Raw genomic sequence first — 56856 nt, 5'->3', positions numbered from 1 at the left:
GCTGGCGTTCTCCGTCGCGGGCGGCGACACGGCGTCGGCGCTGGCCGCCGGATGTCCCGTCGTGGTGAAGGGGCACGACGCCCACCCCGGGACGTCCGAGCTGGTGGCCCGCGCGATCGCCGGCGCGGTCGCCGCGTCCGGCCTGCCCGCGGGCACGTTCTCGCTGCTGTTCGGCCACGGCCCCGACCTCGGCACCACGCTGGTGACCGACCCGCGGATCCGCGCGGTCGGGTTCACCGGCTCGCGGTCCGGCGGGCTGGCGCTGGTCGAGGCGGCACGGTCGCGGCCCCGGCCGATCCCGGTGTACGCCGAGATGAGCAGCGTCAACCCGGTGTTCCTCCTGCCCGGCGCGCTCGCCGAGCGGGGCGCGGACATCGCCGCCGGGTTCGTCGGCTCGCTGACGCTCGGCGCCGGGCAGTTCTGCACGAACCCGGGCGTCGTCGTGGCCGTGGACGGCCCCGCCCTGCGCGCGTTCGCGGACGCCGCGGCGGCCGCGGTGGCGGGCCGCGAGCCGTCCACGATGCTCACCCCGGGCATCGCGGCCGCCTACCGGGAGGGCGTCGCCGCGCTGGCGGCGCACCCGTCGGTCGAGGTGCTCGCGCAGGGCGCCGAGCACGACCGTCCGGCCGCCTGCCGGCCCGCGCTCGTCGCGACCGGCGCCGACGCGTTCCTCGCCGACGAGACGCTGCGCGAGGAGGTGTTCGGCGGCTGCTCGATCCTGGTGCGCTGCCGCGACGCCGCGCAGGTCCGGGCGGTCGCCGAAGCGCTGGAGGGGCAGCTGACCGCCACCGTGCACGCCGCCGAGAGCGACCGCCCCGAGGCCGCCGAACTGCTCGACGTCCTGGAGCTGACCGCGGGCCGGGTGCTGTTCGACGGCTGGCCGACCGGCGTCGAGGTCGGGCACGCGATGGTCCACGGCGGGCCCTACCCGGCCACGTCGGACGCGCGGACCACGTCCGTCGGGACCCTCGCCGTCGAACGGTTCCTGCGGCCCGTCGCCTACCAGGACGTGCCCGCCGCGCTGCTGCCGACCGCCGTGGCCGACGGCAACCCCGACGGGCTGCTCCGCCGGATCGACGGCCGCCCCGGCCGGCACTGAGGAGGACGCGCATGACATCCGTGAAGCAGCCCGTCGTCACCGGGATGCGCGTCGTCCCGGTCGCCGGGCACGACAGCATGCTGCTCAACCTCAGCGGCGCGCACGCCCCGTTCTTCACCCGCAACCTGGTGATCCTCACCGACTCCGAGGGACGCACCGGAGTCGGCGAGGTCCCCGGCGGGGAGCCGATCCGCGCCACCCTCGCCGACGCCGCGGACCTGGTCGTCGGACGGCCGGTGGCGCGCGTGCGGTCGGTGCTGCGGGAGATCCGGTCCCGGTTCGCGGGCCGCGACGCGGGCGGGCGCGGCGAGCAGACGTTCGACCTGCGCGTCACCGTGCACGCCGCGACGGCCGTCGAGGCGGCCATGCTCGACCTGCTCGGCAAGCACCTCGACGTCCCGGTCGCCGAGCTGCTCGGCGACGGCGTCCAGCGCGAGCGGGTCCCGGTGCTGGGATACCTCTTCTTCGTCGGCGACCGCACGAGGACCGACCTGGCCTACCGCTCCCCGGCCGACGAGCCCGCGGACGCCGACGACTGGACGCGCCTGCGCCACGAGGAGGCGCTCACCCCGGACGCCGTGGTGCGCCTCGCGGAGGCCGCCCGCGAACGCTACGGGTTCCGCGACTTCAAGCTCAAAGGCGGCGTCCTGCCCGGCCCCGCCGAGGCCGAGGCGGTCACCGCGCTGGCCGAGCGGTTCCCCGACGCGCGGATCACCCTCGACCCGAACGGCGCCTGGACGCTGGCCGAGGCGATCGAACTCGGCCGCGGCCTGCGCGACGTGCTCGCCTACGCCGAGGACCCGTGCGGCGCCGAGGCCGGCTACTCGGGCCGCGAGACGATGGCCGAGTTCCGCCGCGCCACCGGGCTGCCCACCGCCACGAACATGATCGCGACGGACTGGCGGCAGCTCGGCCACGCGGTCCGGGCGGGCGCCGTCGACATCCCGCTCGCCGACCCGCACTTCTGGACGATGGCCGGTTCGGTGCGCGTCGCGCAGTTCTGCGCCGACTGGGGCTGCACCTGGGGTTCGCACTCCAACAACCACTTCGACGTCTCGCTGGCCATGTTCACGCACGTCGCCGCCGCCGCGCCGGGCGACATCACCGCGATCGACACGCACTGGATCTGGCAGGACGGGCAGCGCCTCACCCGCGATCCCCTGCGGATCCGCGAAGGGCTGCTGCACGTACCGTCCGGTCCCGGGCTGGGCGTCGAACTGGACGAGGAGCGCGTGCAGGCCGCGCACGAGCTCTACCTGCGCGAGGGCCTCGGCGCCCGCGACGACGCCGCCGCGATGCGGTTCCTGGTCCCCGGCTGGAAGTTCGACCCGAAACGTCCGGCGCTCGACCGGGGCTGACCTCCCGTCCAGTCCGCTCCGGGCCCGGCGGACCGTCCCGCCCGTCCCGACCCCGCCCCCCGCCGCCGTCCCGTCCCACCCCATCCCACCCCTGCGCTCCGCGCACCCCTCAGGAGGCGACGTTGCCTGTGTTCTCCGCGCCCGCGCCAGCCGCCGACCCACCGGCCATGACGTGGACGCTGCCGTCGTGGGCGCTGCTGGCGCTCCTCGCCGGCGGCATCGCGCTGCTGCTGTTGCTCGTCATCAAGGCGAAACTGCACGCCTTCCTCGCGCTGCTCGTGGTCAGCGTGGCGGTCGGCCTCGCGGCCGGCATCAAGCCGTCCGACCTGCCCGCCGTCCTCGAAGCGGGGATGGGCGACACGATGGGCGAGATCGCGATCATCGTCGCGCTCGGCGCCATGCTCGGCCGCGTCATGCAGGAGTCCGGCGCGGCCGAAGTGCTCTCGGGCAAGCTGCTCACGGCGTTCAGCGAGAAACGCGCACCGCTCGCCGTCGGGTTGACGGCGCTCATCTTCGGCGTCCCGGTCTTTTTCGACGTCGGTTTCATCATCCTGCTGCCGCTGATCTACTCGGTGGCGCAGCGCTCCGGCCGGTCGCTGATCAGCATCGCGCTGCCCGCCGTCGGCGGGCTCGCGATCATGCACGCGGTGCTGCCGCCGCACCCCGGCCCGGTCGCCGCCGCCGGACTGCTCGGCGCCAGCCTCGGCTGGGTGACCATCATGGGCCTGATCTGCGGCCTGCCCGCGTGGTTCGTCGGCGCGTACCTGTTCGGCATCAAGGTCGGCGACCGGCTGAAGACGCCGGTGCCGACGCAGCTGCTCGGCGAGGCGCGGGAGCAGTCCGGCGCCGCGTCCGGCGGGTCCGGCGGGTCCGGCGGGTCCGGCGGGTCCGGCGGCAAGGACGGGACGGGCGGGACGGGCGTCGCGGTGCGGGCGCCGTCGTTCAAGACGACGCTCACCGTGATGCTGCTGCCGGTGCTGATGATCATGCTCAACACGTTCGCGGAGACGGTGCTGCCCGACGGCGGCGTGCAGACGGCGCTCAAGTTCGTCGGCGCGCCGGTCATCGCGCTGACGGTGGCGACCCTGCTGTCGTTCTGGGTGCTGGGCCTGCGCGGCGGGTTCACCATGGACCGGCTGGAGAAGGCGGCGTCCGCGTCGCTCGGTCCGGTGGCGCTGGTGCTGCTGGTGACGGGCGCGGGCGGCGTGTTCGGCGCGGTGCTGGAGAACACCGGCGCCGGGGAGGCCCTCGCCGACCTGCTCGGCAAGACGTCGCTGCCGGTCATCGTGCTGGCGTTCCTGATCGCCACCGCGCTGCGCGTCGCGCTGGGCTCCAAGACGGTCGCGATCGTGACGACCGCGCCGATCGTCGCGCCGCTGATCGCGCAGGCGGACCTGTCGCAGCCGGAGATCGCGCTGGTCGTGGTGGCGGTCGCCGCGGGCGGCACGGTGCTGTCGCACGTCAACGACTCCGGGTTCTGGCTGTTCAACCGCTACATGGACATCGACATCCGGACGACGCTGAAGAGCTGGACGCTGATGGAGACGTTCATGGGCGGCACCGCGTTCGTCATCGCGGCCGTCCTGAGCGGAGTCATCGCGCTGGCCTCCGGCTGACCGGGCACCCTCCGCCCCCGCGCCGACGCGCCCCCGCCCTCTCCGGGCGGGGGCGCGTCGGCGCTTTCGCGTGCCCTAGTCGGTCTTGACCTCCGTGTTCTGGTTGGCGTGCAGCAGCCAGCGTCCGTCCTCCTGCTTCGTCATGACGTACAGCGGTGCTCCCTCGGCGTTCCCGTCCGGCAGGTGGTAGGTCTGCCGGACCTTCACGGCCACCACGTCCGGGCGCAGGAACTGGACGTGCACCGGCTCATAGGTGACCGGGCCCTCGAACACCGCGCCGGGCAGCACCGCGCGGGTGAACTCGGCGATCGCGTCGAAGCCGATGAGGACCTTGCCGTGCCCGGTCGTCCAGAGGGCTTCGGGGTGGAACAGCGCCAGGAAGCCCTCGACGTCCTTGGCCCGCTGCGTGCGCTCGACGGTGGCCACGACGTCGTGGATGGCCTCGATGTCCGCGGTCTCGGTCGGGGTCTCGGTCGCGGTTTGGGTCTTGGTTTCGCTCTCGGTGCTCATGCCGACCACCCTGCGACCTCAAGCTTTGTTGAGGTCAACCGCCGGACGGACCGGAGTGATCAAGGTCATGCCCCGTCCGGCCGAAGGTGAGCGAGATTACGACCACTCGTAGTACTACAGCTCGTAGTATGTCCCACAGGACGTAGTACTACAGCTTGTAGTAGATAGTCGGGAGGCCCGCGCAATGGGGACGTTCCGCCGGGAGCAGGGTGACCATGGACACGGTTGACATCGCACGCTGGCAGTTCGGGATCACGACCGTCTACCACTTCCTGTTCGTCCCGCTGTCCATCGGGCTCGTCGCGCTCGTCGCCGGGATGCAGACCGCGTGGGTGCGGACGGGCAAGACCGAGTACCTGCGGGCCACGAAGTTCTGGGGCAAGCTCTTCCTGATCAACTTCGCGATGGGCATCGTGACGGGGATCGTGCAGGAGTTCCAGTTCGGCATGAACTGGTCCGCCTACTCCCGGTTCGTCGGGGACGTCTTCGGTGCGCCGCTCGCCATCGAGGGGCTGCTCGCGTTCTTCTTCGAGTCGACGTTCCTCGGCCTGTGGATCTTCGGCTGGGACCGGCTGCCGAAGAAGATCCACCTGGCCTGCATCTGGATGGTGTCGTTCGGGACGATCCTGTCCGCGTTCTTCATCCTCGCCGCGAACTCGTGGATGCAGAACCCCGTCGGGTACCGCATCGACGAGGCGTCCGGACGCGCCGAGCTCACCGACTTCTGGGCCGTCCTCACGAACCCGATGCACCTGACCGCGTTCCCGCACACGATCGCGGCATCGTTCGTCACCGCCGGGATGTTCGTCATCGGGGTCAGCGCGTGGCACCTGATGCGGCGCAAGCACGTCGAGGTGTTCCGGCCGTCGCTGCGGATGGCGCTCGTCGTCACCGCCGTCGCGTCCATCGGCGTCGCGCTCAGCGGCGACATGCTGGGCAAGGCCGTCACCGAGCACCAGCCGATGAAGATGGCCGCCGCCGAAGGGCTCTACGAGACCCAGACCGGGGCGCCGTTCTCGCCCCTCAGCGTCCGGACGCCCGACGGGACGGAGGAGATCGTCGGGTTCGAACTGCCCGGCGTGCTGTCGTTCCTGGCCACCGGCAGCTTCGACGGCGAGGTCCAGGGCATGGACGACCTCCAGGCCGCCGCCGAAGCCGAACACGGCGCGGGCGACTACACGCCGAACGTCCCGGTCACGTACTGGACGTTCCGGATGATGGTCTACATCGGGCTGGCCACCGCCGGGCTCTCCCTCCTCGGCCTGTGGCTGACCCGCCGCGGCCGCCTGCCCGGCAACCCGTGGCTGTGGCGCGTCGGGATGCTGTCGCTGACGCTGCCGTTCGTCGCCAGCTCCGCCGGGTGGGTGTTCACCGAGATGGGACGCCAGCCGTGGTCGGTGTACGGGCTGATGCAGACGTCGCAGAGCGTGTCGCCCGGCGTGTCCGCCGGTTCGATGCTGATCTCCGTCGGCGCGCTGACCGCGCTCTACGCCGTCCTGTTCGTCATCGAGGTCAAGCTGCTCGCCAAGTACGCGAAGGCCGGACCGCCCACCGAGGACGAGGTGGCGCCGCCGTCCGAGGACAACGACAACGACGACCACGACGAAGAGCGCGCGCTCGCGTTCGCCTACTGAAAGGTCTGCCGGCATGGAACTGACGACCGCCTGGTTCCTGATCATCGCGTTCCTGTGGATCGGCTACTTCTTCCTGGAGGGCTTCGACTTCGGCGTCGGCATGCTGCTGCCGGTGCTGGGCCGCGACGACGTCCGCCGCCGCGTCGTGATCAACACGATCGGCCCGGTGTGGGACGGCAACGAGGTGTGGTTCATCGTCGCGGGCGCGTCGATGTTCGCCGCGTTCCCCGAGTGGTACGCGACGCTGTTCAGCGGCTTCTACCTGCCGCTCCTGCTCATCCTGCTCGCGCTGATCGTGCGCGGCGTCGCGTTCGAGTACCGCGGCAAGCGGGAGGACGCCCGGTGGCGCGCCCGCTGGGACCGCGCGATCTTCTGGGGCAGCGTCGTCCCCGCGTTCCTGTGGGGCGTCGCGTTCGCGAACATCGTCCGGGGCGTCCCGCTCGACGCCGACCACGAGTACGCCGGGACGCTCCTCGACCTGCTGAACCCGTACGCGCTGCTCGGCGGGCTGACGACGCTGACGCTGTTCGTCCTGCACGGCGCGGTGTTCATCGCGCTGAAGACGAACGGGACCGTCCGTTCGCACGCCCGCGGCGTCGCGCGCGTCGCCGCGGCCGCCGCGATCGTCGTCGCCGGGTCGTTCCTGCTGGTCACGCAGGTGCAGTACGGCAAGTCGTGGACGTGGCTCGCGGTCGCGGGCGTCGCCGCCGGGCTCGCCGGGGCCGCCGCCGCCAACGCGCGCGGACGCGAGGGCTGGGCGTTCATCGGGACCGGCACGGCCGTCGTGCTCGCCTTCGTGACGCTGTTCGGCTCGGTGTTCCCCGACGTGATGCCGTCCACGATCACCGCCGCGAACAGCCTGACCACCGTCAACGCGGCGTCCAGCGCCTACACGCTGAAGATCATGACGTGGGTGGCGCTGGTGTTCACCCCGATCGTGATGATCTACCAGGGCTGGACGTACTGGGTGTTCCGCAAGCGGATCGGCACCGCGCAGATCCCGCCCGCGAAGCCGGGAAAGCCGGGGAAGCCCGCGAAGCGTAAGAGCCCGGTCGGATGAAGCCGCTCGATCCACGCCTGCTGCGGCACGCGCGCACCACGCGGACGTTCCTCGTCGCGTCGGCCGTCCTCGGCACCGTGACCGCCGGGCTGGTCATCGCGCAGGCGACACTGCTCGCCGGCATGATCGCCCGGACGTTCCTCGGCGGCGCCGACCTCGCCGACCTGCGGACGCCGATGCTGCTGCTCCTCGCGGTCGTCGCGGCCCGCGCCGCCGTCGCGTGGCTGCAGGAGGTCGCGGCGCACCGGTCCGCCGCGGCCGTGAAGTCGCAGCTGCGCGGCCGGCTGCTGGAGCACGCGACGCGGCTCGGCCCGCGCTGGCTGTCGGGCGAGCGCAGCGGCGAGCTCGCGACCCTTGCGACCCGCGGCGTGGACGCCCTCGACGGGTACTTCGCCCGCTACCTCCCGCAGCTGATCCTCGCGGTGACCGTCCCGCTCGCGGTCGGGGCGCGGATCCTGCTCGGCGACTGGGTCTCCGCGGTGATCATCGCGGTGACCGTCCCGCTGATCCCGGTCTTCGCGATCCTGGTGGGCCTCGCGACGCAGTGGAAGATGAACCGGCAGTGGCGGACCCTGTCGCTGCTGTCGGCGCACTTCCTGGACGTCGTCGCGGGACTGCCGACGCTGAAGGTGTTCGGCCGCGCGAAGGCGCAGGCGCGCGGGATCCGCGAGGTCACCGGCCGGTACCGCCGCGCGACGATGTCGACGCTGCGGATCGCGTTCGTGTCGGCGATGGTGCTCGAACTGCTGTCGACGCTCTCGGTCGCGCTCGTCGCCGTATCGATCGGGCTGCGGCTCGTCGAGGGCGGCATGGCCTTCGAGACGGCGCTGCTGATCCTCATCCTCGCGCCGGAGGCGTACTTCCCGCTCCGCCAGGTCGGCGCGCAGTACCACGCGAGCGTCGAAGGCCTCACCGCCGCCGGGCGGATCTTCGAGGTGCTGGAGACGCCGCTCCCGGACACCGGCACGAACGCGGACGTCCCCGACGTGCGGCACGCGACGATCCGGCTCGACGGCGTCACCGTCGCCTACCCCGAACGCGACGCGCCCGCCCTCGACGGCTTCTCGCTCACGATCCACCCGGGGGAGACGATCGCGCTCGTCGGCCCGAGCGGGTCGGGGAAATCGACGCTGCTGAACGTTCTGCTCGGGTTCGTCCGGCCCGACGAGGGGCGCGTCCTCGCCGACTGGGCCGACCTCGCCGACCTCGACCCGGACGCGTGGCGGCGGAACGTCGCGTGGGTGCCGCAGCGCCCGTACCTGTTCGCCGGGACGATCGCCGCGAACATCCGCCTCGGCGACCCGGACGCCCCGGACGCCGCGGAGGACGCGGCGCGCGCCGCGAACGTCCTCGGGTTCGCGGGCGACCTCCCCCGCGGCCTCGACACGCCGATCGGCGAGCGCGGCGCGGGCCTGTCGGCGGGCCAGCGGCAGCGGGTCGCGCTCGCCCGCGCGTTCCTGCGGGACGCGCCGCTGCTCCTGCTCGACGAACCGACCTCCGGCCTCGACCCCGAGAGCGAAGCCACCGTCGTCGACGCCGTACGACGGCTCGCCGCCGACCGCACGGTCGTCCTCGTCGCGCACCGTCCGGCCCTCGCGGCCCTCGCCGACCGGATCGTCCCCGTGGAACCGGCGGAGGTGCACGCGTGAACGGGCGCCGGGAGGGTTCGTCGAGGCGCGGGGTGGGTTCGTCGAGGCGCGGGGAGACCATTCCCCGCCCGCCCAGGGGGGCCGACCCCACTTCGATTGTCGAACCCACAGGCCACGCACCGAAAGCGAAACCCCGACCTGTGGATAACTCCCCGTCGAGGCCCATCCTGCGGCTGATCCGGCTGACCCGTCCCGTGCGCGGGCGGCTCGCCGTCGCCGTCGTGTTCGGGGTCCTCGCGCTCGGCAGCGGCGTCGCGCTGATGGGGACGTCGGCCTGGCTGATCTCCCGGGCCGCGCAGCACCCGCCCGTCCTCATGCTGATGGTCGCGATCGTGGCGGTCCGGGCGTTCGGCATCGGGCGCGGCGTGTTCCGGTACGTGGAACGGCTCGTCGGGCACGACGCGACGTTCCGCATCCTCGCCGACCTGCGGGCCCGCGTCTACGAACGGCTGGAGCGGCTCGCACCATCCGGACTGCCCGCGTTCCGGCACGGCGACCTGCTCGCCCGCCTCGTCGACGACGTCGACGCCGTCCAGGACCTCTACCTGCGGACGCTCATGCCGTGCGCCGTCGCGGCGATCGTCGCGGCGCGGCGACCGGGGCGGCGTGGGCGCTGCTGCCCGCCGCCGGGGCCGTCCTGCTCGCGACGCTGCTGCGCCGCCGGGCTCGCCGCGCCGTGGCTGTCGGCCGCCGTCGCGCGCCGCGCCGAACGCCGGACGGCCGACCTGCGCGGCGAACTGGCCACGCACATCGTCGAGACGCTGCACGGGGCGCCCGAGCTGATCGCCTACGGCGCGGCGCCGCCCACCTCGCGGAGGCCGCCCGCATCGACCGCGAGTTCACCCGCGCGACGCCCGTTCGGCGGGCACGGCCGGCCTCGGCGCGGCGCTGTCGGCGCTCGCGGGCGGGCTGGCCGTGTGGGGCGGGCTCGCCACCGGCGTCCCGGCCGTCCGGTCCGGGACCCTGGACGGGGTGCTGCTCGCGGTCGTCGTGATGCTGCCGCTCGCCGCGTTCGAGGTGGTCAACGGGCTGCCGCTGGCCGCGCAGTACCTGGAACGGGTGCGCGCGTCGGCGGCCCGCGTGTTCGCCGTCCTGGACGGTCCGGAACCCGTGCGCGACCCGGACGAACCCGCACCGCTCCCCGCCGCGCCCCACACGGTTCGCGTCACCGACCTGCGCGCGCGCTGGACGCCCGACGGGCCGCTCGCCCTCGACGGCGTCTCCCTCGACCTGCCGCCCGGCCGCCGCGTCGCCGTCGTCGGGCCGAGCGGATCCGGGAAGACGACCCTCGCGTCCGTCCTGCTGCGCTTCCTCGAACCCTCCGGCGGACACGTGACCCTGAACGGCGCGGACGTCCGCGACCTCGCCGCCGACGACCTGCGAACCGTCATCGGGCTCTGCGCCCAGGACGCGCACCTGTTCGACTCGACGATCGGCGAGAACGTCCGGCTGGCGCGCCGCCCGGCGACCGACGCGCAGATCCGCGACGCGCTGCGCCGCGCCCGCGTCCTCGACTGGGTGGAGTCGCTGCCGTCCGGCCTGGACACGCGGGTCGGGGAGCACGGCGCGCAGGTGTCGGGCGGGCAACGGCAGCGGATCGCGCTCGCCCGCGCGCTGCTGGCCGACTTCCCGGTCCTGCTGCTGGACGAGCCCGCCGAGCACCTCGACACCGAGACGGCCGACGCGCTCACCGCCGACCTCCTCGAAGCCACCGAGGGACGCACGACGCTGCTCGTCACGCACCGGCTCGCGGGCCTCGACGCCGTCGACGAGATCGTCGTGCTCGACCGGGGCCGGATCGCCGACCGGGGCACGCACGCCGAACTCGCCGCCCGTCCGGGCATCTACCGGGCGATGTGGGAGCGGGAGCGCGCGGCCCCCGCGATCAGCGTGTCCTGACCGGGACCGGCGCCAGCCGGTCGATCTCCCGCCCCAGCGACATGACCATGGCGTCGAACGCGGGCTTGCCGTAGCGCGCGTGCAGCGCGGGGTAAACGTCCTTGCGCGCCGCCTCCCGCAGCATCTCGCTCAGCACCTCGTGCTGAACCGCGCGGCCGTGCGACAGTTCCTCGTGCGAGTGCCGGGCGAGGCGCAGTAGTTCGGGGTGCGCGGCCGATTCCGAAAGGATCATGCGGGTGGCGTCAGCGAGCTCCATGCCGCCGAGTGTAAGCGTTCCGTCCCGGACGCCTCCCGCACTCGCCCGCGTGATCGTCGCCCGCGGACCGCCGCCCTAAGATCATCCCGTGTCCCCCCAGTTGCTCGGTCTGTTGGTCGGCTCCGGCTTCGGTACGGCGTTCGTGCTCGCGAACGCCGGAGAGCCCGTCCCCGGCCCCCTCGGCATCGCCCTCCGTGTCGCGGCGATCCTCTGCCTCGTCGCGGTGATCGTGACCGGATTCCGCACGGACCGCCGCGGGGATCCGGACGGCGCCGCCCCCGCCGACCGGGAACGTCCGGCCTGGTTCGGCCCGAAGTTCGGCCTCGTGGTCGTCGCCGAGTTCGCGCTGATCTTCGGCGGCATCGCCGTCCTCCGCGCACTGGACGCACCGGAGGAGTGCAACGTCGCCTGGATCGCGCTGATCGTCGGCCTGCACTTCGTCGCGCTCGCGCCGATCTGGAAGCGCGCCGCCATAGCGGTGCCCGGCGCCGCGCTGACCGTACTCGGCGTCGCCGGAATGGTCATGGCCGCGATGTCGCGGACCGACTGGATCCCGTTCGTCAGCGGCACTCTCTCCGGCGTCGTCCTCCTCGCCGGCTCCCTGTACGGGGCGGCGCGCCGCTGAACCGGAAGGCGCGAGGCCCGCACCCATCGGGCGCGGGTGTCCGGATCGGGTCCGGACGCCCGTACCGGGCGCATCCTCCAGTAGACACAGCCGTACAACTGAGCCCCTGAGGCCCTAACATGACTGTGCACATCGGACGTTTCCCTAGAACAGGAACAGTTCGGGAGAACAGATGCAGACTCGACCTATTCCAGGGTCGGCGGCCACGCCGGAGGAGTTCCTCGAAGCACTCCGGCAACTTCGCGCCTGGGCGGGTCAGCCCTCGCTGCGCACCCTGAACACGCTCGCCGGAACCGACCCCGAATCAGGCGAACCGCCCACCGACCTGCTGCCGGTGAGCACGCTCTCCGACAACCTCGCAGGCAAGCGGCTGCCCAACCCGCCCCGCCTCTCCTTCGTCGTCGCCTTCGTCACCGCGTGCATGCGCGCCGACGGCTCGCAGACGCAGGACCAGATCGCCGACGAGGCGGACCGGTGGACCCAGGCGTGGCTCGCACTCTCGCCCGACGCCCCGCAACCACTCGTCCCGGCAAGCGCCCCCACCCCGGCGGACACCGTCCCGGACAGCGCCCTCACCACGACGGACACCCTCCTGGAGAGCATTCCCCCTCCAGACGACACCTTCGCGCACGACACTCCCGCGCCCGAAGACGCCGCCCCGGAAAACGACCTCGCTCAGAAAACCGCCCCCACGTCCCCCGCCCATGCCCAAAGGCAGACGAAACGGCGGCGGCTCCCCGTCATGGCCTGGCTCCTGGGGGCGGTGACCGGCGCGGTCGTCGTCGGGCTGATCACGCTCGTCACCACCGACACGCCGCCGCAGCAGCCCACCGCATCGAAAGAGAGCACGGACGTTCCGTCCACCCCGCCAACGCCCCCGCCCTCACCTTCCACCCGGGCAGAGAAGACTCCGGCGGACACGACCGGCAGAACGCCGGTCTCCGAACAAGCGCCCCGCCCCGACTCGAAGCCCGCGCCGACTCCGTCCCCGTCCGGCTCGAAACGGCCGTCGCCTTCGCCGAGTCGCCCGGCGCCGAGCCCGTCCCCGTCCGATGCGCCGACCACGCGTTCCTACCCGCCCTACTACGACAGCTGGAAGTCGTACCTGCCGAGCTTCTCCCCCCGGCCGTAACGACGTCGCCCGCCTTTCGTCGTCCTCGCCCGATCAGCCGCGCGCGTCCGACGGGACGCGCACCGACAGGTGCGGGGACAGGGCGCGGAGGAAGTCCGGCGCGTCGAAGACCGCGCCCGCGGACGCGACGCCGGCCGTTCTCGTCCGTCCGGTGAGGATACGGTCGACGGCCTCCACCGCGAGCGGCGCACTGACCGCGTAGATGTCCCGGCCCGCGGCGACGATCCGGCGTTCCGCGCCATCGGAACGGACGCGGACGTCGACCACGAACGTCTCCGCGTCGCGGCCGCCCGCACCGGCAACGGGCGTCGCCAGGCCCGCGGCCGCCTTGGCGGTCATGTAGGTGCGCACCTCCGGGACGTCCAGGTGGCTGGGGACGGTGACGACGTCGGCCATCGTGAACTCCCCGATGACGCTCTGCGCGCCGAGCGGATCCGGAAACGACCACTCCAGGTTCGGCAGCGCGTCATCGTGGTACTCCAGCCGCCCACCCGAAAAACGGACACGGCGGCCGTTCCGCCTCCGCCCCGAAACCTCGCCCGAGGCGAGCGTTCCGCCGGTGGGATGCCAACCGCTCAGGCCATAGGCGATGTGCGCCTCGTCCGCGGCCGTCCGATCGCCCAACGCGGCAGTGACCAGCAGGTCACCCAGGCCGCCGAAGAAGGCCATCGCCGGGACCACCACGATTCCCGCGGCACGGGCGCGCTCCGCGAACTGCGCGAACGTGTCGACGTTCGCCTCGATCTCGGCGGCCACGTCGACGTACGCGACGCCCGCGCGCAGCGCCGCCTCGACCAGCGGGGCGGCGGTCTCCGCGAAGGGCCCGGCGCAGTTGATCACCGCGGCCGCACCGTTCAGCGCGCGGTCGAGCGAAGCCGGATCGTCCACCGCCGCCCGCCGCGCCTCCAGCCCCGGCCGTTCCCGCACCAGCGCCGACAGCTTCCCCTCGTCCCGTCCGAGGAGCAGCGGCACGTATCCGCGCTCGCGCAACTCCGCGACCACGAACCGCCCGGTGTGCCCGTACGCGCCGAACACCGCCACGTCCCGTCCCGCTCCCATGCCTGCTCCCACGTGCTCGAAGTGATCCACTGCGGAAGATCCTGTCCTCACCGCCCCGGGCGAGCCAGCGTCCGTAACGACACGATCCGTACAATTCCCGACATGCTTCCGCTCCGCGTTCCGTCGCGATCGCCGCCACCGACGGGATGCTGCACTTCGAACTGGCCCTGGCCTGCGAAGTCTTCGCCTCCGCCCCGGCCGCCGTGACGGTCCCCTGGTACGACGTCACCGTCTGCGGACCGGTCGCCGTCCGCGTGGGCCGCTTCATGCTGGAGCCGGACGGCGGGCTCGATCGGCTCCCGCACGCCGGAACCGTGATCGTCCCCGCCCTGGCGGACATCGACGACGCTCCTCCGCCCGACCTCGTCGAGGCGGTGCGCGCGGCCCACGAGGCGGGCGCGCGGATCGTCTCCCTGTGCACGGGCGCGTTCGTCCTCGCCGCCGCCGGCCTGCTGGACGGACTGCGCGCCACCACGCACTGGGCCCATACCGGGGAACTCGCCGCACGCCATCCCCGCGTGAAGGTCGACCCGGACGTCCTCTACGTCGACAACGGCAGCGTGCTCACGTCCGCCGGCAAGGCCGCCGCGATGGACCTCTGCTTGCATCTCGTCCGCGGTGACCACGGCTCGGCGGTCGCCAACGTGGTCGCACGCCGCCTGGTCGTCCCGCCGCACCGGCCCGGCGGCCAGGCCCAGTTCGTCACCACACCGGTGCCCGCCCCCGACGACCACCCCCTGGCCGAACTCCTCGCCTGGACGATGCGGCGGCTGGACCAACCGCTCACCGTGGAGGACCTGGCCCGCCGGGCGAACATGAGCTCACGCCACCTGGCCCGCCATTTCCGCTCGGCGACGGGCACCACCCCGCTGCAATGGCTGCTGACACAGCGGATCCGCCGCGCCCAGGAACTTCTGGAAACCACGAACGACAGCATCGACGCCATCGCCGCATCCGCAGGCATGGGCACGGCTACAACGCTGCGCCGCCACTTCCACCGCACGATCGGTGTCCCCCCCGGACACCTACCGCCGAACATTCCGCCCCTGACCGCTGCACTTCGCAACCGTGCACCGGTCACGAAGTCGGCCTCCTAACCGTCTTCGGCGGCCAAATTCGCGCGGGCTTCGCGGAGTTCTTCCAGCGCGATCTCGGCTTCGACACCGGAGTTGTCGCGGCAGGTCCAGGCTTCCAGCGGGAGACCGCCCAGCGACCGCTGCCGCCACCGGTAGGCGCGCCGCCCACCGGGAGTGAGCATCAGTTCGGCGTCCCTGCGGTACTCCTCGAAGTCGGACAGGTCCGGATGGGCGGCGTGGTCGCACGCCGGGGCCTCCAGGCAGCGTCGCGAGGCGGCTTCGTGGGCGGCGATGATCTCGTCCAGGACCTCGACGGAGTCGACCCGTTCGGAGACGGCGTACCAGAGCAGCGCGCAGTTGACGACCACCAGGCCCGGCAGTTCGGGCGTGTCGTCGCGCGCGGCCTCCAGCAGCTCACGGGCGTTGTCGACGAGGGTCTCGTACGGGTCACCGTAGGGATGGTCGTAGACCACATCGGCAATGAACTTCAGGCCCCGCCCGATACCTGCGGGGGCCCGGACCGGGACGTCGTCGAAGGTGCCGGGGAACACCGCCTCGGCCGCCGCTCGCACGAACCCGGCGACATTGTGCGGGCACCTCCACCGGCCGGGATCGTCCAAGGGCAATCCAACTCCCACGACCCGCAGCGCCATCTCCTCCGGCCGGAAAGTCCAGTCGAGGGCTTTATCGTCGAAGTCCGTCAGATACGGGTGGTCGGCGTGGGCGCAGGGCTCGCCGTCCAGTCGCTCGGCCGCCGCGGTAAGAGCCGCCACGACCGGCGCCGCATCGGGCAGCTCCATGCCCTCCAGACGGACCGCCAGCGCGAGAACGCCCAGCGCCCACGCCAGGGTGTGCGGGTCATGCGGGGCGGCACCCAGGTGGGTGGCCGCTGCCTGTACGAGCTCCGTATGCCGCCGCCAGTGGACGCCCGACGTGGTGGCCCACTCGGCGGCGAGGGCCCGCCAGGCGTCGGGTGAATCCGGAACGGCCGACGGATCGGTTTCGGTCATACCGGATCCGACGCAAAGACGATCACACCGGTTCCGGCCCCGACCCTCCACCGCTACGGCGAGCCGACGTTCCCTGAGTCGCATGAGGTGATCGCGTATGTGGCCGCCGGGACGGCCATCTGGAGCAAGGCCGTCGGCATCGTCGCCAGACCAGGCCACGCTCCCGCGACTCGCCGAATATCTGAACAGACTTTCTAACTCAGGACACCAGGCCTTACTTAAGAAGCGGACGAACCGTGGGCGGCGATCTCTTCGACCAATTCCATGCAACGAAGGCGGGCCGGGGAGAAGTCGTAAGGCATCTTTCCAATGGCCTCGAATGCGCTCATGAACTCTTCCCCCCTGCCAGCACCTTGGCCGGCCTCGTCCTCACCTTCATCAGCGATTGCGGGGCGCATAGCCTCCCAGGACTCGAAGAGCGCTTCGTCATTCTGCGCCAGGCCAGAATCCTCGATGACGGCTTGCAGCGCCTGTTCGAAGGCGTGCCGTTCGGCGGCCACCTGCGCCACGCGGGGGTCGTCGACATCGATCGTGTCATCGAGTGCCTCCTCGGCGGCATCAACGCGATCGGATTCCTCCTGCAGACCCGGCTGGGTGGCCAAGGCGATGAAACGGGTGGCTTGGACGGCCGCACCGAGCGGGCCGAAGATCCGCTCGGTGACCAGCAGGCTGTCCAGGTCCGCCTGGCGCAGGGAGCCCTCCGGCAGGCTCTCGAGGCGATCGGCGACGAAGTCGGCGAGCAGCCCCATCCTGCTGCCTCGGGTGCGCATGCGCTGCACGGCCGTCCGCTGCCGCTGCAGTTCCGCTTCCCGGGCGACGAGGGTTCTCTCCAGCCGTTCCAGGATGCCCGCGACGCCGTGGTCGCTGCCGGCACCGGCAGGAGCCGTGTCGGCAAAGGCGTCACGGATGTCGTCCAAGGCGATCCCGGCGTCGGCCATCTTGCGGATCCACAGCAACTGGATCATCTCTTCGTAGCCGTAGCGGCGGCGGTCGTCACTGCCCCCTCTGCGCTCGGGGAGCAGGCCGATCTCGTGGTAGTGACGGATCGCCCGCGGTGTGGTGCCGACGAACGATGCCGCGTCACCGATCTTGACCTGACGCGGCGGAATAAAGGACGAACGCATGAGCGGGGCCCTCCTCAGTGGGGTGGGACGTGTGTCCACCAGACCACATAACGCTACGGAAGGTGCAACTCCAGCCCCCCTGTCCCGCACGCGTAATGACCCCAGCGTGCAATTAAGAACAGATTCCCGACTCAGCACACTAGAAGGCGGCGTGCTCTACGTCGGCGGCCAGAACTTCCGGCGCAACCGGCTACGGGCCCTGGACGCGACCGGCTCAAGGGCGTGCGGTTCCACCGCCGATGCACTGAACGCGAAAATCTCCGCTGAGCGCGGAAACGATGACGACGGGACGGCCAGCGCGCCGGTGCCGGTGCCCTAATCGCGCGAACGCCCTCGTCCAGGCTCCGGACGAGGGCGTTTCTGCTGGTGGAGCCTAGGGGATTCGAACCCCTGACACCCGGCTTGCAAAGCCGGTGCTCTACCAACTGAGCTAAGGCCCCTCGTTCTGGTCGTCGACCTGCGCGGACGGTGGTACCGGCGCTGGACGGGAACGATCGTACACCGTGGTTCGGTGGGGACGATCGTGGGCGTGCGCCTTCGCCGGTGCTGCGGGGCACCGGGTCAGGGCAAGGTGGACGTCGGCGCGCGGGGCGCCGTCCGCGACGGTGGTCCCGGCGAGATCGAGGCGGTGGCCGCTTCGTTCACGCCGGGGCCGGTGTCGTCGGCGGTGTCAGCTGTCGGACGACGTGGCCTCGGTCCACAGGTCCAGCTCGGCGCGGTCCTGCTGCAGCCGACGCCAGACAGCGAAGCCGCCGAGAGCAACAACAGCGAGAATGAGCAGCTTCTTCACGGTGGGGACCCCTTCACCTCGACTATGAGCCCAGTCCCGGGGAACGAGCGGACGCTGTCGGTCATCCCCAGGCTCTCCGCAGCCTAGCAACCGATCCCCGGCGATCCGCACCCACTCGCCGTTATCGGACCGATCGTCCAATCCACCGTGCGGTGAGTTCGGGACAAAAGTGGATCTTTCGGCGATAACCGGCGTGGTGTTCCGCACGTCGCCGGTCGTCATGTCGGCGTTGTCGTGGAGGAGCGCGGAGGGGGTGCGGTCTCCTTTCGGGCGGGCGTGGCGTTCTGGCGGCGGGCGGTCGCCAGGACCGAGCCGCCGAGGATCAGGGCGAAGGAGGCGAGGATCGTCGCGGTCAGGGGTTCGCCGAGGAACAGGACGCCCGCGGCGACGGCCACCGCCGGGTTCACGTACGTGAACACCATGCCGCGGGACGTGCCGACCTCGCGGATCAGTTCGAAGAACACCGTGAACGCGAGGGCGGTGCAGACCAGCCCGAGGGCGGCCAGGGCCACGAGGACGCGCCCGCTCGGCAGATGCGAGGGCAGTGTCGCGGTCGCCGGGCCGGCGTAGACCAGCGCCGCGATTCCCAGGGAGGACGCCGACAGTTGCAGGCTCGGGACGTCCTGCAGGTGGCGCAGCGCGATCATCGGGGCGATCGAGTAGCCGACGGCGACCAGCATGACCTCGCCGATCGCCCAGGCACTGCCGCCTCCGAGGTGCGGGCCGGCGAGCACGGCGACGCCCGCGAGGCCGGTCAGCAGGCCCGCCCAGCGGACGGGCCCGAGCCGTTCGGCGTCCCCGGTGCAGCGGGCGAGGACGACCCCGATGATCGGCACCGCGGCGATGAGCAGGCCCGTCATCGAGCTGGTCAGCCGTTGCTCGGCGTCCGACAGCAGCGCCCACGGGCCGAGGATCTCCAGGGCCGTGAACGCCAGCAGCGGGCGCCAGTGTCGACGGGCCGCGCCGAAGCCGCCCGAACGGTACGCGAGCGGCAGCAGTACGGCGGCGCCCAGGAACGTCCGGGTGAACACCACCACGGCCACCGAGACCTCCTCGACCGCCACCTTGATCATCAGGTAGGGGATGCCCCACAGCACGCACATCAGGGCGAACAGCACCCAACCGCGGCGACTCACCACGACCCTCCACGTTCGTCGTCGGCCCGGTGGGCCCGGGCGCCGCTTCAGGATGCGGCGCGGCGGGCGCGGGAGTCTTGAACGCTGTTGCGGTACGCGCCGGGCGTGACCCCGAGGACGCGGCGGAACCAGCGGGTGAGGTGCGCCTGGTCGGCGAATCCGACGAGCGCCGCGGCGTCCGCGGGAGGGTGCCCCGCGTCCAGCAGGACGCGGGCCCGCGACACCCGGTGCTGCGCCAGCCACGCGTACGGCGGCATGCCCACGACGTCCCGGAACGCGCGGAGCGTCTGGTAGCGCGACAGGCCGAGGTCGGCGGCGACCTCCGCCAGGGGCGGCGGCCGGGTCAGCTCGTCGGACAGGCGTTCGGCGACACTGCGAGCGATCCGTGCGGCTCCCGGGCCCGCGTGTGCGGGCCCGGTGCCGACGCGCGGGATCGCGTGGCGTCGGACGAGTGCGTCGAAGACCTCCAGGAGCCGGGTTTCGGCTTCGAGCGGGTCATCGCCCGCGCGGAGGGCGCGGTGGGCCAGGCGGAGCGCCTCGCCCAGTGACGGGTCGTCGATGACGGGGCCGCGGAAGTGCGGTTCGGCGTTCCCGGGCACGGCGGCGCGCAGCAGTTCGGCGGTCGGGTACAGGGCCAGGTACGCGAACCCCTCGGGGCGTGCCGGGCCGCCGGTGTGCGCCTCCCCCGGTTCGACCACGACGACGCCGCCCGCACCGGAGTAGACGTTCTCGCCGCGGTACCGCATCGTCTCGACGCCGTCGACCGTCACGCCGATGGCGTACTCGTCGTGGACGTGCGGCGCGTAGTGCCGACGCCCGATGCGGGCGGTCAGGAGGTCCAGCGGCGACTCCTGCACGTTGTGGACCCGCGTCCAGCTGACCCGGTCGGGCATCACCCGTGGGACGGGGCACGCCGACGTCCCCGCCGCGCGTGGAGGGTCAGGCGGAGAAGACGGTGCGGAGCCGCCAGCGGTCCCGGTCACGGCCCAGCTCCGCGACGGCCACCCCCTCGGCGCCGCTGACCCGGACCCGGTAGATCCGGCCGTCGTCGCCCGGCGCTCCGTACGTCTTCAGTACCTCCCGCACCGCGTAGCGCGTCCCCCGCCACTCGTACGCGGTGAGGCGTCCGGCCGGGTCGTGCTCGGCGCGGACCGGCTCGTTCAGCAACTGCCCCATGAGTCCGGGACCCTATCACGCTCTCGAACACATGTTCGCAGGTCAGTGGGGTCGGTGGAGGCGTGTCGCGGGTGGTCGGGCGCGGGCCGGGCGCTGTCCGAGATCGCATTTCTCCCCCTGTGCCGGGCGGGCCCGCGGTTCGCGGGCCGTCTCCTTGAGTTACCGACCAGCGAACCACCGGCGGGCCGTGCACACCCCTTCGTCCACAAACTGTGGATAACTTTGCGAGTCGGTCGACACGCCCGCGACCAGCGCGGATGTGGACATCTTCTCCACAGGAAATCCCCAGGCGGGAGGCAGTTTCGCAGGTCTGGCGGCGACATGGGGGCTCATCCTCACAGGTGTTCAGATGACCGGGTTCCCACACCCACTGTCCACAGCCTGTGGATAACTCTTGTGCACAGCCTGGGGATCTCGGGCCGATCCGTTGTCCACCATTCTTCCCCAGGTCCGTCCCCAACCCAAGAATCGGCTGTCCACAGGTGGATAACGTTCTCACCTGGACGAACGGCGGCCCGTGACGCCTTGTGACCGACTGGTAGCACAGGCTGTGGACAACTTCCTTCCACAGGCGCCCCGTGTCGGTGGAAAACGTTGTCCACCGATAATCCCCAGTTCTGTCCCCAGGTTGAGGGCGCCACGCGGGCGTCGACGGTCTCGTGATCGCTCGCCGCTCAGGCTCCGGGGGTGTCCGCGGACGAGGCCAGGTCGTCCAGGCGGATCAGTTCGTCGTTCAGGTCGGCGCGCTCGGCGTCGGTGAGAGGCACCGCGCGCGCCTCGGACAGGAAGGTGCGGGCGCGGGCCGCGTCGTCGAGGTGGAGGGCCGTGTCGGCGCGCATGGTGAGGGCCTTGAAGCGTTGCGGCGCCGTCAGCGGTTCGCCGGTCTCGAAGAGCTTGTCGAGGATTCTGGCCGCCGCTCTGTGGTCTCCCTTGGAGTCGCCCAGGAGGGCGGCCATGTGGAGGGCCTTCGCGACGGGCTCGGTGGGGATGGGCGCGTGGTCGAGGTTCTCGGAGATCTGCTGGCCGATGCGGAGCTGGATGCCGTCCGGGTCGGTCAGGAGGAACTGGCGGACGCCGTAGGTCATGTCCTTCAGGACGCCCACCCTGGGCAGGCCCCGCGTCGGGACACGGCCGAGTGCGGCCTTCAGGCCGCTGCGGAACGACTCGTAGAGGGCGTCCACGTCGTCGGTGACGACGTAGCACATGTGCATGGACGCGGCCGGGTCGTGCTTCTTCCAGCCATAGAACTGGACGTCGATGTCCCCGTGGCGGACGCCGAGGAAGGGGTTCGGGCGCGTCTGCCAGGTCGTCTGCTCGAAGCCCAGTGCTCGGTAGAACTCCCAGGTGTCGGCGATCGAACGGCACGGAAAGATCGGAATCGTTTTCTGGCCCATGGCGGGAGCGTAGGAGGAATGCTCGCGTGTGGTCAAGTTTGAATAGCTAAATCGGTTGGCCGTGGGCCGGTGCCGCGGACAGACTCGGCGGATGAGCACGTTGACGCTGTGGCGACCCGTCGGACCGGCCGAGCTGGAGCTGCTGCGCGCCGCGGGATGGCGTGCGTGGCCGCCGCGGCTGCCGGACCAGCCGATCTTCTATCCCGTCCTCGACGAGGACTACGCGATCAAGATCGCGCGGGACTGGAACGTCCCGGCGCACGGGTCCGGATACGTGACGCGGTTCGAGGTCGACGCCGCGTTCGCCGAGCGCTATCCCGTCCGGCAGGCCGGCGGGCGGACGATCCTGGAGCTGTGGGTGCCCGCGGAGGAGCTCGCCGAGTTCAACGCCCATATCGTCGGCCGGATCGAGGTCGTGCGCGAGTTCCACGCGGCGGAGGGCGACGGTGCGTGAGCTGATCAGGGCGGTCGACGAGGGCCGTGGCGGCGCCGGGTGGGAGCTGGCGGACCACTTGCTCGGTGTCGCGGCGGGGCCGCCCGAGGCCGCCGAGCGGGCGCTGGACGGCCTGGCGGACGTCACGCCGCGAACGTGGCTGCGCCTGGACGTGGCGCTGCGATCGTGGTGGGCGTACGGCCGTACCGGACCGGAGGGCGCGGGCGCCCGCGGCGCGGGCGCCCTCGGTGCACTCGTCGCGGCGTGTTCCGGGGACGGACGGCGGCGCGAGGCGGCCCTCACGCGCGCGTGCATGGAGACCGACCCGCGGTTGCTGCCGGTTCTCGTGATCCGGACGGCCGACTGGGTGCGGCCGGTCAGGGAGCGGGCCCGTGCCGTCTTGGCGCGCGCGCTGGCCGAGCCGCCGACGCTCCCTGCCGTGGGCGTCGCACTGGCTATGCGCGACTGGACCCGTGGGGGTCACGCCGTCGAAGTGATGAGCGAGGCCATGCGGGATGTCCATGGGGCACGTTCGGCTGCGCACCTCCCTACGCGCCGTCTTGCGTACGACCTCTGGCTTGAGGATGAAACCCTTCCGACGGACGCGATCGTCAAGGCCGCCTTGGACGAGCCGGACCCGGTCGCCCGCCTGCGGTGTGCCGAGCGGGTCGCCCAAGGACGGGACGTCCGGGCGCTGCAACGACTCTTGGGTGCGAAGTCCGTTCCGGTTCAGGTCGCCGCGCTCACCGAGTTGGTGAAGCTCGGGCACCCGGAACACGGGCTGCCGTTCATGTCCGCGAACTCGGCGCCGCTGCGCGCCACCGCGCAGTGGGCTGCGCGCCGCGCGGGCGTCGACCCGGCCGTCCGCTATCGCGAGCCGGAAGCGGACGCCGCCGGGGCGCGGGGCAGGGTCGCGGGGCTCGGCGAGTGCGGCACGGCCGGGGACTTGGCGCTGGTCGAGCCGTACCTCGGGCACGCGCGTCCGCGCTTGCGCGCCGAGGCCGTCCGGGCGTTCCACCGGCTCGGCGGCCCGGCGGCGACGCTCGCACCGATGTTCGTGGATCCGGCGCCGGTCGTCGTCCGCGCCGTGTCGCGGATCCTGCGCGGGGAGGGTGGGCGCGTCCTGCCGGACCGGCGGCTGCGGCACCTCCTGTCCGCCCCCGGATGGCCCCGCCATGTGCGGCGGGCGGCGTTCGTGCTGTCGGCGGCGCGCGGTTCCTGGCCGCGCGTGGAGGCCGATCTCCTGCTGCTGCACTCGGACGATCCGGAGCTCGCCGCGCTGGGCCGGAGCGACCTCGGCGCGTGGCTGCGCACGGACGCCGCGAAGAACTACGCCGTTCCGCGTGCCGAGACGCGTCGGCGCGTCCGGGAGCTGCTCGCGTCGGCCGAGCCGGTGCTCGGGGAGAGGAACGCCCGGACGGTGCGCTGGTACCTCGGCCTCGACCGGTGAACACGGATGTCCACAACCTGTGGATAACTCTTATCCCCAGGCGTGGACAAACGGTGACGCGCAGTTATCCACCGGTTCGCATTGGCCCCGCCTGCTGGGGAAACAGCATCTGCCCTGGCCAGAAGGATGCGCCTGACTCTTGTCCACAATCTGTGAATAACTTGCTCCACAGTCCCGGGACGGCGCTGTCCCCAGCGTCGTCCCCAGGAAATCCCCAGGATCACCGTTTTCCCCAGCCGCCGCCACCGGCCACACCGGCGGACGGACGCGCGGTCAAGCCCGGTCGGCGAAGCTCTCGACCTTCGCGATCGGGCCGGCCACCAGGATCACGTCGCTGTACTGCAGGACGGTGTCCGCGGTCGCGTACGTGAACTGTTCGCCCGGCGACTTCACGCACACGACGGTGACGCCGTGCCGGGAGCGCAGGCGCGTCTCTCCCAGGGGAACGCCCTCGATGTCCTGCGGCGGATGCGTCTTCACGAGCGCGAAGTCTTCGTCGACCTCCACGTAGTCGAGCATCCGGCCGCTGACCAGGTGCGCGACGCGCTCGCCCATGTCGTGCTCGGGCAGCACGATGTGGTGCGCGCCGATCCGCTCCAGGATGCGCTTGTGCTGGTGCGTGACGGCCTTGGCCCAGATGTTGTCCACACCCAGCTCGACCAGGTGGGACGTCGTCAGGATGCTGGCCTCCAGATCGCCGCCGATCGCGACGACGCCGCGGTAGAACTCGCCGACCCCGAGTTCGCGGAGCGCGTCGATGTCGGTCGAGTCGGCGGTGGCGATGTGCGTCAGCCGTCCGGACAGGGCCTGGACGACCTTGGGCCGGTGATCGATCGCGAGCACCTCGGTGCCGCGCTCGGCCAGTTCGAGGGAGAGCGCGGTGCCGAACCGGCCGAGGCCGATCACCACGACGGGGTCTTTCCTGCTGTCAGCCAACGATGGGTCGCTCCTCCGGTAGTTCGTAGCGCCGCACGCGTCTGCGCAGCGCCAGCGCGGTGGCCATGGTCAGCGGGCCGATGCGCCCGGCGAACATCAGCACGATCAGCAGGATGTGACCGGACGCGGGCAGGTCGGCGGTGATCCCTGTGGACATCCCCACCGTGCCGAACGCGGACACCACCTCGAACAGCACCCTGTCCAGGGTGTGAGCGGTGAGGATCAGCAGGGAGACGGTAGCGGCCGCGACGAGCCCGACGGCCAGCAGGACGATACCGATCGCCTGCCGCTGCGTGCCCGGCGGCAGCCGGCGGTTGCCCACGTTGACGTGCACGTCCCCGCGCATCTCCGCCCACAGGACGAACGCCAGCAGCCCGAACGTCGTCACCTTGATCCCGCCCGCGGTCCCCGCACTGCCGCCGCCGATGAACATCAGCACGTCCGTCACCAGCCAGCTCTCCGGCCGCATCTCGGCGACGTCGACGTTGTTGAACCCCGCCGTGCGCGGCATGACGGCCATGACGAACCCGGCGAGCCACCGCGACGGCCGCGAAAGCCCGCCCAAGGTGTCCGGATTGTTCCATTCGAGCGCCGTGAGGACCAGCGTTCCGCCGACGAACAGCACGACGGACGTCCCGACGGTGACCCGCGTCAGGATCGACCACGTCCGGGGGCGCCGCCACCGGCGCGCCAGCTCGAACCACACCGGGAAACCGAGCCCGCCGACGATGATCGCGGCGCAGATCGGCAGGCAGACCCAGGGGTCGGTCACGAACCCCATCAGGCTGTCGGACCACAGCGCGAACCCCGCGTTGTTGAACGCCGACACCGAGTGGAAGACGCCCAGGTACGCGGCGCGGCCGAGCGGCTCGTCGTACCCGAACGCGAACCGGGCTGTCAGCAGCACCGCGATGACCGCTTCGCAGCTCAAGCTGAACACGACGACGTTCCGCACGACGCGGCGCACGTCCGGCATCTGCAGCGTCTTCGTCTCGGCCTGGGCCGCCATGCGCGCGCGCAGCCCCACCCGTCCGGACAGGAGGATCGCGAAGAGGGTCGCCAGGGTCATCAAGCCGAAACCGCCGACCTGGATCAGGCACAGGATGACGATCTCGCCGAACGTCGACCAGTACACCGGCGTGTCCACGGTGATCAGGCCGGTCACGCACACCGAGGACGTCGCGGTGAACAGCGCGTCCAGTAGCGGGGCGCTCCCGGGGCCCTGGCGCGCGGCGGGCAGCGACAGCAGCAGCGTCCCGACGAGGATCATGAACGCGAACCCGGTGACGACGACCTGGGCCGGATGCTGGAACCGCTCCAGCAGCACCGACCCCCGGGGCTTCAGCCCCCGCCGCGGCAACCGAACCCGCCGAACCACGTCCTTCTCTCCACGCGAACCACATTAAGAGGCCGACAAGTCGCATTTCGGCCCGACATGTGAAGGTACCGGCAAATTCCGGTGGGACGGTCGCTGCCGCGCGGCGCACGACCCCCGTGCCGCCTTCGCGCGGCGTCAGCCGACGATCGGCCGCTCCTCGGGCAGTTCGTACCGCCTCGTCCGCTTGCGGAGCGCGAGGGCCGTGGCCAGCGTCAGCGGGCCGATGCGCCCGACGAACATCAGCACGACCAGCATGACCTCACCGGACATCGGCAGGTCGCCCGTAATGCCCGTGGACAGCCCGACCGTGGCCGTCGCCGACACCACTTCGAACAGCACCTGGTCCAGGGCGTGGCCGGTGAGCGACATGAGCACGATCGTCGCGACCGTGATGAGCCCCGCGCTCAGCATCACGATCGCCATCGCCTGCCGCGGCGTCCCCGGCGGCAGCCGCCGGGTGCCCACGTTGACGTGCACGTCCCCGCGCATCTCCGCCCACAGGACGAACGCCAGCAACCCGAACGTCGTCACCTTGATCCCGCCCGCGGTCCCCGCACTGCCGCCGCCGATGAACATCAGCACGTCCGTCACCAGCCAGCTCTCCGGCCGCATCTGGGACGTGTCCACGCTGTTGAACCCGCCGCTGCGGGGCATCACCGACAGCACGGCGCCCGCCAGCCACCGCGTCGGGCGCGGATGCGTGCCCAGCGTGCCGTCGTTGTTCCACTCCAGGGCGGTCAGGACGAACGCGCCGAGGACGAGCAGCACCGTCGTCGTCCCGACGGTGACGCGGGTCAGGATCGACCACGTGCGCGGACGCCGCCACCGGCGCGCCAGCTCGAACACCACCGGGAAACCGAGCCCGCCGATCATGACCGCCGCGCAGATCGGCAGGCAGATCCACGGATCGCCGACGAACCCCATCAGGCTGTCCCGCCACAGCACCAGCCCGGCGTTGTTGAACGCCGACACCGAATGGAAGACGCCCAGATAGACGGCCTTCCCCGGCGGCTCGCCGTAGGCCCAGGCGAGACGGCCGGCCAGGACGACCGCGACCAGCGCCTCGCACGTCAGGCTGAACAGCACGACGTTCCGCACGACGCGGCGCACGTCCGGCATCTGCAGCGTCTTCGTCTCGACTTGGGCCGCCATGCGCGCGCGCAGCCCCACCCGTCCGGACAGGAGAATGCCGAAGAGGGTCGCCACCGTCATCAGGCCGAGGCCGCCGACCTGCATGAGTCCGAGGATCACGAGTTCGCCGAACAGCGACCAGTGCGAGGCGGTGTCCTGGGTGATCAGCCCGGTGAGGCACACCGCGGACGTCGCGGTGAACAGCGCGTCGACCGGGTCGGCCGCGGGCTCGTCGGCGGTGGCGTGCGGCAGCGACAGCAGCGCCGTCCCGATCAGGATGGTGATCCCGAACCCGCTGACGACGACCTGCGCCGGGTGCTGGAACCGCTCCAGCAGGGCGGCGCCGCGAGGCTTCAACCGTCCGCCCCCGCGCAGCCGACCCGGGCCCCGGCCCGCTTCCGGGCCCGGACCGCATCACCTGTCCGGCATGCCACCACACATCGCACGCGCCGACCGTACCGGCATTCCGCCCCTGACCGGCCCCGAACCGCGCGCCCCGAGACACGAGGCGGCGCCAGGACAGAGCGAGACGCCCCGGAGTCGCTCGGTCCGTCGACGGCGTGGCCGGCTCTGGGCTCTTACTACGTCAAAAACCCCCGCCCGATATCGGGAGGGGGTTTCTGTGCGGTGGGCCTGGGAGGACTTGAACCTCCGGCCTCATCCTTATCAGGGATGCGCTCTAACCGACTGAGCTACAGGCCCGCACTGCGGCCGTCCTTGGCTGCGCAACAGGAGATTACCGCATCTGGAGCGGCAACCGGAAATCGATAGCGGACGGCCGCGGCGGAGCGCGCGCGCCGGAACTACTCGGCCTCCTTGAGGGTCACCTCGACGCCGCCCACCAGGTCGGCCGCCAGGTTGTAGATGACGGACCCGATCGTGGACAAAGCCGTGATGAGCAGGACGTTCAGGGCACCGACCAGCACCGTGTAGCCGAAGACGCGGAAGAACGAGAACCAGCCCGCGGCGTCGACGCCGCCGGACGAACCGTCCTGCTCCTCGGTGAGGCTGTTGATCGTCTCGCTGAGCGCGTCGAACACCCCGAGGCCGGACAGGATCATGTAGAGGATCACGACCGCGACCAGCAGGACGACGAAGCAGACCACCGACAGGACGAAGCTGAACTTCATCACCGACCACGGCTCGAGGCGGGCCAGCTGCAGCTGCGCCTTACGGGACGGCTTGCCGCCGCCCCCCTTGCCGCCCTTGCCGCCGGGCTTGCCGGACGCGCCGGACTGGCCCGCGCCGGCGGCCGGACGGTCGCGCAGGACGGTGCCCGCGAAGCCGCCGGGAGACGATGGGGACGACGCTCCGGGCCCGGACGCCGACGGCCTGCACCCGCACGGGGACGGGCGGGGCCGCCGCGGCGGACGGGGGCGGTGCGGGCTGCGGTGCGGGCGCGGGCGCCGGTGCGGGCGCGGACGGCTGCTCGGTGCGGCCCGCGGAGACGGAGGCGGCGGGCTCGGCGGGCTTGGCCCAGTCGGAACCGCCGGACGAACCGGACGAACCGGCCGAGGAGCCGCTCGACGAACCGCCGCTCGACGAACCGCTCGTCGAGTTGCTCGTCCCGGACGCGTCCTTCGCGGAGCCCTTGGCCCCGGCGGACTTAGAGCCCGACGAACCGGTCGAATTCGTCGAGTTCTTCGAACCCGTCGAGTTCGACGAACCGGACACGGGGCGGTCGACGACCGTGTCGTCCGAGATCGCCTTCGATCCGGACTTCGATCCGGACTTCGATCCGGACTTCGGCTCGTCCTCGACCTTCGCGAGGTCGGTCCTCGTCTCGTCCGCCCCCGTCTCGATGTCGGCCTTCGCCTCGTCGCGGCCCGGCTTGGCGGAGGCGGCCGCCACCGTCCTGCCGCCGGGCTTCTTCGCGCTCCCCTTGCCGGAGCCGCCCTTGCTTTCGCCGGGCTCGGTGCTCACGTGTCGTCCTCCTGGCCCAGTGGCGGTACGAGGCCGGCTCCGTCACTCGCCGTCGGCACTCTCGCCACTCTCGGCTTCCTCTGCGTCATCCATGGACTCTACGTTCCTCGCGATGGCCACCACGCTGTCCCCGTCCGCGAGGTTCATCAGGCGCACGCCCATGGTCTGCCTGCCGGACTGCTTGATCTCGGCGGCGGTGGTGCGGATGACGCGCCGTTGGACGTCATCGCGAACACCTCGTCGTCCGGGCCGACCATCAGGGCCCCTACCAACATGCCGCGCGCTTCCACGATCTTAGCCGTGAGAACACCCTTACCCCCACGCCCCTGGAGGGGGTACTGGTCGACCGGCGTGCGCTTCGCGTAGCCGTTCTCGGTCGCGACCAGCACGTCCTGCCCGCCGCCCTGGGCGACCAGCATGTTGAGGACTTCCTGGTCTTCCTCGAAACGCATGCCGATCACGCCGGACGTGGCGCGGCCCATCGGACGCAGCGACTCGTCGTCCGCGCGGAACCGGATCGCCTGGGCGCCGGTCGAGACCATCAGCAGGTTGTCGTCGGAGGAGACGAGCCGCGCCGCGATCACCTCGTCGTCGTCGACCAGGTTGATCGCGATGATGCCGCCGGTGCGGGGCGAGTCGAAGTCGCGCAGCGCCGTCTTCTTGACGCGGCCCTTCTTGGTGCCGAGCACGAGGTAGGGCGCCACTTCGTAGTCGCGCAGGTCCATGACCTGGGCGATGTGCTCGTCCGGCTGGAAGGCCAGCAGGTTCGCGACGTGCTGCCCGCGCGAGTCGCGGCCGGCGTCCGGCAGCTCGTACGCCTTGGCCCGGTAGACGCGGCCCTTGTTGGTGAAGAACAGGATCCAGTGGTGCGTCGTGGTGACGAAGAACTGGTCGACGATGTCGTCCTGCTTCAGCTGCGCGCCGCGCACGCCCTTCCCGCCGCGCTTCTGCGCCCGGTACAGGTCGGTGCGGGTCCGCTTCGCGTAGCCGCCGCGGGTGATGGTGACGACGACGCCCTCTTCGGCGATCAGGTCCTCGTAGGACACGTCGCCCTCGAACGGGATGATCTGGGTGCGGCGCTCGTCGCCGAACTTCTCGACGATCGGCGCGAGCTCGTCCCCGACGATCTGTCGCTGCCGCTCGGGCGACGCGAGGATCTCGTTGTAGTCGGCGATCTCCGCCATGAGCTTGTCGTACTCGTCGGTGATCTGCTGGCGTTCCAGGGCGGCGAGCTTGCGCAGCTGCATGTCCAGGATGGCCTGCGCCTGGATCTCGTCGATCTCCAGCAGGTTCATCAGGCCCTGCTGGGCCTCCGACGCCGACGGGGAGCGGCGGATCAGCGCGATGACCTCGTCGATGCGGTCGAGGGCCTTCAGCAGCGCGCGCAGGATGTGGGCGCGCTCCTCGGCCTTGCGCAGCAGGAACCGGGTGCGGCGGACGATGACGTCGATCTGGTGCGCGACCCAGTACCGGACGAACTGGTCCAGCCGGAGCGTGCGGGGGACCCCGTCGACCAGCGCGAGCATGTTCGCGCCGAAGGTCTCCTGCAGCTGGGTGTGCTTGTACAGGTTGTTGAGGACGATCTTCGCGACCGCGTCCCGCTTGAGGACGATGACGAGCCGCTGCCCGGTCCGTCCGGACGTCTCGTCGCGGACGTCCGCGATGCCGTCCAGCTTGCCGTCCTTGACCCCGTCGGCGATCTTGAGGGCGAGGTTGTCCGGGTTGACCTGGTAGGGGAGCTCGGTGACGACGAGGCAGTTGCGGCCCTGGATCTCCTCGACCTCGACGACGGCCCGCATGGTGATCGAGCCGCGGCCGGTGCGGTAGGCGTCCTCGATGCCCTTGCGGCCGACGATCAGCCCGGCGGTCGGGAAGTCGGGGCCCTTGACCCGCTCGATCAGCGCGTCGAGCAGTTCCTCGTCCGTCGCGCCGTAGTTGTCCAGGTACCAGCGGACGCCCTCGGCGACTTCCCGCAGGTTGTGCGGCGGGATGTTGGTCGCCATCCCGACGGCGATGCCCGCGGACCCGTTGACCAGCAGGTTCGGGTAGCGCGACGGCAGGACGTCCGGTTCCTGCGAGCGGCCGTCGTAGTTCGGGGTGAAGTCGACGGTCTCCTTGTCGATGTCGCGCAGCAGCTCCATCGCCAGCGGCGCCATGCGGCACTCGGTGTACCGCATCGCCGCCGCGGGGTCGTTGCCGCGCGAACCGAAGTTGCCGTTGCCGTCCACCAGGGGGTAGCGCATCGACCACGGCTGCGCCAGCCGCACCAGCGCGTCGTAGATGGCCGAGTCGCCGTGCGGGTGGTAGTTCCCCATGACGTCACCGACGACGCGCGCGCACTTGAAGTACCCGCGGTCGGGCCGGTAGCCGCCGTCGTACATCGCGTACAGGACGCGGCGGTGCACCGGCTTCAGGCCGTCTCGCACCTCCGGAAGCGCGCGCGCGACGATGACCGACATCGCGTAGTCGAGGTAGCTCTTCTGCATCTCGACCTGGATGTCGACCGGTTCGATCCGCTCGCCGGGGTCTCCGCCCGCCGTCGTCACGTCCGTCACTCTGATGACCTCTTCTGCTGCTGGAAGGGAAGGAAGTACGGTCGCCGCTGCGGTTCAGGCCGCTGGGAGCCCGGCCCGCACCCGCGCCTCAGATGTCGAGGAAGCGCACGTCCTTGGCGTTGCGCTGGATGAACTCGCGGCGGGGCTCGACCTCTTCGCCCATGAGGACGCTGAACAGCTCGTCCGCCTGCGCCGCGTCGTCGAGCTGCACCTGGAGGAGGACCCGCTTCGCGGGGTTCATCGTGGTGTCCCACAGCTCGTTGGCGTTCATCTCACCGAGACCCTTGAACCGCTGGACGAGGTCGCGGGGGCGCGGGTCGCGCTTGCCCGCGGCGATCCCGGCCTCGATGACCGCGTCGCGCTCGGAGTCGGAGAACGCGTAGTCGGCCTCGTTGCCCCGCGCGTCCCACTTGATCTTGTAGAGCGGGGGCTGCGACAGGTACACGTGGCCGGCCTCGATCAGCGGCTTCATGAACCGGAACAGCAGCGTCATCAGCAGCGTGTTGATGTGGTGGCCGTCCACGTCGGCGTCCGACATCAGGATGATCTTGTGGTACCGGAGCCGGGAGACGTCGAACTCGTCGTGCACGCCGGTGCCCAGCGCCGTGATGATCGCCTGCACTTCGGTGTTCTTGAGGATCTTGTCGATCCGCGCCTTCTCGACGTTCAGGATCTTGCCGCGGATCGGAAGGATCGCCTGGAAGTGCGGGTCGCGGCCGCCCTTGGCGGAGCCGCCCGCCGAGTCGCCCTCGACGATGTACAGCTCGGACCGGCTCGGGTCGGTGGACTGGCAGTCCGACAGCTTGCCGGGCAGCGACGTCGTCTCCAGCAGGCTCTTGCGGCGGGTCAGATCCCGCGCCTGCCGTGCCGCGACCCGCGCGCGCGCCGCCTGCGACGCCTTGTTGATGATCTCCTTGGCCTCGCCCGGGTTCTCCTCGAACCAGTCGCGCAGGTACACGTTGCACGCGCGCTGGACGAACGACTTCGCCTCGGTGTTGCCGAGCTTCGTCTTCGTCTGGCCCTCGAACTGCGGGTCGGCCAGCTTGATCGAGATGATCGCGGTGAGGCCCTCGCGGACGTCCTCGCCCGTCAGGTTGTCGTCCTTGTCGCGAAGGAGCCCCTTGTCGCGGGCGTACCGGTTGACGATCGTCGTGAGCGACGCCCGGAACCCCTCCTCGTGGGTGCCGCCCTCCGCCGTGTTGATCGTGTTGGCGAAGGTGTGCACCGACTCGGCGTACGACGAGTTCCACTGCATGGCGATCTCGACCGACATGCCTTCGGTGTGGTCCTCGAAGTAGACGACCGACTCGTGGACCGCCTCCTTGCGGGCGTTGATGTAGCGGACGAAGTCCTCGATGCCGCCCTCGTAGTGGTACCGGACGACGTGCGGCTCGCCCTCCCCGTCACCGTTGGAGTGATCGGGACGCTCGTCCCGCAAGGTGATCGACAGCCCGCGGTTCAGGAACGCCATCTCCTGCATGCGCCGGGACAGCGTCTCGAAGTTCCATTCGAGGGTCTCGAAGATCTCGGGGTCCGGCCAGAAGGTGATGCGGGTGCCGGTCTCCGTCGTCGCCTCGCCCTTGCGCAGCTCCGTCTCCGGGCCACGCCAGTTGTAGGACTGCCGCCAGACGTGACCGTCCGTGCGCACCTCTGCCTCGAGACGGGTGGACAGCGCGTTCACCACCGCCGAGCCGACGCCGTGCAGGCCGCCGGACACCGCGTAGGACTTGCCGTCGAACTTGCCGCCCGCGTGCAGCGTGGTCAGCACCAGCTCGATGGCCGGCCGCTTCTCCACCGGGTGCTCGCCGACCGGGATGCCGCGCCCGTTGTCGAGCACGCTCACGCCGCCGTCGGCCAGCAGCGTCACCACGATGTCGTCGGCGAAGCCCGCCAGGGCCTCGTCGACGGCGTTGTCCACGATCTCGTAGACAAGGTGGTGGAGGCCGCGCTCACCCGTCGATCCGATGTACATGCCCGGGCGTTTGCGCACCGCCTCAAGACCTTCGAGGACAGTGATCGAACTAGCGTCGTACGCCAAAGGAGATCCTCCTGCCGGGGATGTCTGCCGCCCCGCGCCCGGAGGGAGCGCGGTGTGCCCCGTAACACACATGTGGGCGCCTGATGGGCTCTGTTCACACCTGTCCAGAGCCCCGGGCACCCCACGGCGGCGCAGCATCCTGTACCCGATGTCATTCTACCGGGTCGCACGGCGAAAAGTGGCACTCATGCGGCCCTGTGTGCACGTGTGGCGGCCCCATGGAACCGGAGGCACATCCCCCCATTCCTCCAGGGGGGTTCTCTGGCCTACGGCGCGCTCGTCGCCGAACTCGTCGCCCTGCATCCCGAACAGATGTTCTCACCCGGCACTGACAAGGTTCGCCCTCCGGCGGCCCTGGACGGCCCGGCGTGTTCGGCCCGGCGGACGGTTCGGCGTCGGCGATTCGGTCGGCGATTCGGTCGGCGATTCGGCGCGCGTCAGCGCGCGCGCCACGCGCCGCCGCGGCGCGGGCCCGACCCGGCCCGACCACCTTCACGCGGCGGACCGTCCCGTGCCCCAGCTCCTGGTTCAGCCGCCGCACGAGATTGGACGACAGCAGCCGCAGCTGCGTGGCCCACGTCGCCGAGTCGGCGGCGATGGTCAGCTCGCCGTCCTCGAAGTGCTCCGGCCGGGTGTGTTCGGCCAGTTCGGGGCCCACGATCGCCGCCCAGTTGCCGAACACGCCGCCGACCGCCGCCCGCTGTTCCCACCCGCGTGTCGCCATCAGATCGCGGATCGCGGCCCCGAACGGCTTCGTCGCCGCCGCGCCCCGGATCCCGGTTCCGCACCGGCAGGCCGCCGCCCTTGCGGCGGTTCTTGTGCCCGGGGAGGGTGCCGCGCTTGATCGCGTCCGCCTTCGCCTGGGCCAGCGCCTCCCGCGCCAGCTCGATCCCCGACTTCCCGGACGCCGCGATCTGATCGACGGCTTCGGACGATTCGGTCGACTCGGCGGACTCGCCGCCTTCGCTACCTTCGCCGGGCCCGCCGGGCCCGCCGGGTTCCGAAGCCGCGTCGGGCCCGTCCACATCCTGTGGATCCTCGCTCATGTCACCCTCCTCCCCACAGCCTGTGGACGACCATTCTCGCCGGAACCGCCGACACCCGTCCGAACGAACCGTCCACGCGCGACGCCCGCGCGTGTCGTTCACGTGTGGTGCGCGTATGGTTCGCGCGCCGTTCGCGCGTCCGTCGGTCCGTCGGTCCGTCAGTCCCGGACGACGTGGCCGTCGGACACCGCGAACGTCGCGCCCGTCAGCTCGTCCGGCACATCGGCGGGGACGGCGGCGGTGATCAGGACCTGCTCGGCCGGCGCCACCATCTCGGCGAGGCGGCTGCGCCGGCCCGCGTCCAGTTCGGCGAACACGTCGTCGAGGATGAGCACCGGGTCGTCGCCGTCGGTCCGGAGCAGGTCGAACGCGGCGAGCCGCAGCCCCAGCGCGAACGACCACGACTCGCCGTGGCTCGCGTAGCCCCGCGCGGCAGTTCGCCGAGGCCGAGGACGAGCTCGTCCCGGTGCGGGCCGACGAGGCTGACGCCCCGCTCCAGTTCCTGCTTCCGCGTGTCCGCCGCGGCCGCGAGCAGCTGCTCGGCGAGTTTTCCACGGTCTGTGGACAACTCCGCGTCGCCCAGCGAACTCCGGTACCGCAGGTGCGCCGCGTCGCTGCCCGGGGCCAGCGCCGCGTACGCGCGCGCGACGAGGGGGCCGAGCGCGCCCACGAGATCCAGCCGCGCAGCCAGCAGCTCGGCGCCCGTCCGGGCGAGGTGGGAATCCCACACGTCCAGGGTCGCGAGGACCTCCTGGCCCGGCGCGCGCCGGTGCGCCGCCGCCGACTTCAGCAGGGCGTTGCGCTGCTTGAGCACCCGGTCGTAATCGGCCCGGACGCCCGCGAAGCGCGGCGCGCGCGCGGTCAGCAGCTCGTCCATGAACCGGCGCCGTTCCCCCGGGTCGCCCTTGACGAGCGAGAGGTCCTCGGGGGCGAACAGCACGGTCCGCACCATCCCCAGGATCTCGCGCGGCCTGGGGACGGGGGACCGGTTCAACCTCGCCCGGTTCGCCTTCCCGGGGTTGATCTCCAGCTCGATGAGGGCCTTGCGCTCGTCCTTCACGGCCCCGACCCGGACGATCGCGCGCGGCGCGCCGTGCCGGACGAGCGGCGCGTCCGTCGCGGCCCGGTGGCTGCCGTGCGACGCGACGTACCCGACGGCCTCGACCAGGTTCGTCTTGCCCTGGCCGTTCGGCCCCACGAACGCGGTGACCCCCGGCTCGAGCGCGACCTCGGCGGTCGCGTACGAGCGGAAGTCCTGGAGCGAGAGGTGGGCGACGTGCACGGGACACGAGCGTAGAGCCTCCCGCCCCGTGCCCCGCCCGCCCCAGGACCTTTCCCGGTCCCCGCCCGCCCTGGGGGGCCGACCCCACTTCGAGTGTCCACCCGCCGCACGCGGCGGCGCGCGGGAACCACAGGCTGTGGATAACTCCGTCAGACGGCGGGCGGGGTCACGTCGGCGCCGGGGGAGTCGGCGCCCTTCGCGGACTCGACGGCGTGGCCGCCGAACTGGTTGCGGAGGGCGGCGACGACGCGCATGGCGGGGGAGTCGTCCTGGCGGGAGGCGAAGCGGGCGAAGAGCGACGCGCTGATCGCGGGGAGCGGGACGGCGTGGTCGACGGCGGCCTGGACGGTCCAGCGGCCCTCGCCGGAGTCGTTCGCGAAGCCGCGGATGTCGTCGAGTTCGGGGTCCTCGGCGAGGGCGCGGTTCATCAGGTCGAGCAGCCAGGAACGGATGACCGTGCCCTCCTGCCAGCTGCGGAACGTCTCCGGCACGTTCGTGACGACGTCGCTGGCCTCGATCAGCTCGTAGCCCTCGCCGAACGCCTGCATCATCGCGTACTCGATGCCGTTGTGGACCATCTTGACGAAGTGGCCCGCGCCGACCTTGCCCGAGTGGACGAACCCGAACTCGCCCTCGGGCTTGAGCGTCTCGAAGATCGGCATGAGGCGCCGCACGTGCTCCTCTTCGCCGCCGACCATGAGCGCGTAGCCGTTCTCCAGGCCCCACACGCCGCCGCTGACGCCGCAGTCGACGAAGCCGATGCCCTTGGCGGCGAGCTCCTCGCCGTGCTTCTGGTCGTCCACATAGTGTGAATTGCCGCCGTCGACGACGAGGTCGCCCTCGTCCAGGACTTCGCCCAGGCTGTTGACGGTGTCCTGGGTGGGACGGCCGGCGGGCACCATCACCCACACGGCGCGCGGCGGGGACAGGCGCTCGGCCAGTTCCTCGAGCGAGCCGACGTCGCTCAGTGCGGGGTCGTGGTCGTACCCGACGACCGTGTGGCCGCCGCGGCGCAGCCGCTCGGCCATGTTGCCGCCCATCTTGCCCAGGCCGATGATGCCCAGCTCCATGTTCACTCTCCCCTGTCGTCTGCGCGCGCCCGTCGGGACGCGCGCCGATCCGCGAGGGCGGCTCCCCCGCGGATCGTCCGTCCCCCCTGTGCTGCCCGTGAATCGGTCCTTATCCGGACAGACGCACCGGCATGATCAGGTAACGGTAGTTCGGGTTCGCGCCTTCCTCCGGCGGTTTGCCGGTGAGCACGGCCGGCTTGGTCGGGGTGGTGAACGACAGCCGGGCGACGTCCGAGCCGATCGCGGCGAGCCCTTCCTGCAGGAACCCGGGGTTGAAGGCGATGTCGATGTCCTCGCCCTCCAGGTTGGCTTCCAGGGCCTCGACGGCCTGCGCCTCGTCGCCCGTCCCGGCTTCGAGGACGACCTCGCCCTGGCGGAACGAGAGCCGGACGGGCGTGTTCCGCTCGGCGACGAGCGAGACGCGCTTGACGGCCTCGATGAACGGCGCCGTGTGGATCTCGGCGTGGCCCGCGTACTCGCTCGGCAGCAGCGACCGGTACTTGACGAAGTCGCCGTCGAGCAGCCGCGAGGTGGTGCGGCGGCCGCCGCCCGCGAAGCCGATCATGCCGTCGCCCGCGCCGGACGTGCCGCCGAGCGCGATCGACACCTCGGCGCCGGACGTCAGCGACTTGGCGGTGTCGGCGAGCGTCTTGGCGGGGACGAGCGCGACGGCGGAGAAGTCGGGACGCTCGGGCTTCCAGTGCAGCTCGCGGACGGCGAGGCGGTACCGGTCGGTGGACGCGAGCGTGACGGTCTCGCCCTCGATCTCGACCCGGACGCCGGTGAGCATCGGGATCGTGTCGTCCTTGCCCGCGGCGATCGCGACCTGGGCGACGGCGGCGGCGAACTCGTCGCTGCGACCGCGCCCGCGGCGGGCGGCATCTCCGGGAGGGTCGGGTAGTCCTCCACGGGCATGGTGAGGAGTGTGAACTTCGCGCTGCCGCAGCGCACCATCACCTTCGCCCCGTCGGTGGTGATCTCCACAGGGTGGGGAGGAAGGTTCCGGCTGATCTCGGCGAGCAGCCGGCCGGACACCAGGACGGTCCCGGCCTCCTCGACGTCGATCTCGGTGGCGACCTGTGCGGAGACCTCGTAGTCGAACGCCGAGAGCCGCAGCCGGTCCTCGTTGCCCTCACCCCCGGCCTCGATGTGCATGCCCGCGAGCACCGGGACCGGTGGACGGGGCGGCAGCGTGCGGGCCGTCCAGGCCACGGCGTCGGCGAGGGCGTCTCTGTCGATGCGGAACTTCAAGGGGACCCGCCTCCTGCAGGTGTCGGACAACGGTTCGGTCGGAGCACCTCGGTCCGGGCGCGCGGGGCGAGTTTTCCCCAGGCCCGAACTTGAGGTGACACTTTTCTTGGGTAGAGAAGGAGTGTGGTCTTAGTAGTAGGGGCTGTGGATACTGTGGACAGAGGCCATCGTCGCAGGTGAGGCACCCTAATTCGGTCCACAGGCGGGGTGTGTACAAGCTGTGGAGGACGAGAGGCGCCTGTGGAGGGCGATTTTTTGCCCACAGGCTGTCCCCAGGTCATCCCCAAGTTATCCACGAGTTTTCCACGGGTTCTCCACCCCGGTCTGCCGGTTCCGGTCGGACGCGGGGCTTCGCGGCTCGCCCGTCCACAGTTCGTCCCCAGGACATCCACAGGTTTTCCACTGGTTTTCCCCAAGTCGCGGGCGCCGGTGCACGGCCCGTCCACAGTCGTCCACACTTCATCCCCAGGTTTTCCACCGGTTGTCCACGGGGTTATCCACGGAAATCCCCAGAGTTTTCCACAACCTGTGAGTAACGGCTTCCGATTTGCCGAGAGGGTCGAATATGTCGTTTCTGTTCCGCTCGGCGGCTGTGGACAACGCGAACGGCGGTCGTCCACAGGCTCGGAGAGGGAGTTTTCCACAGGTCGGCGCCCCTGTGGTCAGTGCTTGCTCGCCTGGTGCTTGATCCGCCCGGTCAGCTCCGTGACCTGGTTGTAGATGGCGCGCCGCTCGGCCATCAGGGACCGGATCTTCCGGTCGGCGTGGATCACCGTGGTGTGGTCGCGGCCGCCGAACTGCTGCCCGATCTTGGGCAGGGACAGGTCGGTCAGCTCCCGGCACAGGTACATGGCGATCTGCCGGGCCGTCACCAGCATCCGCGACCGGGACGGGCCGCACAGGTCCTCGATCGTCGTACCGAAGTACTCCACCGTCTGCGCCATGATCATCGCCGCGGTGATCTCCGGCCCGGTGTCGTTCGGGATCAGGTCCTTCAGCACGATCTCGGCGAGCCGCATGTCCACCGACTGCCGGTTCAGGCTCGCGAACGCCGTGACCCGGATCAGTGCGCCCTCCAGCTCGCGGATGTTCGTCGCGATCTGCGAGGCGATGAACTCCAGGACGTCCGGCGGCGCGGCCAGCCCCTCCTGCCGGGCCTTCTTCTGCAGGATCGCGATCCGCGTCTCCAGCTCGGGCGGCTGGACGTCGGTCGTCAGCCCCCACTCGAACCGGTTGCGCAGCCGGTCCTCCAGCGTCACCAGCTCCTTGGGCGGGCGGTCGCTGGAGATCACGATCTGCTTGCTGGCGTTGTGGAGGGTGTTGAAGGTGTGGAAGAACTCCTCCTGCGTCTGTTCCTTGCCCTCAAGGAACTGGATGTCGTCGACGAGAAGGATGTCCACGTCCCGGTAGCGGCGGCGGAACCCGTCCGCCTTGCCGTCCCGGATCGAGTTGATGAAGTCGTTCGTGAACTCCTCGGAGCTCACGTACCGGACGCGCGCCCCGTTGAAGAGGCTCTGCGCGTAATGACCGATCGCGTGGAGAAGGTGCGTCTTGCCGAGACCCGAGTCGCCGTAGACGAACAGCGGGTTGTACGCCTTGGCCGGCTGCTCCGCCACCGCGACCGCCGCCGCGTGCGCGAACCGGTTCGAGGACCCGATGACGAACGTCTCGAACGTGTACTTCGGGTTGAGCCTCGCGTGCTCGGACGTCCCCGCGCCGCCGCCGGACCCGTGCGCCGCGCCGGACCCGTGTGCCGAACCACCGTGCGTCCCGCCCGAACCGCCGGACGTCCCGGGGCCCGGGACGGGCCCTGCCCCGGGGCCGCGTGCGTCGGTGGAGTCCTCGTCGCGGTACTGCTCTTCCCTGCGGTACTGGTCCGGGTACTGCTGCTCCGCGCCGGAGAACGGACCCTCCGAGCCCGGGAACGGGCTTCCCTCACCGCTCTGGAAAGGGCCTTCGCCGTGGCCGGTGTCGCCGCCGGGCTCGCGCTCCTGCGCCTCGCCGTGCCCGACGGGACGGAGCGGGCCGAGCGTCCGGTCGTTCAGGTGCGAGGGCGCGGGCGGGTGCGGCGGACGTCCGGGCTGTTCGCCACCGAACCCCTCCGAGCCGCCGTACTCGGGTCCGTACCCCTCGGGACCCCCGAACCCGGAGTTCTCCGATTTTCCGTACCCGTCGTTCCCGTAACCCTCGTTCCCATATCCCTCGCCGCCGTACTCGCCGGTTCCGGGAGGGCGCGCGCGGTATCCCTGGCGGCCGTCGAACGGGCCGGGACGCGACGAGCCGAACGGGGGCTGCCGGGGCGCCGACGGGTAGCCGCCCGAGTGCTCGCCCTCGCGCTGCGGCCATCCACGGTCGTCCTCCCCCTGTGGATAACCGCCGGGGCTGTGGGTAACTCCGGGCTGCTGCCGGTACCCCTGGTCGCCGTAGGGCGGCTCTTGACCGCGGCGGTCAGGGAACGGGGACTCCGGGTACTGCTGCTCGCCGAAAGGACGCTCCCCTTCGTGGGGGCGTTCGCCATAAGAAGAAGGTGCGGGCTCGTGGGAGCCGAGGCCGGGGATCGGCGCGGACAGGGGCTCCGCACCCGGGCGGGGACCGCCGCCGGGGCCGGGCACCGACGGGCCGGGCGGTTCCGGCTGGACCGTCACCGCGACCCGGATCTCGCGGCCCAGCTCGTTGGAAAGGGCCTGCGTGATCAGGCTGCGCAGGCGCGTCTCCAGGGCGTCCTTGGCGAACTCGTTCGGTGCCGCGAGGAGGGCCGTGCCCTCCACGAGGGCCAGCGGGCGGACCATCGGCAGCCATGCGCGGTAACTCGGAGACAGATCGCTCTCGGCCAGTGCGGTGAGGGTTCGGGCCCAGACCGATCCGAGATCCTGACCGTCCATGCGCAAGGTCCCCTCCCCCACATCTCCGTCGAACGGAGTACCTGACTGCCCGGCTCTTCCACGGGTCGCGCGCCGTCTCGAAGGGCACCTCCGCGATGCGGGAGCCCTACTCTCTCACGAGTTGTCCACAGAGTTTTCCACATGCTGTGCATAGTGGCGCGGCGCCTGTGTATAACTCAGGCGCGCTCTGGAACGAACGGTCACGAGGTGCCCGGCGCGCATGCGGCACGGCCGGTACGGGAAAGGTTCAGGTACGGGAGGAATCAAGGCGTGTGATGCCGACGACAGATCACCGAAGGGGTGTCGGCTCGCCCGGAAGACCTTAGCCGCTGCCCGCCGCACCCGCAACAGAAGCCGACGGACGGCCCCCGCCCCGCCCCTCGCGCCGGCGTCGGCCTGTGGATAACTCTGGGGACGGCGGTGATCCGTTTGACCGGGTACTTGGTGAACCCGTAATGTGCTGAGGTCGAGACGCATCGACGGAGATGCCGCGTGCCCGCCGACCGTCCCACTGGGAAGAACGGGTGGGCCCCCGCTGCGGGGGACCAGACGCGGCCCGAGATGCGAGCCTTCGAGCCTTTTAACGAGCCGACCGCAGCACTGGAGCCTCAAGTGAGCAAGCGTACTTTCCAGCCGAACAACCGTCGTCGCCACAAGAAGCACGGCTTCCGGCTGCGGATGCGCACGCGTGCCGGGCGCGCCATCCTCGCCGAGCGCCGCCGCAAGGGCCGCGCCCGGGTCGCGGTCTGAGCCCTCCCCACCGTGCTGCCGTCCGGACACCGGATGCGGCGGCGGGACGACTTCACCTTGGCCGTCCGGCGCGGTCGCCGCGCCGGACGGCCGACTGTCGTTGCACACCTGCTCCGCCGGGACGAGACGACCCCGCCGCTCGTGGGCTTCATCGTGTCGCGGGCCGTCGGGAACGCCGTCGTCCGCAATTCGGTGCGGCGCCGGCTCCGTCACCTGATGCGGGGACACCTCGAACGGGTGCCAGCGGGTAGCCTGCTCGTAGTACGCGCCAACCCCCGGTCGGGGACGGCGCGTCCTGACGAACTGGCCGCGGATCTGGAGTCGGCGCTCGACCGGCTGCTGCGGCCCGCGTCCAAGGGGCGGAGATGAGGAGTCGGCGGCGGGAACCGAACCCCGCGCAGCACCCGGACGGGCCGCCAGGCCCGGTCGCCGCGGTGCTGATCCTTCTCGTCCGCGCCTACCGCCGCTTCTTGAGTCCCCTGCTCGGGCAGCAGTGCCGCTTCCATCCCAGCTGCAGCGCGTACGGCCTGGAGGCGCTCCAGGTGCACGGTGCGCCGCGCGGCACGTGGCTGACGGCCCGCCGGATCGGTCGGTGCCACCCCTTCAACCCAGGGGGGTACGACCCGGTGCCCCCGAAGAAGGCGCCGACGGCGGCTTCTTCGACCTCCGGCCGCGAGGAGAGCGGCCCCGCCCTAGCAGAGCCCAAGGAGCTGCCCGGTGCTTGATTGGCTGTACGAGATCGTCTCTCAGCTCATCGTGTGGATTCACACGGGGCTGAGCACCTTCCTGCCGAAGGACAGTGGATGGGCCTGGGGCGGGTCCATCATCCTTCTGACCGTCCTGCTGCGGCTCGTCATGGTCCCGCTCTTCGTGAAGCAGATCCACGCTTCGCGCAAGATGCAGGAGCTGGCGCCCAAGGTGCAGGCGCTGCGCAAGAAGTACAAGAACGACAAGCAGCGCCTCAACCAGGAGGTCATGAAGCTCTACCAGGAGAACGGCGCCAACCCGCTGTCGGGTTGCCTCCCTCTCGTGGTGCAGATGCCGGTCTTCATCGGCCTCTTCCAAACGCTCCAGCGCATCTCGGACGCCGGGGACAACGAGGGCGTCTTCGCGATGTCCGCCGACCTGGTCGAGAGCGCCCAGCAGGCCAGCATCTTCGGCGCCCACATCCCCGACACGTTCCTCAACGCCTGGGGCGAGGACCCCAAGGTCTGGACGGCGATCATCATCACCGGCATCGCCGTGGTGATCAGCTCCTGCACGACGTTCTTCACGATGCGCGCCAGCATGAAGCGGCAGCCCATCACCGACGATGCCAACCCGATGATGCAGGCGCAGAAGATGATGGTCTTCCTCGCGCCGCTGTTCGGTCTGGTCGGTCTCGGGTTCCCCCTGGGCGTGCTCATGTACTGGGTGACGTCCAACAGCTGGACGCTCGCGCAGCAGCACTACATCTACAAGAAGTACCCGCCGCTGAACGCGACCGGCGACGACGCGAAGGGCGCACGAAGCCCGGGACGAAGACGGGCCCCAAGTCCGGGTCCGGCAAGTCCGGTGCGAAGCCCGGGACGAAGGGCGCCACGGCCACGGGCACGAAGAACGCCGCGAAGAACGGCAAGGCCGCTTCGGGCACCAAGCCCCGGCTGAAGAAGGGGCCCGCGGAGGAAGAGGCCCCCGAACCCGAGGTCAAGCAGAAGGTCGTGCGGAACCAGCCGACCCGCAAGCCGCGGAGCAAGCGCAGCGGCAGCCAGAAGCGCTAGTTTGAATCCCGAGCCCGTGCCGCAGAAGGAGACACCGTTGAGCCAGACCGACACCACCGAGGTAGACGTCCAGGCGCTCGAGCAGGAAGGCGAGATCGCCGCCGACTACATCGAGGGCCTGCTGGACATCGGTGACTACGACGGCGACATCGACATGGACGTCGAGGGCGAACGCGCGATCGTCGCCGTCGTCGGCGGCAACCTCGACGAGCTGGTCGGCAAGCGCGGCGAGGTCCTGGAGGCGCTCCAGGAGCTGACGCGGCTGGCCGTGCACCGCCAGACGGGCAACCGCACCCGGCTGATGCTCGACGTCGGCGGGTACCGGGAGCGGCGCCGCGCCGAGCTGACGAAGATGGGCACGGACGTCGCGAACGACGTGAAGCAGAGCGGGGAGGCCAAGCCGCTCGCCCCGATGACGCCGTTCGAGCGGAAGATCGTGCACGACGCGGTGGCGGCGGCGGGCCTGCGGAGCGAGTCCGAGGGCGAGGAGCCCGGCCGCTACGTGGTCGTCCACCCCTCCTGAGAACGTACGGGAACGGCCCCGGCGACTTCGGTCGCCGGGGCGTTCCGCGTTCCGTGGGCCGCGCCCTCGCGGGCGTCCGGACCGTCGCCGGACGTTGGAGGAGGGGCCCCGCGCCCCGACCAAGCACGCGGGGCCCCTCCGGACTCGGTGTGCACCGCCGCCCGCGGCACACCGAGTGGTTCAGGGGCGGTGCGGGTTCTGCGCCTGCCGCCGGTCCCGCGTGAACGACGGGTCCTGGGCGGCGGCGGGGTCCTGAGCGGTGGCCGGGTCCTGTGCGGCGGCCGGGTCCTGCGCCTGCGGGCCGTGGGCGGCGACGCCGTGGTCCGCGGGATGCTCGACGACGCGCTCGACCCGTTCGGCGGGACGCCCGGCCGGCGGCGGGTCCTCGATGATGTGCTCCTCCCGGACGATCGTGCCCGGTTCGTCCCCGTAGGCGGGGTCGGTGCCGGCGACCCGGCCCGCCGCACGCCGCGGCCGCGTGTACCTGAGGGTGAACGCCATGCTGATCAGCCCGACGAGGATGAGGATCCAGCCGACCATCTGAATGTTGACGCCGCTGAGGTCGATGCGGAGGGCGAACGCCAGGATGGCGCCGATCGCGACGAACGCGAGACTGACTCCGATTCCCATACCGGAGCTCCTTCCAGGGGGTGGTCGGGGGCGACACATGTGCCTCTACCCGCGGCCTCCCGGATATGCGGAGGGGTGATGTGGTTCTTGCCATACGGACAGGGTCCGGTGCGCTTGCGCACCAGAACGTTTCATGCGTACGCAGTCACACGGTTTTGTGGAACGATTCGGATGGTGGGGATTGCACGTGAGGTTTTCGGTGATGCGCTGCCCGTCGCGGAGCGCTATGCGGCGTTCCTGTCGGACGCCGGAGTCGAGCGCGGCCTGATCGGGCCGCGGGAGGTCGACCGTCTCTGGGAACGCCACCTGATCAATTGCGCGGTGGTGTCCGAGGCGGTTCCCGAGGGCGCTCACGTCGTCGACATCGGTTCGGGTGCCGGACTGCCGGGCGTCGTCCTGGCGATCGTCCGGCCCGACTTGAGGATCACCCTCCTCGAACCGCTGCTGCGCCGCACCACGTTCCTGAACGAGTGCGTCGAGATGCTCGGCCTGGACAACGTCGAGGTCCGCCGCGGGCGGGCCGAAGACGTCGTGGACGACTACGCGGTGGACGTCGCGACGGCACGGGCCGTCGCACCGCTGGAGCGGCTCGCGACGTGGGCGCTGCCGCTGCTGCGTCCGGGCGGCGAACTCCTCGCCCTCAAGGGCGAGCGGGCGGCGGTCGAACTCGACGAGGCGAAGCCCGTACTGGAGCGATTCGGGGTGGCCACCACCGAACTGCTTCAGGTGGGGCGCGGTAGGGTCGAGCCGCCGACAACGCTCGTCCGCGTGGTCGCCGGCCGAGGAGGGGTTGTCGGGCGACAACAACGCGCGCCCCGGCGTGCCAAAAGGTCGAGGAAGAGGTCTTCATGAGCATGGGACCGGGACTGGGCCGGCCTGACCGCGCCGAGGAATCCGCCGACGAATCCCCCGCCGACCAGCCGTCCGCCACCACGCCGTCCGGGCACGCGCTGTGGGGCAATACGACATCCGGTACCGCGGAGAACGTCGGATATGTCCCGACGAACTCCGGCGCCCAGGCGCCGGGGCAGCGGAACGGACCATCTCAGGGGGAGTCAGAACTCGTGCGAGAGGCGCTCAAGGACGCCAATGTTTCACGTGAAACTACCGGCACCGCGCTGAAGACGCGGCCGATCGACAAGGAATGGCCCCGGCCCGACCGGTGCCGGGTCATCACCATCGCGAACCAGAAGGGCGGCGTCGGCAAGACCACCAGTTCGGTGAACATCGCCGCGTCGCTCGCCATGCACGGCGCCCAGGTGCTCGTGGTCGACCTCGACCCGCAGGGCAACGCCTCGACCGCCCTCGGCATCGACCACCACGCCGAGATCCCGTCGATCTACGACGTGCTGATCGAGGACGCGGCGCTCGACGACATCGTCGTCCCGGCACCGGAGATCCCGAACCTGCACTGCGCCCCGGCGACCCTGAACCTCGCCGGCGCCGAGATCGAACTCGTCTCCAAGGTCGCCCGGGAATCCCGGTTGCGTCGCGCGCTGGAGTCCTACGACACCGACAAGTTCGACTATGTCCTGATCGACTGCCCGCCGTCGCTCGGCCTTCTCACCGTCAACGCCCTCGTCGGCGGCGACGAGTTGCTGATCCCGATCCAGTGCGAGTACTACGCGCTGGAGGGCCTCGGGCAGCTCATCCGGACCGTCGATCTCGTCAAGGCGCACCTCAACCAGAAACTGAAGGTGTCGACGATCCTGCTCACCATGTACGACGCCCGCACGCGCCTCGCCGCGCAGGTGGCCGAGGACGTCCGCAACCACTTCGGCGACGTCGTCCTCAACACGGTCATCCCCCGGAGCGTCCGCGTCTCCGAGGCGCCCAGCTACGGGCAGTCCGTCATGACCTACGACCCCGGCTCCAGCGGCGCGCTCGCCTACAGCGAGGCCGCCTCGGAGATGGCGCACACGGGAGCGGCGAAGTGAGCCGACCACGTCCCGGTCTCGGTAAGGGCCTGGGCGCCCTGATCCCGACCGCCCCGCCGCCGCCCGCCGAACCGGTCGTCCCCAACGGCACCGGCAGGGAGGCCGCGGCCCCCGACGGCGTCCCGGAGACGACGCCGGTCGACGGCGCGTTCTTCGCCGAACTCCCGACCGAGAAGATCACGGTCAACCCGCGCCAGCCGCGCCGGCATTTCGACGAGGACGCCCTGCAGGAACTCGCCGACTCGATCACGATCGTCGGTCTCCTCCAGCCGATCGTCGTCCGGCGGAAGGCGACGGAGAAGTACCACGAGGCCACCGGCGTCACCGAGAAGTTCGACTACGAACTCATCATGGGCGAGCGCCGCTGGCGCGCGTCCCAGAAGGCCGGTGTGGACGTCATCCCCGCGATCGTCCGCGACACCGACGACACCGACCTTCTCCGTGACGCGCTCATGGAGAACCTCCACCGGCAGCAGCTCAACCCGCTGGAGGAGGCGGCCGCCTACCAGCAGCTCCTGGACGACTTCGGCGCCACCCACGAGGAGCTCGCCGGACGCATCGGCCGTTCGCGCCCGCACATCACCAACACGTTGCGGATCCTGAACCTCCCCGCGAAGGTCCAGAATCGCGTGGCGGCGGGCCTGCTGTCCGCCGGTCACGCCCGGCTGCTCCTCCGGCTGGACACCCCCGAGAAGCAGGAGCGCATGGCGGCACGGGTCATCGCGGAGGGGATCTCGGTCCACAGCCTCGATGAACTGATCAAACTGCAGGAGGTCGACGACGGGGAACCGGCCCGTCGTCCCCGCGGCAAGAAGCCCGTCGCCCCCGGACTCCAGGATCTCGCCGACCGGCTCTCCGACCGCTACGAGACCCGCGTTCGAGTCGACATGGGCAAGAGCAAGGGGAAGATCGTCGTCGAGTTCGCCACCCTTGAGGACCTGGACCGCATCATCAAGTCCATGGCCCCGGACGGCGAGGACGACGACCCGCGGTTCCCCTGACCCGCCCGAGCGCCGAGGCCCATGCGGCCTCGGCGCTGTTTCACGTGAAACAACGACGCTCCCCCACGCCTTCTCCCTCTCGCCTCCGCACCCCTTCGGTCTCGGTGCTCCGGACGGCCGCACATGTTTCACGTGAAACCGAACCTCGCCGAGGCCCTCCTGCGACGGTTCCACCCGAGACCGAACGCGGTCGAGCGACACCCGATCCTCGGTGACGCCGGGTGGATAGGGTTTCCGGATGCCCTCCTTGAATCTGCGCCACGCCGTCCGGGGGATCATCCTCGACGAGGACGACCGCATCCTGCTGTGCAGTTTCGCGCCGTGGGAACCGGCGGCCCCGGTCGTCTGGGCGACGCCCGGTGGCGGCATCGAACCCGGCGAGACTCTCTACGTCGCGCTGCGCCGGGAGTTGAGGGAAGAAGTGGGGCTGGAGCTCGACACCGACCCGCCGCACGTGTGGCACCGCCGAGTGGTCGCCCCCGGCCACGCCCCGGGCTTCGACGGTTCGGTGAACGACTACTTCCTCATCCGCACGGCCGCGTTCCAACCTCGGGGCGCGTTCTCGGACGAGGAACTCGCCGCCGAGAGCATCAGCGGCTTCCGCTGGTGGGCTCCGCAGGAGATCGCCGAGTACCGCGGTCCCGACCTGTTCGCGCCCCGCGATCTCGGCTCCGCGCTGGCGACGCTGCTCGCTGACGGCGTCCCGGAAAGCCCAATACAACTCGGTCTGTGACCGTGTCCGGCCCATGTTTCACGTGAAACATGGGCCGAACGGCGCACGGGCGCCGGACGGTTTCACGTGAAACGTCCGGTGTCAGGGGAGACGGGCCAGGAGGAGGTCCTGGCAGAGGGAACCGAGATCCAGTCCGGCGGCGGAGACGGCGCGGGGGAGGAGGCTGGTCTCGGTCATGCCGGGAGCGACGTCCACTTCGAGGAAATGGACGTCGCCGTGTTCGTCGACGATGAGGTCGGTGCGGGAGATGTCGCGCAGGCCGAGCGCGCGGTGGGCGGTGACGGCGGCGGCGGTGGCCCGCTCGGTCACTTCGGGGGCGAGACGGGCCGGGGTGATGAACTCCGTCTCGCCGGCGTCGTAGCGGGCGGTGTAGTCGTACCGGCCGCCGGGGGCGACGATCTCGACGGGCGGGAGCGCCGCCGGGACGCCGTCCTTCTCGATGACGCTGACGGCGATCTCCGTCCCGCCGACGTACCGCTCGACGAGCGCGGCGTCGCCGTAGGCGAAGCAGCCGACCATGGCGGCGGAGAGACCGGACGCCTCGCGCACGACCGACGCGCCGAGTGCGGCGCCGCCCCGCGTGGGCTTCACGAAGAGCGGGAGCCCGAGGCGGTGCACGATCCGATCGAGGAGCGACGCCGCGCCGAGGTCGTGGAAGACCTCCTTCGGGAGCGCGACGGAGTCGGGGGTGTTCAGTCCGGCGCGGCGGACGACGGACTTCGCGGTGGGCTTGTCCCACGCGACGCGGCAGGCGTCCGGGCGCGCGCCGACGTACCGGACGTCGAGGAGTTCGAGGACGTCGCGGATCGAGCCGTCCTCCCCCGCCGCTCCGTGGAGGACGGGGAAGACGGCGTCGGGCGGGTCGGCGAGGAGCGAATCGAGGAGGGTGGCGTCCACGTCGCGCATCTCGACGGGGACGCCACGCCCCCGGAGGGCCTCGGTGACGCGGCGGCCGGAGCGCAGCGAGATCTCGCGCTCGTAGGAGAGCCCTCCGGCGAGGACGACGACGTGACCGAGTTCCACAGGTGTCCTTCTCAGACGTGCCTTTAGACGATGCCCGGCCCCGGCGTGTGGACGCCGGTACCGGTGGCGGCGGTTTCTCCGAAAGTGTCCCGCATCCGGAGTTCCTGTTCGATCACCCCGGCGAGGCGGCGGACGCCCTCGCGGATGCGGGCGGGTTCGGGGAAGCAGTACGAGAGACGCATGTGGCGCTGCCCGCTCCCGTCGGCGTAGAAACCCGTGCCGGGGACGTACGCGACGCGTTCGGCGATGGCGCGCGGGGACATCGCCTTGGAGTCGAGGCCCTCGGGGAGGGTGAGCCAGACGAAGAAGCCGCCCTCGGGACGGGTCCACGTGCAACCGTCGGGCATCTGCTGGGCGAGGGCGTCGAGCATCGCGTCGCGGCGCTCGCGGTAGAGCTCGCGGAAGTCCTTGATCTGCTCGCGCCACGGCTGGGTCGAGAGGTACTCGCGGACGGCGAGCTGGGAGAAGTTCGACGGGCACAGGATCGCGGACTCGGCGGCGAGGACGAGTTTGGCGCGGACGGCATGGGGTGCGAGCACCCAGCCGACGCGGAGACCGGACGCGATCGTCTTGGAGAACGAACCGAGGTAGATCACGCGGTCGTCGTCGGCGCGGAGGGCGCGGACGGGTTCGCCGTCGTAGCGGAGGAGCCCGTAGGGGTTGTCCTCGACGATCAGCACGTCGTATTCGGTGCAGATCTCCAGGATCTGGGCGCGGCGCGCGGTGGTGAGGGTGACGCCCGCCGGGTTCTGGAACGTCGGGACGGTGTAGAGGAACTTGACGCGGCGACCCTCGCGGCGGAGCCGGTCGAGGGTCTCGCGGAGCGCGACGGGTTCGAGGCCGCCGTCGTCCATCGAGACGTGCACGACGTCGGCCTGATAGGACGCGAAGGTGCCGAGCGCGCCGACGTAGGAGGGGGCTTCGGCGAGGACGACGTCGCCGGGATCGACGAAGATCTTCGTGATGAGGTCGAGGGCCTGCTGGGCGCCGACGGTGACGACGACGTCGTCGGCGGAACCGTGCACGCCTTCGAGCGACATGACTTCGCAGATGTGTTCGCGGAGCAGTTCGTCGCCCTGCGCGGAGCCGTACTGGAGGGCGTCGGCGCCCTTGCCCGCGACGAGGTCGCCGATCATGCCGCCGACGACGTCGAGGGGGAGCGCGGACACGTAGGGGGCGCCGCCCGCGAGGGAGACGATCTCTGGACGGGCGACCATGGCGAACAGCGCGCGGATCTCGGAGGGGACCATGCCGGCGGCGCGCGCGGCGTAACGGTCGGTGTAGGGGTCCGTGCGCGAGTGCTGTTCCACGTGGTCCTCCCGTGGTGTTGCTGGCTTGCAGGCGAACTTACGGCATCGGCCACGATCGCGCGCGGAACCCCCCGGGGAGGTGGCGCGGCGCATGATCGTGGGTAGTTCTCTCTCCGATACGATGCCCGAGGACCTCGGAAGGTTGTCCGGGGACGCGGATCGCAGGCTGGGGGGTGCCGTCCCGCATGTCGCGTCGTCTCGTCAATATCACGCTGGACAATCTGGACGATCTGCCGTTGCGTTGCCGGGGATGCGTGTTCTGGGAGCTGGATCCGGTGACCCGCGAGCGGGCGCAGCAGAGCGGCGGCGCGGGCCTGGAGAAGGAGGCGTGGGTCTCCTCGACGCTCCTGGAATGGGGCAGCTGCGGCAAGATCGCGTACGTGGACGACGTCCCGGCGGGGTTCGTCCTGTACGCGCCGCCGTTGTACGTGCCGCGGTCGGTGGCGTTCCCGACGAGTCCGGTGAGCGCGGACGCGGTGCTGCTGATGACCGCGCACATCCTGCCGGAGTTCGCGGGCGGCGGGCTCGGCCGGATGCTGGTCCAGGGCATCGCGAAGGACCTGACGCGCCGGGCGGTGAAGGCGATCGAGGCGTTCGGCGATCTGAAGGGCGAGGACGGCGGGTGCATGGTCCCGGCCGACTATCTGCTGTCGGTGGGGTTCAAGACGGTCCGGCCGCATCACCGGTACCCGCGGCTGCGGCTGGAGTTGAAGTCGGCCCTGTCGTGGCGTGAGGACGTCGAGGTGGCCTTGGAACGGCTGCTGGGCTCCATGGGGCCGGAGGGCGTACTTCGTCCCGTTTAGCGGCATCTGAGGGCCGCACAGGACGCCGGACGGCGACGGCCGCGCGCTCGCGGCCGGCGCGTCCCGTCTACTCGGCCGGCGCGCCGATCAGCGGCGGCCTGGTCCCGGCGAGGAGCCCGGTCCGGACGGCCGCGTCGAGCGCCGCCTTCGTCCGTGCGGCGTCGGAGCCGACGTCCGGGTCGAGGACGCCGAGCATGGTGGTCACGTCGGCGGGCCGGAGGGTGTTCTCGTGGGCCTTGGCGAGGACGTCGGCGACGGCCCGCCGCGCGTTCACCTCGTCGTCGAGCCGCTTGTCGAGCAGCACCCAGTCGGTCGTCTCGACGTCGCCGGCGACGTGTTCGAGCGGGGCGCCGAGCCCGTCGTCCTCCAGATCGTCGGGGTAGTCGACCCGGTGCCAGGCGCCGTCGGCGTGCCAGTAGACGAACCCGAGCGCGTCGCGTTCCATGTCCTCGCGGAGCCGCTTCCAGCTCAGCCGGTCGGGGAGCCCGTCGAGGAGCGGCACCGGCTCGTCCATGAGACGGGTCCGGCTGCGGTCGGCGTCCCGGCCGCTGAAGACGGCCTCGCCGTCCGGGGCGAGGGTGAGTTTCCACCAGTAGGAGCCGCCGCCGATATCGGCGGTGATGCCGTCGTCGTCGACGCTCAACCCGGACGGACTCGCCGGTTCGGCGGCGCCGCACACGGCCATCACGGCCGCGCGCGTCCACAGGAGCCGCGGGTCGTCCAGGTCTTCGGGCTGTCCCGGCCGGGTCAATGTGAGATACCTCCACAGGGTCGGAAGGGGGATTTCCCGAGGTCCGGCGCGCTGTGCCGGTTTCCCGGGAAACGAATCGGTCGCCGACCCTACCGCCGGAGCGGTGGGATCGGCGACCGGTTCATCGCCCTGTGGACGGACGGACGCGCGGCGCGTCGGCTCCGCGCGTCGCGGTACTCGCCGCGGTGCGGCGTCGTCAGGACTTGGCGCCGATGAACTCCGACAGGTCGCGCAGCAGCGCGGCCTTCGGCTTGGCGCCCATGATCTGCTTGACGACCTCGCCGCCCTGGTAGACGTTCATCGTCGGGATCCGCAGGACGCCGTACTCCGCCGGAACCTGCGGGTTCTCGTCGATGTTCAGCTTGACGATCTCGATGCTGTCGCCGTGCTCGGCGGCGATCTCTTCGAGGATGGGCGCGACCATCCGGCACGGGCCGCACCATTCCGCCCAGAAGTCGACCAGGACGGGCTTGTCGCTCTTGAGGACCTCGGTCGCGAAGTCGGCGTCGGTCACGTTCTTCATGGTGTCTCCTTCATGGTCGCGGGACGGGCGGGACGAGCGAGCGTCCCGCCCGGGTTCGTGCATGCGGCGGCCCGCGTCGCCGCCCGCGCGCCGTCGGCGGGTCAGGCCTGCTGGACGGCTTCCGCCGCTTCGCGGTCCTGGAGCCAGTGCTCGGCGTCGATCGCGGCCGAGCAGCCGGTGCCCGCGGCGGTGATGGCCTGACGGTAGACGTGGTCGACCACGTCGCCGCACGCGAACACGCCGGGGACCTTCGTCTTCGTGGTGGGCGCGTCGACGAGCAGGTAGCCGTCCGGGTCGGTCTCGAGCTGCCCGGCGAACAGTTCGCTGCGCGGGTCGTGCCCGATCGCGATGAACAGGCCGGTGATGTCGAGGCGGCTCTCCTCGCCGGTCTTGACGTCGCGGAGGGTCACGCCGTTCACCCGGTCCTCGCCGTGGATCGCCGTGACCTCGCTGTCCCACCGGAAACTGATCTTCTCGTTCGCGAACGCCCGCTCCTGCATGATCTTGGACGCGCGCAGCTCGCCCCGGCGGTGCACCACGGTGACCGTACGGGCGAACTTGGTGAGGAAGATCGCCTCCTCCATCGCGGTGTCGCCGCCGCCGACGACGGCGATGTCCTGCTCACGGAAGAAGAAGCCGTCGCACGTCGCGCACCAGGAGACGCCGCGGCCGGAGAGCCGCTGCTCGTCGGGCAGGCCCAGTTCGCGGTAGCCGGAGCCGGTCGCGACGATCACGGTGCGGGCGCGGTACTCGTCGTCGCCCACCTTGACGATCTTCGGGTCGGCGTTCAGGTCGACCTCGGTGACGTCGTCGGTGATGAGTTCGGCGCCGAACCGTTCGGCCTGCTTGCGCAGGTTGTCCATCAGGTCCGGTCCCATGATGCCGTCCGGGAACCCGGGGAAGTTCTCCACGTCGGTGGTGTTCATCAGCGCGCCGCCGGCGGTCACCGACCCCTCGAACACGAGCGGCTTCAGGTCGCCGCGGGCCGCGTAGACGGCGGCGGTGTAGCCCGCGGGGCCGGAGCCGATGATGATGACGTTACGGACGTCGCTCACTGTTCTGCCTCTCCTCGTTCACGGTCGGCGCCGCCCTGACCCGGCCCGCCAGTCGCGTCAACCGATCCTAGGCCGTCGTGATTCCCGCTGGGGCGTCCCCCACCGGCCGTAGGCTGTGGCCCATGGCACGCATTCTCCTACTCCACTCCATCTATGGTCTCCGACCGGCCGTGCACGCGCGGCGACCGGTTCCGCGCGGCCGGGCACGACGTCCACGTCCCCGACCTGTACGACGGGCGTGTCGCCGACACGCTGGAGGCCGGGCAGGAGATCAACGAGGAGATCGGACGGGACGAGCTGCTGCGGCGGGCGATCGCGGCGGCGGCGCCGCTGACGGAACCGGGCGGGCTCGTCTACGCGGGGTTCTCCCTCGGCGCCGCCGTCGCGCAGACGCTCGCGCTCGCCGACGCGACGGCGGGCGGGCTGCTGCTCATGCACGGTACGTCGGATCTGCCCGAGGACGCGTCGACCGAGATCCCGGTGCAGCTGCACGTCGCCGACCCGGACACGTTCGAACCCGTCGACTGGCTGAACGCCTGGTACCTGCAGATGCGCAGGGCGGGCGCCGACGTCGAGGTGTTCCGGTACCGGGGCGCCGGGCACCTGTTCACCGATCCCGACCTGCCCGACCACGACGCCGAGGCCGCCGAGCGGGCGTGGCCGATCGCGCTCGACTTCGTCGCGTCGCTCTGACCGGACGGGCGCGGCACGCGGAACGGAACCGGCCCCGGACGCATGCGTTGCGCATGCGTCCGGGGCCGGACCCGCGAAAAAGGTGGTTCAGTCGCCGATCTGCTTGATCAGGTGCTGGTTCCGGGCGGTGCACTCCGGGCCGACGACCCAGACTTTCCACGCGCCGTTCCCGGATCCGGCACCGGCACCGGCCCCGTCGCCGCGCAGCGCGATGACGGTGGCCTGCTCGCCCTCGAACTTCGCCTGGTCGACCAGGTCGCCGACCCGTCCCCCGGTCGACGCCGTCGACGCAGTCGGCCAGCCGGTCGCCCGGCGGCGTGTCCGGCAGCCTCGCGGTGCGACCGGCGATGTCGTCGATCTGCGCGGTCAGCGTGTCGGCGCGGTAGCCGGTGCCGCTGTGCACGACGGAGAACGCCGGGGCACCCTTGACCTGCGGCCGCGACGCCCCGGCCGGCGGTGCGCCGCCGTGCGCGGACGACTCGCCGGACTCACTCGACGCGTCGGCCGGGTCCTGGGCGGGCGCCGCCGCCCGACCGTCGCCGCCGCTCATCTCGTCCAGGGTGATGCCGCCGACCAACCCGGCGCCACCGAGCACGACGACCGTCGCGGCCGCCGCCGACAGGATCCGCCAATGCCGCCTCCCACGTCGCTGCTCCAGACTCACCACGGTGGCGTTGTTGAGCGATTCTTCCGCTAGTGCGGTGTCGATGCGCTCGGCCAGCTCGGCGGGCATGGACGGGACGGGTGCCTCCGCCAGGATCCGGGAGACGTCCGCAAGGTCGGCGGATCGGTCCCGGCAATCGGCGCAGGTTTCCAGGTGTGCGTTGACGGAGGCGGCTTGATCGTCTTCGAGCAGTCCCTCGGCCAGGTCGGCCAGAGCCTCGTAGTCCACATGTGCGGGGTTCACTTGGGCATGCCACCTCCTTCCACACCTCCGACGTTTTTCGAGTCGTGTCGGTTCCTGTGGTGCCGAAGGAGCGGCACGAGCCTGGCCCGGCCCCGGGCGCAGCGGCTCTTGATCGTCCCGGCCGGGACTTCCAGGACGCGCGCCGCGTCGTCGACCGAGTAGCCCATCATGTCGACCAGGACGAGCGCCGCCCGCTGCTCGAACGGCAGTTCGAGCAGCGCGGTGCGGACGTCCAGCGAGACGCCGTGCGCGTCGGTCGGGTCGGGCATCTTCGGCGCGACGGAGTCGAACGTGGCGTCGTCGCCCATCGGTGTGGCGGGCCGGACGGACTTGCGGCGGATCCGGTCGAGGCACGCGTTCACGACGATCCGGTGCAGCCAGGTGGTGACGGCGGCGTCGCCGCGGAACCGCCCGGCGGCGCGGAACGCCGACAGGCACGCGTCCTGCAGGGCGTCCGCGGCCTCCTCGGGGTCGCCGACGGTGCGCAGCGCCACCGCCCACATCCGGTCGCGGTGCCGCTGCACCAGCACGGAGAACGCGTGCGGATCCCCCTGCGCGTGCCGTGCCAGCAGCTCCTTGTCGGGAACTTCGTCGACGGGACGCATGCTCACCGACGCCATGAGCGACCGCCTTCTCGTCCGCGACCGGCCGCGCCTGCTGGGGAAGACACCACGGAATCCTGGGGGGAGGGGGACATTCTGCTCAGAGGCACGATACAGACAACCGCGACTTCCCGTCACAGGTCAGAGAGTCCGCCGGGGCGGAGATCGTCAACGTTCGGTGGCGGCGGACGGGATCAATTTCCGTAGACGGTGATTTCGCCGAGCTTGCCCTTGTACGTAGTGGGCAGCTGAGTGAACCAGGCCAGCACGTACTGGCCACTGGCCTGCGGGTTCGCGGTGAACGTCAGCTCACCGTCGTTGCACGACTGCTGCCCGATCGGCTTCATCGCGTCCGGCGTCCGGCTGTCCCCCACCTTCACCTGGAGGGTGCCGCCGTTCACCGGGCAGGCGACCTTGACGCTGGAGACGCTGACGGACTTCCCCATGTCCAGGGACGCGCCGAGGCCGTCGGTGCGCTTGCCGAAGTCGGCGCCCGCGTACGTCTGCGTCTCCCAGTCGCCGGACGGGCTGCCGTCCATCAGCGACGGAAGGTTCTTGCGGATCGACGGGTCGGGGTGGTTGCCGCGCGGTTTCTCGGCGAACTCGATGCCCGCCGGGGTCAGCGCGCTCGGGGACGGCGCCGGGCTGTTGGACTGCTGCGCCGGATCGGTGACGCCGCCGGTCACGCCGCCGCCTCCGCCGCCGTCGCCGTTGCTCGTCAGCGCCCACGCGCCGACGCCCACGATCACGGTGAGCGCGGCGGCGGCGATGCCCATGAGGGCGCGGTTGGGGCCGGACTTGCGCGCGCCGCCGCCCGCGCCCGTCCGGTGCCCGGACGGTGCGTGCCGCGCGGGCCGCGTCGGCTGCGAAGACGTCG

50 protein-coding genes, 2 tRNA genes and 5 pseudogenes (1 of these 57 only partly in view) are annotated in these 56856 nt (G+C 71.1%); 24 read left to right on the top strand and 33 right to left on the bottom strand.

The window, feature by feature from the left end:
- From BJF79_RS20245 to BJF79_RS20235, 3 genes are all read left to right on the top strand, one after another.
- Window positions 1-1099, top strand: partial view of an aldehyde dehydrogenase (NADP(+)) gene (locus tag BJF79_RS20245; protein ID WP_075899563.1) — the 3' portion only. Its footprint begins 482 nt before the window's first position; only the last 1099 of its 1581 coding nucleotides appear in the window; its start codon lies beyond the left edge, outside the window; it ends in the stop codon at window positions 1097-1099.
- A gap of 11 nt (window positions 1100-1110) precedes the next feature.
- The gene (locus BJF79_RS20240; RefSeq protein WP_075899561.1) at window positions 1111-2457 is read left to right on the top strand and encodes an enolase C-terminal domain-like protein; all 1347 of its coding nucleotides are present in this window, start codon (window positions 1111-1113) and stop codon (window positions 2455-2457) included.
- A gap of 167 nt (window positions 2458-2624) precedes the next feature.
- Window positions 2625-4073 (top strand): GntP family permease, encoded by a 1449-nt coding sequence (locus tag BJF79_RS20235; RefSeq protein ID WP_075899559.1) that lies wholly within the window; start codon window positions 2625-2627, stop codon window positions 4071-4073.
- Window positions 4074-4148: 75 nt separating this feature from the next.
- Here the strand turns inward: BJF79_RS20235 and BJF79_RS20230 are convergent, their stop codons facing one another.
- Window positions 4149-4583 carry an SgcJ/EcaC family oxidoreductase gene (locus BJF79_RS20230; protein ID WP_075899581.1) on the bottom strand — a complete coding sequence of 145 codons (435 nt, stop codon included), beginning with the start codon at window positions 4581-4583 and terminating at the stop codon, window positions 4149-4151.
- Window positions 4584-4798: 215 nt separating this feature from the next.
- Here BJF79_RS20230 and BJF79_RS20225 point away from each other — a divergent pair, with 215 nt between their 5' ends.
- The 3 genes from BJF79_RS20225 to cydD are packed head-to-tail and all read left to right on the top strand — an operon-like array spanning window position 4799 to window position 8926.
- On the top strand, window positions 4799-6217 hold the full coding sequence (locus tag BJF79_RS20225; RefSeq protein WP_075899557.1) for a cytochrome ubiquinol oxidase subunit I: 1419 nt from the start codon (window positions 4799-4801) through the stop codon (window positions 6215-6217).
- A gap of 13 nt (window positions 6218-6230) precedes the next feature.
- Entirely contained in the window at window positions 6231-7277 is a 1047-nt protein-coding gene (cydB, locus tag BJF79_RS20220) for a cytochrome d ubiquinol oxidase subunit II (RefSeq protein ID WP_075899555.1), read from the top strand.
- Window positions 7274-8926, top strand: coding sequence for a thiol reductant ABC exporter subunit CydD (cydD, locus tag BJF79_RS53525; RefSeq protein ID WP_143220051.1), 1653 nt, complete (start codon window positions 7274-7276; stop codon window positions 8924-8926). Before cydB ends, cydD begins: the two co-directional genes overlap by 4 nt.
- A 541-nt stretch (window positions 8927-9467) precedes the next feature.
- Here cydD and BJF79_RS60815 read toward each other — a convergent pair.
- Window positions 9468-9671 (bottom strand): hypothetical protein, encoded by a 204-nt coding sequence (locus BJF79_RS60815; protein ID WP_262402308.1) that lies wholly within the window; start codon window positions 9669-9671, stop codon window positions 9468-9470.
- A 143-nt stretch (window positions 9672-9814) separates the two neighbouring features.
- On the opposite strand from BJF79_RS60815, the gene cydC reads away from it, so the two are divergent.
- Window positions 9815-10825: a thiol reductant ABC exporter subunit CydC gene (gene cydC / locus BJF79_RS60810; RefSeq protein ID WP_316043399.1), complete on the top strand. Its 1011-nt coding sequence runs from the start codon at window positions 9815-9817 to the stop codon at window positions 10823-10825.
- Here the strand turns inward: cydC and BJF79_RS20210 are convergent.
- On the bottom strand, window positions 10812-11057 hold the full coding sequence (locus BJF79_RS20210) for a hypothetical protein (RefSeq protein WP_262402307.1): 246 nt from the start codon (window positions 11055-11057) through the stop codon (window positions 10812-10814). The two genes, cydC and BJF79_RS20210, sit on opposite strands and share 14 nt — an antisense overlap.
- A 112-nt stretch (window positions 11058-11169) precedes the next feature.
- On the opposite strand from BJF79_RS20210, the gene BJF79_RS20205 reads away from it, so the two are divergent.
- Window positions 11170-11706 (top strand): hypothetical protein, encoded by a 537-nt coding sequence (locus BJF79_RS20205; protein ID WP_075899551.1) that lies wholly within the window; start codon window positions 11170-11172, stop codon window positions 11704-11706.
- A 172-nt stretch (window positions 11707-11878) separates the two neighbouring features.
- Window positions 11879-12838, top strand: a complete 960-nt coding sequence (locus tag BJF79_RS53515; protein WP_143220050.1) for a hypothetical protein — start codon at window positions 11879-11881, stop codon at window positions 12836-12838.
- A 33-nt stretch (window positions 12839-12871) separates the two neighbouring features.
- On the opposite strand, the gene BJF79_RS20190 is transcribed toward BJF79_RS53515, so the two are convergent.
- Window positions 12872-13927, bottom strand: coding sequence for a saccharopine dehydrogenase family protein (locus tag BJF79_RS20190; protein ID WP_316043397.1), 1056 nt, complete (start codon window positions 13925-13927; stop codon window positions 12872-12874).
- Between the two features lie 116 nt (window positions 13928-14043).
- Here BJF79_RS20190 and BJF79_RS20185 point away from each other — a divergent pair.
- Window positions 14044-14947, top strand: a pseudogene (locus BJF79_RS20185) (helix-turn-helix domain-containing protein).
- Window positions 14948-14990: 43 nt separating this feature from the next.
- Here BJF79_RS20185 and BJF79_RS20180 read toward each other — a convergent pair.
- Window positions 14991-15983, bottom strand: a complete 993-nt coding sequence (locus tag BJF79_RS20180) for a hypothetical protein (RefSeq protein ID WP_075899543.1) — start codon at window positions 15981-15983, stop codon at window positions 14991-14993.
- A 218-nt stretch (window positions 15984-16201) separates the two neighbouring features.
- The gene (locus tag BJF79_RS20175; protein ID WP_075899541.1) at window positions 16202-17107 is read right to left on the bottom strand and encodes a MerR family transcriptional regulator; all 906 of its coding nucleotides are present in this window, start codon (window positions 17105-17107) and stop codon (window positions 16202-16204) included.
- 151 nt (window positions 17108-17258) lie between these two features.
- Here BJF79_RS20175 and BJF79_RS55620 point away from each other — a divergent pair, with 151 nt between their 5' ends.
- The gene (locus tag BJF79_RS55620; RefSeq protein ID WP_158079243.1) at window positions 17259-17426 is read left to right on the top strand and encodes a hypothetical protein; all 168 of its coding nucleotides are present in this window, start codon (window positions 17259-17261) and stop codon (window positions 17424-17426) included.
- A gap of 45 nt (window positions 17427-17471) precedes the next feature.
- Here BJF79_RS55620 and BJF79_RS20170 read toward each other — a convergent pair.
- The 6 genes from BJF79_RS20170 to BJF79_RS20150 all read right to left on the bottom strand — a co-directional run bounded on the left by BJF79_RS20170 (window position 17472) and on the right by BJF79_RS20150 (window position 21603).
- Window positions 17472-17547, bottom strand: a tRNA-Ala gene (locus BJF79_RS20170).
- A gap of 230 nt (window positions 17548-17777) precedes the next feature.
- Window positions 17778-17897, bottom strand: a complete 120-nt coding sequence (locus BJF79_RS60805; protein ID WP_211238580.1) for a DLW-39 family protein — start codon at window positions 17895-17897, stop codon at window positions 17778-17780.
- Window positions 17898-18115: 218 nt separating this feature from the next.
- On the bottom strand, window positions 18116-19033 hold the full coding sequence (locus tag BJF79_RS20165; RefSeq protein WP_075899579.1) for a DMT family transporter: 918 nt from the start codon (window positions 19031-19033) through the stop codon (window positions 18116-18118).
- Window positions 19034-19080: 47 nt separating this feature from the next.
- Entirely contained in the window at window positions 19081-19926 is an 846-nt protein-coding gene (locus BJF79_RS20160) for a helix-turn-helix domain-containing protein (protein WP_075899539.1), read from the bottom strand.
- Window positions 19927-19972: 46 nt separating this feature from the next.
- Entirely contained in the window at window positions 19973-20209 is a 237-nt protein-coding gene (locus tag BJF79_RS20155) for a DUF6504 family protein (RefSeq protein WP_075899537.1), read from the bottom strand.
- A 674-nt stretch (window positions 20210-20883) separates the two neighbouring features.
- Window positions 20884-21603 (bottom strand): bleomycin resistance protein, encoded by a 720-nt coding sequence (locus BJF79_RS20150; protein ID WP_075899535.1) that lies wholly within the window; start codon window positions 21601-21603, stop codon window positions 20884-20886.
- Window positions 21604-21694: 91 nt separating this feature from the next.
- Between BJF79_RS20150 and BJF79_RS20145 the strand changes: the two genes are divergently transcribed.
- Window positions 21695-22057 (top strand): hypothetical protein, encoded by a 363-nt coding sequence (locus BJF79_RS20145; RefSeq protein WP_075899533.1) that lies wholly within the window; start codon window positions 21695-21697, stop codon window positions 22055-22057.
- Complete coding sequence (locus BJF79_RS53510) at window positions 22050-23486, top strand: hypothetical protein (RefSeq protein ID WP_075899531.1); 1437 nt, start codon at window positions 22050-22052, stop codon at window positions 23484-23486. The genes BJF79_RS20145 and BJF79_RS53510 overlap by 8 nt, the downstream gene beginning before the upstream one ends.
- 273 nt (window positions 23487-23759) lie before the next feature.
- On the opposite strand, the gene BJF79_RS20135 is transcribed toward BJF79_RS53510, so the two are convergent.
- From BJF79_RS20135 to dnaA, 13 genes and pseudogenes are all read right to left on the bottom strand, one after another.
- Window positions 23760-24422, bottom strand: a complete 663-nt coding sequence (locus tag BJF79_RS20135; RefSeq protein WP_187357026.1) for a potassium channel family protein — start codon at window positions 24420-24422, stop codon at window positions 23760-23762.
- Window positions 24415-25800 carry a TrkH family potassium uptake protein gene (locus BJF79_RS20130; RefSeq protein WP_410050115.1) on the bottom strand — a complete coding sequence of 462 codons (1386 nt, stop codon included), beginning with the start codon at window positions 25798-25800 and terminating at the stop codon, window positions 24415-24417. Before BJF79_RS20130 ends, BJF79_RS20135 begins: the two co-directional genes overlap by 8 nt.
- Before the next feature lie 135 nt (window positions 25801-25935).
- A complete protein-coding gene (locus tag BJF79_RS20125) occupies window positions 25936-27288 on the bottom strand; it encodes a TrkH family potassium uptake protein (protein WP_075899527.1) in 1353 nt (450 codons plus the stop codon).
- Window positions 27289-27559: 271 nt separating this feature from the next.
- Window positions 27560-27633 (bottom strand) — tRNA-Ile (locus BJF79_RS20120).
- A 101-nt stretch (window positions 27634-27734) separates the two neighbouring features.
- Window positions 27735-28061 carry a DUF3566 domain-containing protein gene (locus tag BJF79_RS20115; RefSeq protein WP_143220049.1) on the bottom strand — a complete coding sequence of 109 codons (327 nt, stop codon included), beginning with the start codon at window positions 28059-28061 and terminating at the stop codon, window positions 27735-27737.
- 40 nt (window positions 28062-28101) lie between these two features.
- The gene (locus BJF79_RS55615; RefSeq protein WP_075899523.1) at window positions 28102-28854 is read right to left on the bottom strand and encodes a hypothetical protein; all 753 of its coding nucleotides are present in this window, start codon (window positions 28852-28854) and stop codon (window positions 28102-28104) included.
- Window positions 28855-28896: 42 nt separating this feature from the next.
- Window positions 28897-31409, bottom strand: a pseudogene (gene gyrA / locus BJF79_RS20105) (DNA gyrase subunit A).
- An 88-nt stretch (window positions 31410-31497) separates the two neighbouring features.
- Window positions 31498-33447 (bottom strand): DNA topoisomerase (ATP-hydrolyzing) subunit B, encoded by a 1950-nt coding sequence (gyrB, locus tag BJF79_RS20100; protein WP_075899521.1) that lies wholly within the window; start codon window positions 33445-33447, stop codon window positions 31498-31500.
- Window positions 33448-33598: 151 nt separating this feature from the next.
- Window positions 33599-34171, bottom strand: coding sequence for a DUF721 domain-containing protein (locus tag BJF79_RS60800; RefSeq protein WP_262402305.1), 573 nt, complete (start codon window positions 34169-34171; stop codon window positions 33599-33601).
- 480 nt (window positions 34172-34651) lie between these two features.
- Window positions 34652-35775 (bottom strand): annotated as a pseudogene (gene recF / locus BJF79_RS20090) (DNA replication/repair protein RecF).
- A gap of 149 nt (window positions 35776-35924) precedes the next feature.
- Window positions 35925-36845, bottom strand: coding sequence for a phosphogluconate dehydrogenase (NAD(+)-dependent, decarboxylating) (gnd, locus tag BJF79_RS20085; protein WP_075899575.1), 921 nt, complete (start codon window positions 36843-36845; stop codon window positions 35925-35927).
- Window positions 36846-36954: 109 nt separating this feature from the next.
- A pseudogene (gene dnaN / locus BJF79_RS20080) lies at window positions 36955-38096 on the bottom strand (DNA polymerase III subunit beta).
- Between the two features lie 662 nt (window positions 38097-38758).
- On the bottom strand, window positions 38759-40978 hold the full coding sequence (gene dnaA, locus BJF79_RS20075) for a chromosomal replication initiator protein DnaA (protein WP_075899519.1): 2220 nt from the start codon (window positions 40976-40978) through the stop codon (window positions 38759-38761).
- 612 nt (window positions 40979-41590) lie between these two features.
- Between dnaA and rpmH the strand changes: the two genes are divergently transcribed.
- The 5 genes from rpmH (at window position 41591) to BJF79_RS20050 (ending at window position 44011) form a co-directional block, all read left to right on the top strand.
- Window positions 41591-41728 carry a 50S ribosomal protein L34 gene (rpmH, locus tag BJF79_RS20070; RefSeq protein WP_075899517.1) on the top strand — a complete coding sequence of 46 codons (138 nt, stop codon included), beginning with the start codon at window positions 41591-41593 and terminating at the stop codon, window positions 41726-41728.
- 33 nt (window positions 41729-41761) lie between these two features.
- A complete protein-coding gene (gene rnpA, locus BJF79_RS20065; protein ID WP_410050114.1) occupies window positions 41762-42097 on the top strand; it encodes a ribonuclease P protein component in 336 nt (111 codons plus the stop codon).
- Entirely contained in the window at window positions 42094-42453 is a 360-nt protein-coding gene (gene yidD / locus BJF79_RS20060; protein WP_075899513.1) for a membrane protein insertion efficiency factor YidD, read from the top strand. The genes rnpA and yidD overlap by 4 nt, the downstream gene beginning before the upstream one ends.
- Entirely contained in the window at window positions 42446-43375 is a 930-nt protein-coding gene (yidC, locus tag BJF79_RS20055) for a membrane protein insertase YidC (protein WP_075899511.1), read from the top strand. Before yidD ends, yidC begins: the two co-directional genes overlap by 8 nt.
- A 150-nt stretch (window positions 43376-43525) precedes the next feature.
- Window positions 43526-44011: a protein jag gene (locus tag BJF79_RS20050; protein WP_075899509.1), complete on the top strand. Its 486-nt coding sequence runs from the start codon at window positions 43526-43528 to the stop codon at window positions 44009-44011.
- Between the two features lie 180 nt (window positions 44012-44191).
- Here BJF79_RS20050 and BJF79_RS20045 read toward each other — a convergent pair whose 3' ends face one another.
- Complete coding sequence (locus BJF79_RS20045) at window positions 44192-44641, bottom strand: DUF6458 family protein (protein ID WP_075899507.1); 450 nt, start codon at window positions 44639-44641, stop codon at window positions 44192-44194.
- 171 nt (window positions 44642-44812) lie between these two features.
- Between BJF79_RS20045 and rsmG the strand changes: the two genes are divergently transcribed.
- The 4 genes from rsmG to BJF79_RS20025 all read left to right on the top strand — a co-directional run bounded on the left by rsmG (window position 44813) and on the right by BJF79_RS20025 (window position 48312).
- A complete protein-coding gene (gene rsmG / locus BJF79_RS20040) occupies window positions 44813-45493 on the top strand; it encodes a 16S rRNA (guanine(527)-N(7))-methyltransferase RsmG (protein WP_075899505.1) in 681 nt (226 codons plus the stop codon).
- 212 nt (window positions 45494-45705) lie between these two features.
- Entirely contained in the window at window positions 45706-46578 is an 873-nt protein-coding gene (locus tag BJF79_RS20035) for an AAA family ATPase (RefSeq protein WP_083733608.1), read from the top strand.
- Window positions 46575-47579, top strand: a complete 1005-nt coding sequence (locus tag BJF79_RS20030) for a ParB/RepB/Spo0J family partition protein (RefSeq protein ID WP_075899503.1) — start codon at window positions 46575-46577, stop codon at window positions 47577-47579. The genes BJF79_RS20035 and BJF79_RS20030 overlap by 4 nt, the downstream gene beginning before the upstream one ends.
- Window positions 47580-47817: 238 nt before the next feature.
- A complete protein-coding gene (locus tag BJF79_RS20025) occupies window positions 47818-48312 on the top strand; it encodes an NUDIX hydrolase (RefSeq protein ID WP_075899501.1) in 495 nt (164 codons plus the stop codon).
- 81 nt (window positions 48313-48393) lie between these two features.
- On the opposite strand, the gene BJF79_RS20020 is transcribed toward BJF79_RS20025, so the two are convergent.
- Both BJF79_RS20020 and BJF79_RS20015 read right to left on the bottom strand, forming a co-directional pair.
- Entirely contained in the window at window positions 48394-49335 is a 942-nt protein-coding gene (locus BJF79_RS20020; protein WP_075899499.1) for a D-alanine--D-alanine ligase, read from the bottom strand.
- A 23-nt stretch (window positions 49336-49358) separates the two neighbouring features.
- Window positions 49359-50585, bottom strand: coding sequence for a PLP-dependent aminotransferase family protein (locus BJF79_RS20015; RefSeq protein ID WP_143220053.1), 1227 nt, complete (start codon window positions 50583-50585; stop codon window positions 49359-49361).
- Window positions 50586-50830: 245 nt separating this feature from the next.
- On the opposite strand from BJF79_RS20015, the gene BJF79_RS20010 reads away from it, so the two are divergent.
- On the top strand, window positions 50831-51448 hold the full coding sequence (locus BJF79_RS20010) for a GNAT family N-acetyltransferase (protein ID WP_075899571.1): 618 nt from the start codon (window positions 50831-50833) through the stop codon (window positions 51446-51448).
- Window positions 51449-51515: 67 nt separating this feature from the next.
- Here BJF79_RS20010 and BJF79_RS20005 read toward each other — a convergent pair whose 3' ends face one another.
- The 3 genes from BJF79_RS20005 to trxB form a co-directional block, all read right to left on the bottom strand.
- Complete coding sequence (locus tag BJF79_RS20005; protein ID WP_075899495.1) at window positions 51516-52199, bottom strand: hypothetical protein; 684 nt, start codon at window positions 52197-52199, stop codon at window positions 51516-51518.
- A 196-nt stretch (window positions 52200-52395) separates the two neighbouring features.
- Complete coding sequence (gene trxA / locus BJF79_RS20000) at window positions 52396-52722, bottom strand: thioredoxin (RefSeq protein ID WP_075899493.1); 327 nt, start codon at window positions 52720-52722, stop codon at window positions 52396-52398.
- Between the two features lie 101 nt (window positions 52723-52823).
- Complete coding sequence (trxB, locus tag BJF79_RS19995; RefSeq protein ID WP_075899491.1) at window positions 52824-53777, bottom strand: thioredoxin-disulfide reductase; 954 nt, start codon at window positions 53775-53777, stop codon at window positions 52824-52826.
- A gap of 153 nt (window positions 53778-53930) precedes the next feature.
- Here trxB and BJF79_RS19990 point away from each other — a divergent pair, with 153 nt between their 5' ends.
- Entirely contained in the window at window positions 53931-54470 is a 540-nt protein-coding gene (locus BJF79_RS19990; protein ID WP_262402304.1) for a dienelactone hydrolase family protein, read from the top strand.
- A gap of 903 nt (window positions 54471-55373) precedes the next feature.
- On the opposite strand, the gene sigM is transcribed toward BJF79_RS19990, so the two are convergent.
- Window positions 55374-55997: an RNA polymerase sigma factor SigM gene (gene sigM, locus BJF79_RS19985; protein WP_187357024.1), complete on the bottom strand. Its 624-nt coding sequence runs from the start codon at window positions 55995-55997 to the stop codon at window positions 55374-55376.
- Between the two features lie 176 nt (window positions 55998-56173).
- Window positions 56174-56856: pseudogene (locus BJF79_RS55610) on the bottom strand (AMP-binding protein); the annotation flags it as partial.

Source organism: Actinomadura sp. CNU-125, from assembly GCF_001942465.1.
In the GTDB taxonomy this organism is placed as follows: Bacteria; Actinomycetota; Actinomycetes; order Streptosporangiales; family Streptosporangiaceae; genus Spirillospora.
The sequence above is the reverse complement of the archived record's forward strand: the minus strand, read 5'-3'. Positions and strand labels throughout refer to the sequence as shown.

What these genes read in the sequence shown, in the direction of transcription:
- BJF79_RS20240 (WP_075899561.1), top strand. Translation starts at nt 1,111, where the DNA reads ATGACATCCGTGAAGCAGCCCGTCGTCACCGGGATGCGCGTCGTCCCG.
- BJF79_RS20235 (WP_075899559.1), top strand. Translation starts at nt 2,625, where the DNA reads ATGACGTGGACGCTGCCGTCGTGGGCGCTGCTGGCGCTCCTCGCCGGC.
- BJF79_RS20230 (WP_075899581.1), bottom strand. Translation starts at nt 4,583, where the DNA reads ATGAGCACCGAGAGCGAAACCAAGACCCAAACCGCGACCGAGACCCCG.
- BJF79_RS20225 (WP_075899557.1), top strand. Translation starts at nt 4,799, where the DNA reads ATGGACACGGTTGACATCGCACGCTGGCAGTTCGGGATCACGACCGTC.
- cydB (WP_075899555.1), top strand. Translation starts at nt 6,231, where the DNA reads ATGGAACTGACGACCGCCTGGTTCCTGATCATCGCGTTCCTGTGGATC.
- cydD (WP_143220051.1), top strand. Translation starts at nt 7,274, where the DNA reads ATGAAGCCGCTCGATCCACGCCTGCTGCGGCACGCGCGCACCACGCGG.
- BJF79_RS20210 (WP_262402307.1), bottom strand. Translation starts at nt 11,057, where the DNA reads ATGATCCTTTCGGAATCGGCCGCGCACCCCGAACTACTGCGCCTCGCC.
- BJF79_RS53515 (WP_143220050.1), top strand. Translation starts at nt 11,879, where the DNA reads ATGCAGACTCGACCTATTCCAGGGTCGGCGGCCACGCCGGAGGAGTTC.
- BJF79_RS20180 (WP_075899543.1), bottom strand. Translation starts at nt 15,983, where the DNA reads ATGACCGAAACCGATCCGTCGGCCGTTCCGGATTCACCCGACGCCTGG.
- BJF79_RS20175 (WP_075899541.1), bottom strand. Translation starts at nt 17,107, where the DNA reads ATGCGTTCGTCCTTTATTCCGCCGCGTCAGGTCAAGATCGGTGACGCG.
- BJF79_RS20160 (WP_075899539.1), bottom strand. Translation starts at nt 19,926, where the DNA reads ATGCCCGACCGGGTCAGCTGGACGCGGGTCCACAACGTGCAGGAGTCG.
- BJF79_RS20155 (WP_075899537.1), bottom strand. Translation starts at nt 20,209, where the DNA reads ATGGGGCAGTTGCTGAACGAGCCGGTCCGCGCCGAGCACGACCCGGCC.
- BJF79_RS20150 (WP_075899535.1), bottom strand. Translation starts at nt 21,603, where the DNA reads ATGGGCCAGAAAACGATTCCGATCTTTCCGTGCCGTTCGATCGCCGAC.
- BJF79_RS20145 (WP_075899533.1), top strand. Translation starts at nt 21,695, where the DNA reads ATGAGCACGTTGACGCTGTGGCGACCCGTCGGACCGGCCGAGCTGGAG.
- BJF79_RS20115 (WP_143220049.1), bottom strand. Translation starts at nt 28,061, where the DNA reads ATGAAGTTCAGCTTCGTCCTGTCGGTGGTCTGCTTCGTCGTCCTGCTG.
- BJF79_RS60800 (WP_262402305.1), bottom strand. Translation starts at nt 34,171, where the DNA reads ATGGCGACACGCGGGTGGGAACAGCGGGCGGCGGTCGGCGGCGTGTTC.
- gnd (WP_075899575.1), bottom strand. Translation starts at nt 36,845, where the DNA reads ATGGAGCTGGGCATCATCGGCCTGGGCAAGATGGGCGGCAACATGGCC.
- dnaA (WP_075899519.1), bottom strand. Translation starts at nt 40,978, where the DNA reads ATGGACGGTCAGGATCTCGGATCGGTCTGGGCCCGAACCCTCACCGCA.
- rnpA (WP_410050114.1), top strand. Translation starts at nt 41,762, where the DNA reads ATGCGGCGGCGGGACGACTTCACCTTGGCCGTCCGGCGCGGTCGCCGC.
- yidD (WP_075899513.1), top strand. Translation starts at nt 42,094, where the DNA reads ATGAGGAGTCGGCGGCGGGAACCGAACCCCGCGCAGCACCCGGACGGG.
- BJF79_RS20045 (WP_075899507.1), bottom strand. Translation starts at nt 44,641, where the DNA reads ATGGGAATCGGAGTCAGTCTCGCGTTCGTCGCGATCGGCGCCATCCTG.
- rsmG (WP_075899505.1), top strand. Translation starts at nt 44,813, where the DNA reads ATGGTGGGGATTGCACGTGAGGTTTTCGGTGATGCGCTGCCCGTCGCG.
- BJF79_RS20025 (WP_075899501.1), top strand. Translation starts at nt 47,818, where the DNA reads ATGCCCTCCTTGAATCTGCGCCACGCCGTCCGGGGGATCATCCTCGAC.
- BJF79_RS20015 (WP_143220053.1), bottom strand. Translation starts at nt 50,585, where the DNA reads ATGGTCCCCTCCGAGATCCGCGCGCTGTTCGCCATGGTCGCCCGTCCA.
- BJF79_RS20010 (WP_075899571.1), top strand. Translation starts at nt 50,831, where the DNA reads ATGTCGCGTCGTCTCGTCAATATCACGCTGGACAATCTGGACGATCTG.
- trxA (WP_075899493.1), bottom strand. Translation starts at nt 52,722, where the DNA reads ATGAAGAACGTGACCGACGCCGACTTCGCGACCGAGGTCCTCAAGAGC.
- BJF79_RS19990 (WP_262402304.1), top strand. Translation starts at nt 53,931, where the DNA reads ATGGTCTCCGACCGGCCGTGCACGCGCGGCGACCGGTTCCGCGCGGCC.
- sigM (WP_187357024.1), bottom strand. Translation starts at nt 55,997, where the DNA reads ATGGCGTCGGTGAGCATGCGTCCCGTCGACGAAGTTCCCGACAAGGAG.